The organism is Psychromonas ossibalaenae ATCC BAA-1528, from assembly GCF_000381745.1.
Taxonomy (GTDB): Bacteria; Pseudomonadota; Gammaproteobacteria; order Enterobacterales; family Psychromonadaceae; genus Psychromonas; species Psychromonas ossibalaenae.
The window spans coordinates 17,279-74,949 of sequence record NZ_KB906981.1; the positions used below are offsets into that span (position 1 = coordinate 17,279).

Sequence of the window (57,671 nt, forward strand, 5' to 3'; positions counted from 1 at the left end):
CCTGGCAGAACTTGAGAGCAGTGAGTCAGTTGAGTCTTTATCTGAGCAGCCTGAATTAGAAAGACCGCTGGAAGAAGACATTACAGAACTTGATTTATCTACTTTAGAAGCGATTGAAGCTGAAACAGACGAGCTGAATGACTTAGATACTGATCTTCAGGAGGAGCTGTCTGAGCTTGATTTATCTGCTATAGAAACGATTGAACCTGAAGCTGGTGAGCTGAATGATTTAAATCCGGATCTTCAGGAAGAGTTACCTGAGCTTGATTTATCTACTTTAGAAGCGATTCAAGCTGAAACAGATGAGCGGAATGATTTAGATACTGATCTTCAGGAAGAGCTGTCTGAGCTTGATTTATCTTCTTTAGAAACAATTGAACCAGAAACAGATGAGCTGAATGATTTAAATGCAGGTCTGCAGCAGGAGCTCGGTGAACTTGATTTATCTGTTTTAGAAACGGTTGAACCTGAGTTTGATTTATCGGCTTTAGATACTTTAGAGTCGCTTGATGGAGAATCTTCGTTAGATGAACAGCAGTCTGATGATGAATTAACATTGGACCTTGATGATGAATTTGATCTTTCGGCACTGGATGGATTAGCACAGGAAAGCGGCTTTAAACCAACTCCATTAGCTGAGTTTGAAGCTGAACAGGAAGCGCTAGAGCAGACTGAACATGATATGTTAGCAAAACAATTAAGTGATGTTGCTTTTAAGTCTGATGCGCCGCTGCCGAAAATTGATGCTGAAAGCAGTGACTTTATTGATATTGAGACTTTATTGGAAAACAGCGAAGGTTACAATAAGGATGAACCTTACGCTGAGTTAGATCTAGATCTTGGTTTAGATGAATTCCCAGATGTAGTTAATTCTGGGGAAAGCGTAGATATTGATGATGATGAAAATGGAATAGGAGCTCAGTTAGATCTGGCCCGTGCTTATCTCGAGATAGACGATAAAGAAGGTGCCAAAGAAATTCTTCTGTCAGTACTGGAAGACAGTAACGGTACACAGAGAAAAGAGATAGATAAATTATTAAGTCGATTATAAATATTTTCCAGTTAGACTAACTACTGAATTACATTTGAAATTAAAAAGCCGGCTTTTGCTGGTTTTTTTATAGACAGACATAAGAGAAAAACAATGAGACCGTTAATTTTAGACGTACAGGGGTATCTGCTAGATTCTGAGGAAAAAGAGATGTTAGCTCACCCTCTGGTTGCAGGCATCATTTTATTCACACGCAATTTTGCAGATATTAATCAGTTAAAAGATCTGGTTAAAGAGATTCGCTATTATGCAGGTAATGATATTTTAATAGCCGTAGATCATGAAGGAGGAAGAGTACAGCGTTTCAGAGATGATTTTACCCTATTACCCTCGGCAGGCTCCCTATTAGAATTGAATGATCTTAATACAGCAGAACAGTTAGCTTTCAGTAGTGCCTGGGTAATGGCCGCTGAATTAACTGCATGTGATATAGATTTAAGTTTTGCCCCTGTCCTGGACATTAATGGTATCTCTGATGTGATTCAAAATCGCGCATTTTCCAGCCGGCCTGATCAAGTTATTCAATTATCCCGGGCCTATATAACTGGAATGAAAACTGCCGGTATGTGTTCAACAGGCAAACACTTTCCCGGACACGGTAGTGTTAAAGCAGATTCCCATATTGCATTACCATCAGATAACCGCAGCAAAGCCGAGATATTTAGTAGTGATATATTACCTTTTAGTGAACTGATTACTGAACGTTTATTAGATGCGGTTATGCCGTCACATGTTGTTTATCCGCACTGTGATGCTCAACCTGCAGGATTTTCAAGCTACTGGCTTCAGGATATACTGCGTAAGAAGCTTAATTTTAACGGCGTTATTATCAGCGATGATCTGTCAATGCACGGAGCAAGTTTTGCCGGCAATCATCTAAGCCGTGCCGAAGCTGCGCTTAATGCTGGTTGTGATCTTCTGCTGGCATGCAATGATAGAGATGCTGCAGTTATGCTGCTTGATAATTTAAAAGTACCTGCCGCAGGCGGTAACGAAGTGATCCGTAAGTTACAATATGTTAAAAACCGTATTAAGTTACCGTTGAAAAACAATCCGATCTGGTTAGAAAATCAGCAAAAGCTGCTGCAGTTTGCTGAGCGGATCTAATTAGTCGCCTGCAGCGCTTGCACTATAGATGAAATCCCATAAACTTAACTATATGAAATATCGCTAAATTTACGACTAGAAGAAAAAGGCGGGAACAACAAATGATCATTTATCTGCATGGTTTCGACGCAACAAGCCCAGGTAACCACGAAAAAGTGATGCAATTAAAGTTTATAGATGATGATGTTCGTTTTGTTCATTACAGCACTATTCATCCTAAACTTGATATGAGTCATATATTAAAAGAAGTTCATAAACACATCCAAAGCAGTGAGGACAAAACACCGCTAATATGCGGAGTTGGTCTGGGCGGTTTCTGGAGTGAACGCATCGGTTTCTTATGCGGTATTAAACAGGTCATCTTCAATCCGAACCTGCATCCGGAAGACAATATGGTCGGAAAAATTGAATGGCCGGAAGAGTATTTAGATATTGAGACTAAGTGTGTCAATGATTTTAGAAAGAAAAATACAAGTAAATGCCTGTGTATTCTTTCTACATCTGATGATGTTATTGATTCCGATGAAAGTGATCATGAATTATCTGAATATTATCAAATCGTCTTTGATGACCAGCAGGGTCACAAGTTTCGCGATATCTCACACCACCTGCAGACAATCAAACAGTTTAAATCCGCACAATAATTGATTTTTAACGGCAGCTGAGACTGCCGTTTTACCTCCTTGTAATTAAATAACCTAATATCTACAAATTCATTAACAAAAGTAGTGATAATTCCTTATATTTGTAATAAAGTTACACCGCTGTTTGATCTATGTCAAAATGTAGTTCCATTACACCAGTGCTTCACTTTAATTTAGAGCTTTATTGTAATCGAATTAGTCATACAAATATTGAGGTTTATTATGTGTAAAATTGTCATTGTAGGTGGTGGTGCCGGTGGTCTGGAGCTTGCGACTAAGCTGGGGAACAAATTAGGGCGTTCTAAAAAAGCACACGTAACCTTGGTTGATAAGAATCGAACGCATCTTTGGAAACCGCTGCTGCATGAGGTTGCTGCCGGTTCGATGGACGATGGTATTGATGCATTAAGTTACCGTGCCCATGCTAAAAATCATGGCTTTAACTTTAAACTTGGAGCACTAGCTAATATTGACCGTGACAATAAATTAATACAGCTTGCAGAGCTGGTTGATGAAGACGGGACGCAGATATTGCCGGAGAGCAAGCTTAGCTATGACATTCTAGTCATGGCACTCGGCAGTATCAGTAATGACTTTAATACAAAAGGTGTCCGTGACCACTGTATATTTTTAGACAGTCCGCAGCAGGCCAAAAAATTTCATCACCGTATGTTAAATAAATATCTACAGCTTGGTGTGCAGGAAACCAAGCAGGTTAGTGTTGCTATTGTGGGGGCAGGGGCAACCGGAGTAGAGCTCTCTGCTGAGTTGTTTAATTCACTTAAACAAGTTTCAAGTTATGGTTTTGAACATATCAGCAGTGACGACTTAAAAGTAAGCCTGGTTGAAGCAGGTGAAAAAATATTACCTGCACTGCCGCTGCGCATCTCAAGCTCAGCTCATCAAGAGTTATCAAAGCTGGGGGTTGATGTGCGCACCAGAACAATGGTGACTGAAGCCACTGAGCAGGGGTTACTGACAAAAGACGGTGAATTAATTAAGGCGGATTTAATTGTCTGGGCTGCTGGTATTAAAGCACCTGATTTTATGAAAGATATTGCCGGATTAGAAACAAACCGTTCTAACCAGTTAGTTGTGAAATCAACGCTGCAGACTTCATTAGATGACTGCATTTATGCCATCGGTGACTGTGCCAGCTGCGCATTACCGGAGGGGGGATTTGTGCCGCCCCGTGCTCAGTCAGCACATCAGATGGCATCACTGGTCGGAAAAAATATTATCGCTTCAATAAAGAATAAACCTTTAAGTGATTATAAATATACCGATTACGGTTCATTAGTTTCATTAAGTAACTACAGCACAGTCGGAAGTTTGATGGGTAATTTAATGAAAGGATCAATGATGATAGAAGGGCGTCTAGCACGTATTGTTTATATCTCATTGTACCGCATGCATCAGATTGCACTGCATGGGTATTTCCGTACCGCGTTAATCACTTTAGTAGAACGTATTAACCGTGTTTTACGTCCGCGTTTGAAGCTGCACTAGCCATAGTGCATAAATGACTTGAACTGCAGTGTGCCTTTTCAAGTCATTTATTTTCTATAATCAGTTAAATAGTGCGGACAAAGCAGTCTTTTAAATGTTTGCTTCTACAGCAGTACAGCAGCAGCCAGAGTGCAAAAACTAACTGTATAGATGCCGCCAGTGAATATTGAAAATTGTTCAGCAGCAGGTAATAAAACTGCAAGCCTAAATCGGTTAATATGCTTAATAATAGAAACACATAACCCGTCTGCCATAATTTTGAAATAATTCTGTTTTTATCATGATCTCTGCCCGATAAAATAAACAGGGTCACCGCAACTGCTCCTGAAGCCAGCCCTGAATAAAAATGAATTTTATCAGGGTAGAACATGGCTAACAGTTTTTCACCCTCATTACGCGAAACCACGGAAATAATTAACAATCCCCAGGTTCTTGCCAAAAACAATAAAGCCAGATAAAAAAACGGCGGTGGTTTTAAATTACCTGACTGGGTATAGTGCTGAAGTGGATAAAGTCTGATACTCATTGTTCTACCGTATGTAAAAAGAGGGCCGCAGCCCTCTGATAATTATGTCGAGCATCACATATTACTTGATAATACACATAGGGCAATAAGCATAACGTCCCTGCGGATCATTAAACTTGGTAAATACTGCCGCCTGCGACTGTAAAGAGTCCAAGGTTTCTAAAATAGTCGGGTTAAGCTGTAGACTTTTTCCAAGCTGCTGTACATTGCTGCTGAACATTTCATTAATAAACTGCTGTTTGGCAGACACCGCCGGTGTAATTACTTTTATGTCATACTGCTTCAGATCTGCAAGTACTGCCGCTTCATTTATTGCATCCTGCAGACCGCCTATCTTATCAACAAGTCCTAGATTTTGTGCATCACTGCCTGTCCATACACGTCCCTGGGCAACTTTATTAACTTCAGCGACTGTCATGCCTCGACCTTCACTGACGACGGTTAAAAACTGCTGATAGCCATGCTCAATACCCAGCTGAATAATTTCTCCAAGCTCTGGATTTAATGCCCGGGTGGGATTTAATGTTGATAACTCGGTTGTGCCGACACCGTCATTATAGATACCGAACTTATTAAGCGCTTTATCTGCACTTGCAAACATGCCGAAGATACCAATAGAGCCTGTTAAGGTTGTGGGTGATGCGACAATAGAATCTGCTGCTGATGCGATCCAGTAACCGCCTGAGGCAGTAACACTGCCCATGGATACAACTACTTTTTTATCCGCCTGTTTCAGCGCTAAAACCTGCTGTCGTATTTTTTCAGATGCAAAAGCGCTGCCGCCCGGAGTATCAAGACGAATAACAACCGCTTTAATATTTTTATTTTGCAGTGCGTTATCTAGTAATTTACTGAAGCTGACACCGCCAATAGCCCCTACATCCTGGCTTCCGGCTAAAATTTCGCCGCTTCCATGAATTAAAGCAATCTGATTACTATTGCCTTTAGGAGAATATAATTTGGGAAGTGTAGACTGATAATTTGAGTAATCGACTAAGTTTAATTTATGTCCTGACAGGTCGGCGTTATCCTGAAGTTTACTGATAATTTCATAACGGTTATTAAGATGATCAACTAGACCTGCCTGCTGCGCATAAAGGGCCGCATCACCATCTACTTTTTTAAGTGCCGCCTTCAGCTCTTGTAATGAAGGGGATACAGATTGTACGCTGATTAGACTGCTGTGACTTCTTTGCGTCACTACAGTATCGATATAATCTTTCCACAGTTGATTTAACCAGTGTTTGTTCGCCAGTTTGCTGGCCTTTGACATCTGGTTGTCTGTAAATGGTTCAACAAAAGATTTATAGGTACCAACTTTAAATACATGCGGGGTGATCAGCAGATTGTCTAATGCTTCTTTGAAATATAGGCGGTAGACAGAATAACCCTGGAGCAAAACCATACCTTGCGGATTAAGGTATATTTGATCCGCATAACTGGCTAATAAGTACTGTGCCTGGGAGTAGTTATCAGAAATAGCTGTCACTTTCTTACCGCTTGACTTAAAGTCATTAAGCGCTTTACCGATATCGGTGAGATGATTAATACTGGCACCGCTCAGGCTGTTTAATTCAAGTAAAATATCATTAATTTTCGGATCGTTCTGCGCATGGCGGATAGCCTGAATGACTTCGTCCACCTGATATTCTTTTATCTGCTGCTGTTCACCTGAAAGCATCTGGCTGGATAATTCTGCTGCAAAGTTAACTGGATTTTTCTGTTCGACAATTATACCGTTTAAATTAAGGTGAAGTGTTGAGTTATCTGAAATATGAATGGTCTGATCATCGACATTAAGCGCAACGACAATAATGGCAATAAGTACGATAAAAACGGCATTAATAATAAACAGACGTGTCAGATTAATTAATTTTGCCAGTGATTTTAACCAGGAGAAAAGTAATTTCATTGTGGTTCCTTAAACGGTGAACAAAAAAAAGCACTGATATTTTCATATACAGTGCTTTATAGTTTAGTTTATTAAAGAGGGATTAAAAACTAGACGTATCAACAAATAGACCTACTTTAAGATCTTCTGCGGTATAAATTACTTTACCGTCTACTTCTACAACACCGTCAGCAATACCCATAACCAGTTTACGCATAATTAAACGTTTCATTGTAATACGGTAGGTTACTTTTTTAGACGTTGGTAATACCTGACCGGTAAATTTAACATTACCTACACCTAGTGCGCGTCCTTTACCTGGACCACCGCTCCAGCCAAGGAAGAAGCCGACTAACTGCCACATTGCATCAAGGCCTAAACAGCCCGGCATTACCGGGTCACCCGGGAAATGACATTCGAAGAACCATAATGCTTTATCAATATCTAATTCAGCAACTAGTTCGCCTTTACCGTGCTCACCGCCGTCTTCTGTGATGGTGATGATTCGATCTAACATCAGCATGTTATCAACAGGCAGCTGGCAGTTACCTTCGCCAAATAGTTTACCTTGACCACATAATACTAATTCTTCTTTCGAGTAAGAGTTTTTACCCAACTCTTTTTGGGATACAGTTTTCGTCATAGTCACTTATCTTGTAAATTTGAAACTTGCGAGGTATTTCAGGTAAATAGCCTGAAATGCCGATAATAAATTAAGTGCGCATACTCTATATGACAGGGTACTAACAATCAACTTTATTAAATATTTACCTGAACAAGTGTAACAATTTGTGCAATAAACCCGCTTCGTGCGTGTCGTTTTCTTCTTTATGCAGATCTTCAATACGTTTATTGATGATTTCTATCACTTTATTAAAGGACTGATTCATTGCAAGCGGGAATGCTTCCCGGCAGTGATCAATGCCGTAAATATTTATTTTCTTATTACGTATTAACTCGATAGTGCTTATATCTAAGGTGAGGTTAATCTGATTGGCTTTAGGCATCATAATAGTGACCGGTTCAGTCAATAAACCTAACTCAAATAAACGTGTTACTGACTGAATTTTCTGATTAATACCGCCGATTGCCAGAACATTACCGTGCTGATCTAATGCGCCGGTCACAAACAGGCTCTGCTTAATTGCAGTATGCGAGTAACAGGAAATAACCGCTAACAGAATGGCCAGTGAAGCGCTGTCTCCGTCACTTTCCTGATAAGACTGTTCAAAGACTACATTACAGGATAAAGGGAAATTCGGGATATGAGTGAAAAAATGGTTCAGATAACCCTGTACAATTAACGTGCTCTTGGCATGAATGTTACCAGCAAGTTCCACTTTACGTTCAACGTCAACAACTTCGCCGTCACCAACCATATCACTCGCTGAAACTCTGAATATTTCTCCGAATTCAGTGGGGTAACCCATTAGCTCAACAACAGATAAACCGTTTATCTGGCCTATTTCAAAACCCTGCAGCTGAATTTTCAGCTGCTTTTCGAGTAGAGCTTGGTCGCTGAAGTTTTGTGCCAGAGACTGAGCTTGAACCTGTACATCGAGTACCTGCTGCAGATGTGATGCATTAAGCACGCTCTGCTGCGGATTAAACAGCTGCGCGTAACGTATTACACTTTCAATTATTTCCGGTGAAAAAAGAACTTTCTTCTGATGCTCGCATTTTGCAGCTAGATGATGGAATAACAGCGTCATTGCTTCTGCAGATAACTCAGGTAAGGAGAATTGTTTAATAAGTTTATTACAGTAGCTGCGGAGAAGCTGAATATTGGTATCAGTGGTTTTAACATCACTGGAAAGCTCTGCAAACAGTGAGCCTACTTGACTGTATTCCGGATCAATTTGTGCCAGCTCATCAAGCTGATATCTATTGGCGACTAAAATAATTTTAGTATCAACCTGAGACAACGGCTCCGCCGGGTATTTTCCTTTTAATTTGTCGCCATTTACAGCTGAAGTTGCCGGCAGTTTGCGGCTGATTAAAAAGGCCTTTAACAGAAACCATAAACTCGGCTGTGCAAGCAGCGGGCTTATATGCAGGATCAGGCAGCCGTTATTATATTTATATATTTCACCTTGATGAAAGTCGATAACATGGTTTTCTTTCTCGTTTAAACGGCCGAATAGCGTCTGATGATCGTAGTTTAACAGTGCCTGCTGCGGGTAGTCTAAACCGTTTGATGCGCAGATCACTTCGGTAGCCGCCTGCCAGTAACGGGCATTAAATATCAGCAGCGGCTGAGGAAGCTGAATAAAGTGTTTAACGATTTGTGAAGCCAGCGGGTAAAGTGCTAACCAGTCCAGCTCCTGGTCCGGTTGTGATAACTGGGTAAGAAAATCCGGAGCGCACTGCTCTGCAGAGAGAGGAATAAGCGGTGCGGCAGCTGAGTCGTTAACAGGTAATTTACTGCTGGATACTGATTGATTTATTGACAATGTGGCAACTCTAAGTTGATAAAAATAAGAATGGTTTTTTGATTATAAGTAGGGTGGGTCGATGTTGCAATGGATATGATTAAATACCCACTGCAGATTCAACTATATCTCTATAATTTAAAACTATTATTGCTTTGTTTATCGTATTTCTCCTGACAGTGCAGGCATCGCTGCATTGTCGGATCAGTTTTAAGCCGTTCAATACGGATCTCTTTTTCACAGTCTGAACATAAGCCGTACATGCCCATTTCTATATTATGCAGGGCAGCATCAATGCTCTTCATTTTTTCTATTTTATGAGAGATTGACGGTATATTGATTTTAAGTGCTAATTCAAGCAGTTCATCCGAGGCTAATTTCTGCAGCTGTGCGGCCGCTAGATTATGGCTGGAATGACTGGATCTCATTAATATTTCAGTCATACCCAAGTGCAGTTTATCAAGACTCTCCGACAGCTGCGCTTGAAAACTCTTTAGTTGCGTTTCACTGATATGTTGCATTTTTATCTCGATTTTACAAATTCATATCATGATAGTAGAACGTAAAACTTTTTATCCTTATGATTTAAATCAACTTATCGAAATTGTAACAAATGAATAACAGTTCGTTTGATATGGATCAGATACGGGCTGTAATAATAGGTCGCTATGAGGGCTGGACTATTCACTGCCTGCAGCCATTTGACTTTCTGCAGACAGTTAAAAACTAAAAAGGGCCTACCATTTCTTCTTGTCTTGGAATAATACGTCGAGATCGTCTTTTTTCTCTTTCTCTTTTTCCTGGAGCGCTTTAAGTTCTTTATCACTGGTTTTAACTAAATACGTTTTTATCTCATTTTTGATTGAAGTCAGCTGCGCTTGTTTCTTCTCCAGATAGCTGTCTTTATCGGTTATACTAACTAAAATTTTCAGCAGTTTATTGATCATCTGATTTGCACTGCCGAACTGTTTAGCAAGTTTCGCTTCAAATATTCGTTTAATACCATTTTCCAGATTGATTTTCAGCTGCATGATTTCTAAGCGGTGATCTTCTGCAACAAAAATCTCTGTATTTATTTTCCCTTTAGCATGCTCTGAGCGAAGTACCGCTCGTATTTTTTTGGTTACCTGTAGTAACTGCAGGGCCTCTTTATCATTTTCTGGCGCCCGAAAAATACTCTCATCAGGTGGTGTATAGTTATTCCTCACCTGTTGAATCTGCGCATCAGTATTTTTTAAATGGTCACGAATAGGTACGCTGTTAGGAGAACTCTGAATCATCAGCAGTAATGCATTACGAATACGATGCTGTAGAATTAGTAGAAGTGATTTACTAAAGGGCATGCGTGTGGCATTGAGCAGTAGTTCGTCAACTTCAGTAATAACGGCACGCTGCTTGCTGATGGCAATTCTTTTTTCGGCTTCAATTTTTTGTTTATATTGCTGAATAATATTGTAGCCAATAAGGACAAATAATAATAAACCGACCAAAGCGAATATTAGTGGAAATAACATAAGTTCTCGTAATACTTAGTAATTAAAATTAATGCGGCTGAATAACAGTGCAAATAGAGTCTCTAGTTTGCATTAAGGCAAACGTAAGGTAAATATACTTCCGCTGCTTTCAGTTTTATTTTCAAGTAAAATGTGACCCTGCAGCTGCTTTGTTTTATGTTCCGATGCAATTCTCTTTGCAAATAACAAGCCAAGTCCGCTCCGTCCTTTACCAGCGTTAAATAATGCAGGTCTCTCCTGGTTGATTGCCAGCATATGTTCCGGGTAGCCTTCGCCGTCATCTTCCACCTGGATATTTAGATACTGCTGATCAATAAATGCGTGCAGGCTGACACTTGTGTGTGTGTGCCGCAGTGCGTTTACGAAAATATCGCCAATTAGATAAGTAATTAAATCCTGATCAAAATAAGCGGTCAGCTCCGGATCTACCTGTAAAGTTACGCTCACATCGTGACTGTTCAAATATAGGCGGTTTCTGTCGATCACTTCCTGAAGCATTTCAGCCACTGAATTTTCTTCAATATAGATGGGCAGCTGATTTTGCTCATCCCGGTATAAGGCAAGTAACTGCATTAATGTACCGTTTATTCTGGATGTCTGATAATGCAGATCAGCAAAAGCCTGATGCTGTTTGGCAGTCAAATTATCGGCCAGGTCTAAATTCTCAATTGACTGTAACAGCATAAACAGTGAGTTTTTCATATCGTGGGTACTGGTAGCCAGAATAGTGCTGAAATTGAGCGAATTTTCCTGTTCCATATTAATCTCCGTTTATCTATGCGCTTAATTATGACTAGCTTAAGACTAAGTTGCTGAATGTCTGCCTATTAGTATATAAATATATGCGTTAAATAACTAATAGATAAAGTAGCTCTTTGTATTTATTAGAACTCTGATAGACTAAAATGGAATAATAACCCTTAAAAACAGCATAACTATTGGCCGAATCATGAAATTACAACAATTGCGTTATATCGTCGAAGTGTTAAATCATAATTTAAATGTCTCAGCCACAGCTGAAAATTTATTTACCTCGCAGCCAGGTATCAGCAAGCAAGTTCGTATGTTAGAGGACGAGTTAGGTATTCAGATTTTCGAACGCAGCGGCAAACATTTAACCCAAGTAACGCCTGCCGGCAAAGAGGTCATTCGTTATGCAACACAGGTATTAGGTAAAGTTGAAAGTATCAAAGCGGTTGCCTGTCAGTACACCCAGCCGGATCAGGGGACTTTAAATATCGCCACGACACATACTCAGGCTCGTTATGCGCTGCCCGATGTGATCCAGGGCTTTATTAAACGCTATCCTAAAGTATCGCTGCATATGCATCAGGGAACGCCGACACAGATTAGTGAGTCCGTGGTTAAAGGTAAAACTGACTTTGCAATTGCTACCGAAGCAATGCATCTTTACCAGGATCTCATTATGCTGCCTTGTTATCATTGGAACCGTTCTGTGATTGTGCCTAAAGGACATCCGCTTGGTGATATAGAAAACATCAGCGTTGAAGATATTGCAAAACACCCGATAGTGACGTACGTTTTTGGTTTCACCGGACGTTCCGAATTAGATGATGCCTTTAATGCCGCCGGATATACACCAAACGTAGTTTTTACTGCAACTGATGCTGATGTGATTAAAACCTATGTCCGATTAGGACTAGGTGTTGGTGTTGTGGCCTCGATGGCTGTCGATAAAGATGATGATGATTTCTGTGTGATTGATGCCAGCCATATTTTTAAATCCAGTACCACCAGCATAGGGTTCAGAAAAGGTTCATTTCTGCGCGATTATATGTATGACTTTATGGTCCGCTTTGCACCGCATCTGACCCGGCCTCTGGTTGAAAAAGCAATTCAGCTGAAATACAGCGCAGAAGTCAGCAAGTTATTTGAAGATATTGAATTACCTACACGTTAGCAGTAAGTTTGGTATTTGTTGATTTGATGGTACAAGCACAAGCCGGCCATCAAACCAGCATTGCTACTTATTTAACCTCTCTAAACAGGGTAGTATTTTACTGATTTTATCAAAACACTCCTGATACTCTTCATCAACATTAGAGTCTGCAACTAGGCCTCCTCCTGCCCAGCAGTAGATACTGTTTCGAAAACAGACTAGGGTTCTTATCGCTATACTGCTGTCCATCTGTCCGTTTGCGTTTATATAACCAATACTACCGCAGTACAACTGACGGTGGTTTGGTTCAAGTTCGGCAATAATTTCCATGGCGCGGATTTTTGGCGCGCCGGTAATTGAACCTCCGGGAAAACCTGCTCTGAGTAGATCTTCTGCACTGTGGTTTGTCTGCAGCCTGCCTAATACCGTGCTTACTAAATGATGAACGGCCGGAAAACTTTCAATTTCAAACAGCTTGGGCACCGTGACACTGCCGGGTTGACAGACACGTCCTATATCATTACGAAGCAGATCAACAATCATCAGGTTTTCGGCGCGGTCTTTTGGCGATGCGGCTAATGCCTGAGAACTTTGGTCATCCTGCGTTTTGTCGTCAAAGCGCGGACGTGTGCCTTTAATCGGTTTGCTTTCTACTATATTGTTTTTTAATTTAAAGAAGCGTTCCGGAGACAGGGACAAAATAACTTGCGCAGGTAAACGCAGGAAAGCGGCAAAAGGCGGGCGGTTTTGTTCAAACAAGGCCAGATAAGCCTGATACTCATCACCACTATACGAAGCCTGGAACCGCTGCGCTAAATTTACCTGGTAACAGTCGCCGCTTAGGATGTAATTCTGCACTTTTTCAAACTTGTTTTGATAAGCTGTTTTGTCCATATTAGCAGACCAGTTTGAACTTAACTGAAATGCCGGGTTGGATTTATTTGTTTTACTTAGTTCTATCAGCCAGTTAAAACGTCGTGACCATAAATCTTCAGCTGTTTGAGCTTGACCTTTTATCTTATGGATAACCAGATAAAACTGCTTCTCGTGATTATCATAAACTAAAGCCCAGTCATAAAACCCTACGGCAATCTGCGGTAGTGCAAGCCCCGCAGGTTTATCTGAATTGTCTATTGTTTCAAACTGATAACCTAGTTCATAACTAAAACTGCCTAAAACACCTCCACTGAAGGGCAGTAGATTATGCTCTTCCTGATGAAATAGACTTTTACGCAGAGATTCAATGAGCATCAGTGGATCAGCATCTCGCTGATAAGCGTGCTTTATGCCTCTTATCTCACTATTCCCGTTATTTGTCTGCATTTCTGCAAGCGGCTGAGCACTATAAATTGACCAGCGGCTGTCACAGCTGCCTGTGGCTGCGGATTCTAATAAGATCCCCCAGTCCACAGAGGCAATGTGTTGTTTTATATTTGAAAATTCGTCTGCGGTTAACGAAATTTTTTTAAATAGTATGTTTGTAGTGCAATTAGTCATAATTTTTCGAATTCAGGCAACAGTTTTGTAACAAATAGGTTGGTGGTTGTTATGATGCAGATTAACATTCTATTTAATATATATCAGCAATTTATACCCGTTATCACTAATCTATTCGGAGTTTTATATGACGATTATCAAGCAGCAGGATTTTGTCAACAGTATCGCCGGCGCATTGCAGTTTATCTCTTATTATCACCCTCTTGATTTTATTGAGTCTATGGACAGAGCTTACCAGATTGAGCAGAATCCCGCCGCAAAAGATGCGATTGCACAAATTTTAATTAATTCCCGAATGTCGGCTGAGGGTAAACGTCCTATTTGTCAGGATACGGGTATTGTGACTACTTTTGTAAAAATTGGCATGAATGTTTCCTTCGATACTGATTTAACGATTCAAGAGTTAGTCGATGCCGGTGTGAGAAAAGCGTACACGGATCCGAGTAACCCGCTGCGGGCATCAATTGTGGCCGATCCGGCAGGAACTCGAAAAAATACTCAAGATAATACACCCTCTGTTGTTCACGTAGAGATGGTACGTGGTAATAAAGTTGAGGTGATGGTGGCGGCTAAAGGCGGCGGCTCAGAAAATAAATCCAAAATGGTGATGCTAAATCCATCGGATTCCATAGCCGACTGGGTTGAAAAAACGGTTCCTAGTATGGGGGCCGGCTGGTGTCCACCAGGTATGTTAGGTATAGGAATTGGAGGCACGGTGGAAAAAGCCGCTGTGATGGCTAAAGAGTCCTTAATGGAGCCGGTGGATATTGTTGAACTGCAGCAGAAGGCTGCATTGGACAATAACAGCTTAACGACTGATGAAAAACTTCGTCTGGAAATTATGGAACGGGTTAACAAGTTAGGTATCGGTGCACAGGGCTTAGGCGGCCTTACTACTGTGTTAGACATTAAAATAAAAAGCTGCCCGACTCATGCCGCCTCGAAACCTGTGGTCATGATCCCTAACTGTGCCGCAACAAGACACACTCACTTCACCTTAGACGGGAGCGGTGAAGCTTTACTACAGACACCAAAATTGAGTGACTGGCCGGAGATTACCCGTGAAGCGGGAGAAAATGTACATCGTGTAAACGTTAATGATCTCAGTAAGGCTGATATGTCGGCATGGAAAAGCGGCGATACACTGCTGCTTTCAGGGAAAATTCTAACCGGCCGTGATGCCGCTCATAAACGTATTCAAGAACTTGTTAGTTCAGGGCAGGGGTTACCGGAAGGATTGGACTTTAAAGATAGGTTCATCTATTACGTCGGTCCTGTTGATGCTGTCGGTGATGAGGTTGTAGGTCCTGCAGGTCCGACAACAGCAACACGTATGGATAAATTTACTGACTTTATGCTCGAAGAGATTGGTTTATTAGGCATGATAGGTAAGTCTGAACGCGGCCCGCAAACGGTTGCAGCGATTGCTAAAAACAAATCTGTTTATCTGATGGCTGTCGGTGGGGCCGCCTATCTGGTTGCTAAAGCGATTAAAAAAGCGCGTGTTGTTGCTTTTGCCGATCTGGGAATGGAAGCGGTATACGAGTTTGATGTCGAGGATATGCCGGTTACCGTTGCCGTTGATAGTGCTGGTAATAACGTGCATGATCAAGGACCTGCAGTGTGGAAGGTGAAAATTGCAGAGCTAGATAATAAAATGGCGTAATAAGTGCAATTTTTATTGCTTGAAAAAGTAGTAATGGTATAACACTAAGTCTGAATATACCGTAGACCAGAATTAAGGAATAATTATGTTTGAACAAGTAAGTATGGCACCTGCAGATCCAATTCTTGGACTGACAGACGCTTTTAAAAAAGATCCTCGAGCTGAGAAAATCAACCTCGGTGTCGGTATCTATAAAAATGAAAGTGGTTTAACGCCTATTTTAGCTACGGTTAAAGAAGCAGAAAAGCGTCTGCTTGCTGAAGAAACAACCAAGAGTTATCTAACTATTGAAGGTATTGCAGCTTACGGCGCGGCGGTACAGACACTTCTGTTCGGTAAAGATGCTGAAATTATTACTTCAAACCGTGCACGTACAGCACAGGTACCCGGCGGTACCGGTGCTCTACGTACCGGTGCTGATTTTGCGGTAAAAAAACTAGGCATAAAAAAGATCTGGGTAAGTAATCCCACCTGGGCTAACCATGGTAATGTGTTTAAAACAGCCGGCCTTCAGGTTGCAAGTTATGATTATTATAACGCTGAAACTAAAGATCTGGATTTTGAAGCGATGATCAACTCTCTGCAGAGTGTCGAAGCGGGAGATCTGGTTTTATTCCACGGCTGCTGTCATAACCCTACCGGTATTGACCCGACAATTGAGCAGTGGGAAGAAATTGCCAAACTTATTGCTGAACTTGGTGCGGTACCGTTCTTTGATTTCGCATATCAAGGATTTGCAAAAGGCGTTGAAGAAGATGCACAGGGCCTGCGGATATTTGCAAAGTATAATAAAGAGCTCCTAGTTGCTAACTCATTCTCTAAAAACTTTGGTTTATACAATGAGCGTGTCGGTGGTATTACTTTAGTTGCAGAAGACAGTGACATTGCCGAGTCTGCGTTTAGTCAGATCAAATCAGGCATTCGTTCTAATTATTCAAACCCTCCTGCACACGGTGCTGCGATTGTGACCACTATTCTTAATGATGTAGAGCTGCACACCCAGTGGGTTCAGGAAGTTGCAGATATGCGTGTGCGAATTCAGGAGATGCGCGATCTGTTTGTAGCAACGCTGAAGGAGAAGGGCGTAAGCGGCGATTATAGTTTTATCAGCCGTCAAAATGGTATGTTTTCTTTTTCAGGATTATCTGTTGAACAGGTAAATCGACTAAAAGAAGAGTTTGCTGTATATATTGTTGGTTCAGGACGAATTTCGGTTGCCGGAATGACTAAAGATAATATGCAGCCGTTGTGTGATGCATTAGCAGAAGTCATCTAATAACTTCGTCAGGCGCAAAAAAACAAGGTTGTTGAGGCAGCCTTGTTTTGTATCTGCAGATACTCAAATAACAGACGTTTTGTATAATAATAATGAGTATATTTCTATTAATCTTTATGAAAGAGTTTTATGAGCAGTCGAATTAATCAAAGTTTAGCATTTTTAAATAATCTGAAGAAAATCCCTCTTTCAGCGCAGTCTGTTGACTGTCTTTTCTCTACTGAGTCTTTTAAACCGGAGCTTTTAAAGCAGATAGCCGGTGCTCAAAAACGTATATATCTAACAGCTTTATATCTAGAAGCCGATCAGGCCGGCGAAGAAATTTTAATGGCGTTATATCAGGCGAAACAAAACAACCCTAGTTTAAAAATCGTTGTCTGTATCGATTTTCATCGTGCTCAGCGTGGTTTGATTGGTGATAAAGAATCATCGGGCACCAACGCAAGCTGGTATCAGAAAATAGCTAAAGTCGAAGGCTTAGGCGTTGAAATTGTAGGCATTCCAGTCAAACGCAAAGAATTGTTCGGCGTACAGCACCTTAAGGGTTTTATTTTTGATGACCAGGTTTTATACAGTGGTGCGAGTTTAAATAATATCTATCTGCAGCAGAATGGACGCTACCGTTACGACCGTTACTGGTTGATTAATAACCATGAGCTGGCTGAATCAATGATTCGTTTTCTTCAGGATGAGATACTCAGCAGCGGGGCAACTGCTTCATTAAATGCTGAGTCAATCCCTGCGATGGCGGATTTTAAAAATGCACATAGGAAACTAACTAAAAATCTCAAGCTGGCATCGTTTAAATACTCAGGGCAGTCTTTATCAAACACATTATCAGTTGTTCCATTGTGCGGTTTAGGTGCAAGAAATAACAAACTTAATAATTGTATTCGTAAACTCCTGCAGAGTGTACAAAATGAGATGGTTATTTTTACCCCTTACTTTAATTTACCGGCAGCACTGTCTCGTGATATCAGCTCGTTACTAAAACGAGGGGTTAGTTTAACCATAGTTATCGGCGATAAAACGGCCAATGATTTTTATATCACTGAAGACAAACCGTTTCGTACTATCGGCGGTTTACCTTATCTCTATGAAAGTAATTTAAGACAATTTGCTAAGCAGCATCAAAATGCGCTACTTAAAGGCTCGTTAAATATCCATCTCTGGAAAGACGGAGACAATAGTTTCCACCTTAAAGGTATTTATTCAGATCAGCGTTTTATGCTTTTGACCGGTCACAATCTCAATCCTCGGGCATGGCGTCTGGATGTTGAAAATGCACTGCTTATCGATGACCCGAAACAGGAAATTAAAGTACTTGTCGATAAAGAGCTTCATGAAATTCTCAAGAATACCAGAAAGATCATGTCTCCTGCCGATATTGACGATCTTGAGCAATATCCGGAGCATGTCAGAAAGCTCCTAACCCGTATGCGCAGAATCAAAGCAGACAGAATAGTAAAAGGGATCATTTAATGCTGCTGCTGGCTGGTTATATACTGCTTGGAGCAGCCGCCGGGCTCACTGCCGGTATTTTTGGTTTAGGCGGCGGTATTATTATTGTACCTGCGCTGATATTTACCTTCAGTTACTTAAATTTTCCGCCTGATGTTCTGACCCACCTTGCTGTCGGTACTTCGCTGTCGACTATTTTATTTACCTCATTAAGTGCTATCTATGTGCATCACCAGAGGCTGGCTATCGACTGGCCCCTGGCTGCTAAGTTAAGTGCAGGTATGCTTTTCGGCGGGTTAATCGGGGCCTATTTTGCAGAGTTCATGTCAGGTGCACTATTACAGCGCATTTTTGCATTTTATGCCGTGAGTGTTGCACTGCAGATGTGGTTTTCCTGGTCACCGAAAGGGGTGCTCAAATTACCGCTGCAGTTGGGCTGTGCTGCTTTAGGCACTGTTATCGGTATTATTTCCGGTTTATTTGGTATTGCGGGCGGTTCATTAGTTGTTCCTGTGCTGACCTTATATCGTGTGCAGATCACCCGTGCTATTGCAACCTCTGCAGTGACTGGTTTTCCGATTGCTTTGTCCGGGAGCATAGGTTACCTGTTGATGGGGTTAAACAACCCGGACCTGCCGGAAAATAGTCTCGGATATATCTACTGGCCGGCGACGCTGGGCATTATTATAAGCAGTACCGTTTTTGCTAAATTCGGCGCCAAACTTGCTCACCGCCTGCCGCCTGATAAATTGAAAAAACTGTTTTCGCTTGTACTGCTTGCGGTTGCCGCTAAGTTGTTTTTATAGCGTTGGTCGCTTTGTGAGCACGCCATGTCTGCTTTGCGCTCGCCTTGTTGTTTTATTGAGCACTTGAAGTTTAAACGCTAAATAGATGTTGTATTCTCTCATTTGATACGTATAATTCTTCGCATCAAGTCGCTGCACAGGCGAGTTGATAACAGTGACAATGGTAGGCTTCTTGGTTCCTCGCATTGATAACTTATTAACCTGGTCAGGGCCGGAAGGCAGCAGCCATAGTAGGTGATTCAAGTGCCGAGGGTTTGCTGGGGAGTCTGCCACCCACGCTTCCCATCTGAACTCATTTTTGACTTGCTTAAGGTCTAATATGACGCAATACAATTCTCGTTTTGATACCTCTCTTAAAGTACAACATTTTCTGCCTAAATATTGGGGAACATGGTTTTTACTTGGACTTTTGTTTCTATTTAGCTACTGTCCGATAAAAATTCGTGATCGTTTTGCCGCATTCGTGGCACATAAATTATATAGTGCTAAATTTCTTAATAAACGTAAAAACATTGCATTTGCTAACCTCGCTTTATGTTTTCCTGAATACACACAGGATCAGAAAGAATCTCTAATGCGTGAAAATCTACGCTCAGTAGCGCAGATCGCTCTATCACTGGGTGAAGTTGCTTTTAGAAGCCAGTCATTCCTAGTTAACCGAATCAATATTGTCGGTGAGCAATATATTAAAGAAGCAGAACAGCAGAATAAAGCCATTATCTTCTTAGCGCCGCATTGTTATGGCCTTGATTTTGCGGGGATAGCACTTTCTGCAAGAGGTTACCCTCTATCCAGTATGTTCAATGATTACCGCAACCCGATCTTTGACTGGTTTGTCACCGGTTATCGTACTCGTTTTGCTAAATTTGTCGGAAAGGGTGCTTTATACCACCGTAGCGAAGGTTTAAAGCCCGCTATTAAGAGCTTAAGAGATAAAACTCATTTTTATTATTTACCCGATGAAGATCACGGTAGAGAAAATAGTGTGTTTGCTGATTTTTACGCGGCTAAAAAAGCGACACTGCCGATTATCGGGCGTCTGGCCAAATTAGGCCGTGCGGTGGTGATCCCTGTTTATACTTCCTATAATGTCGAAACATCAAAAGTAGACGTTATTTGTCATGCGCCACTGCCTGACTTTTCTAAATTAGATGAGCTGCAGCAGACAGAGCTGATGAATCGGGCTATTGAGAAGGTGGTGGATGAAAACCGTGCTCAGTATATGTGGACTCTTAAACTGCTGAAAACACGCCCTGAAGAGGGACTGGATATCTATAAGCAATAAATAAGATTAAGGGGGATTTATTAATCCCCCGGTGTTTTCTATTGAGCGTTAATACGCTGTCCTGTTACATCTTTGCTGTCATCACTTAACAGATAAATATAAGTACTCATAATCTCCTCAGGTGTTTTTAATAAACTGCTGTCTTCAGCTGGATAAGCACTCGCGCGCATTGCTGTACGTGTTGCTCCCGGGTTTACCGCATTAAAACGTAATGTGCTGTTTTCATATTCATCGGCAAGTACCTGCATCATACCTTCTGTTGCAAACTTGGAGACGCTGTAAGCTCCCCAGTAAGCTCGACCCGCGTTACCTACTCCAGAGGTAGTAAATATCGTTGAGGAGTTCTGAGCAAGGTTTAAAACCGGGATCAGCGACTTGGTTAATAAGAATTGTGCAGTGACATTGGTGTGCATCACTTCATCCCAGGTATTCTTTTCAATCTGGGTAAAAGGACCTAATACACCCAGCAGGCCGGCATTGTGAACTAACGCATCTAGTTTTCCATATTCACGTTTAATGGTATCGGCTAAATCGATATAGTGCTGCTCAGTGGCACCATTTAGATCCAGGGGTAAGATTGAGGCCTCCTGTTTACCGACAGCTAGAATCTGATCATAAACAGCTTCTAATTTTTTTACTGTTTTACCTAATAATATAACGGACGCACCATATTGCGCACACTGCAGTGCTAATGTTTTACCAATGCCGGCACCGGCACCCGTAATTAAAATCGTTTTACCCGCTAAACAGTCTGGTTGTGCTTGATATTCCATCATATTTTTTCTCATTTTAATAAATAAGCAGGAATATTAACTTTATTTCAACAAAAGTCTCAATCTCTTTTGTACCCAGCTTCGCTTTTTGTCATGATACGTTGAGAAAATACTATAAAGAGGAATAAATTTTGGAATTTTTATTTGAATATGGTCTGTTTTTAGCAAAAGCGGTGACTTTGGTACTAACGGTTATTGCCGTTTTACTCGCGGTTATCGCACTGACCAGCAAGCAGAAAAATAAAAAAGGTGAGTTGGATTTAATTGATTTGTCTGAGCAGTTAAAAGCAACCAAGAAGTCAATTGAAGAGCAGTTATTAACTTCTCATCAGTTAAAAGAGCTTCATAAAAAAGAAAAAAAGCAACAGAAAGAAAAAGATAAAGCAGCTAAAAAAGCAGCTAAGAGCGGCGAGTCTGAAGATGGGTTGCCTCAACTTTACGTTATTGATTTCAAAGGAAGTATTGACGCCAAAGAAGTATCATCTCTACGTGAGGAGATTACTGCAGTTTTAAGTGTTGCCGGTGAAAAAGATGAAGTGTTTGTTCGTCTTGAAAGCGGCGGCGGTATGGTCCATGGTTATGGTTTAGCGTCTTCGCAGCTTCAGCGGATTCGAGATCATAATATTCCCTTAACTGTGTCGGTTGATAAAGTTGCCGCCAGCGGCGGTTATATGATGGCCTGTGTTGCTGATAAAATCATTGCAGCTCCTTTTGCTATTCTTGGATCGATTGGTGTTATTGCGCAGATTCCAAATTTCAACCGCCTGCTTAAAAAGCATGATGTAGAGTTTGAGCAGCTTACTGCCGGTGAATACAAGCGTACTCTCACTATGTTTGGTGAAAATGATGATGCTGGGCGTGAAAAATTTAAACAGGAGCTGCAGGAGACTCATGATCTGTTTAAACAGTTTGTAACGCAGCACCGCAGCCAGATCGATATTGATAAAGTAGCAACCGGCGAACACTGGTACGGGCTGCAGGCCATTGAACGTAAGTTGGTTGATCAGATATTGACCAGTGATGACTACCTAGTGTCAAACCTGGAAGATCGTCATATCATTCAGGTTAAATACACTCAGCGTAAAAAACTGACTGATAAATTAGGTCACGGTGCGTCAATAGCAATGGAAAACAGTCTGTTAAAATTGATGCAGTTTAATGTCAGCCGCTTGTTTAAATAATCGTTTGTTTTTTAAACTACTTAGTAAGCCAACTTAACTTAAGTTGGCTTTTTTCATAGATTAACCTTCATTATTGAAAATAAAAGTTGCTATTCCCTTTGACTTTGGCTTATATAAAAGGAAATTCAGCGGATGAATTACAAATTAGTTTCACCTTCTCAATTATGACTATTTTAGGTACAGAATAATTATGAGCAAATCACTTGTTATTGTGGAATCTCCTGCAAAAGCAAAAACAATCAATAAATATCTAGGCAAAGATTTCATTGTAAAATCTAGTGTCGGCCATATTCGCGACCTTCCTACCAGCGGCAGCGCCAAGAAAACCATTGATGCAAAGCCAAAAAAATCTCTGGCTGGTATGACTCCTGCGAAAAAAGAAAAAGAAAAAGCCAAGCGGACACAAGAAGCGCTGGTTACTCGAATGGGCATAGATCCGAACAATAATTGGAAAGCGCATTACGAAATTCTGCCGGGTAAAGAAAAAGTAGTCAGTGAATTACAAAAACTTGCCAAAGATGCTCCGACTATCTATCTCGCAACCGATTTGGATAGAGAAGGGGAAGCCATTGCCTGGCACCTTCGTGAAATCCTAGGCGGTGATGACAGTAAATATCAGCGCGTTGTATTTAACGAAATTACCGAAAGTGCAATTCAGGAAGCTTTTAAACATCCGACCGAGCTGAATATTGACGGCGTAAATGCACAGCAGACACGTCGTTTTTTAGACCGCGTTGTTGGATTTATGGTTTCTCCTCTGCTTTGGAAAAAAGTAGCGCGAGGATTATCAGCCGGCCGCGTACAGTCTGTTGCGGTACGTCTATTAGTTGAGCGTGAACGTTTAATTAAAGCGTTTAACCCGGAAGAATACTGGGATCTGCACGCAGATGTACAGAGTGCAGATAAAACCGATTTACGCTTAGAAGTATACAAAGAGTCGGGAAAATCATTTAAACCGGTTACCGAAAATCAGACTTTAAATGCTGTTGAGCTTTTAAAGTCTGCGCAGTTTAAACTGCTGTCACGCGAAGATAAACCGACTAAAAGCAAAGCCAGTGCGCCGTTTATTACTTCCACTCTGCAGCAGGCTGCCAGTACACGTTTAGGTTTTGGTGTTAAGAAGACCATGATGCTTGCGCAGCGTCTTTATGAGGCCGGTTATATCACTTATATGCGTACTGACTCTACCAATTTAAGTAAAGAGGCTGTTGCATCTGCTCGTGATTATATTAGTGATGAGTTTGGTAAAAATTATCTGCCTGAAAATCCGGTTGTCTACAGCAGCAAATCTGGTGCACAAGAAGCCCATGAAGCGATACGTCCTTCTGATGTCAATCAGTTAGCTGCACTGTTAGCCGGTGTAGACCGAGATGCACAGCGTTTATATGAATTAATCTGGCGTCAGTTTTTAGCCTGTCAGATGCTGCCGGCATTATATGATGCGTCAACACTGATTGTGGAAGCGGGAGATTATCAGCTTCGTGCTAAAGGCCGTACTATGCGCTTTGCCGGGTGGACAAAAGCGCAGCCGGTTGCAAAAAGCAAAGTTGATGAATTACAGCTTCCGGATCTTGCTATTGGTGAAGTACTGAATCTTATTGAACTGGATCCTAAACAGCATTTTACTAAACCGCCGGCACGATTTACTGAAGCCGCGTTAGTTAAAGAGCTTGAGAAGCAGGGCATCGGCCGTCCTTCTACTTATGCAAGTATTATTTCTACGATTCAGGATCGTGGTTATGTCAAAGTAGATAAACGCCGCTTTTATGCCGTTAAAATGGGGGAGATTGTTAGTGACCGCCTCAGTGAAAACTTTGTAGATCTGATGAGTTATGATTTCACTGCGCAGATGGAACGTAATCTCGATGATATTGCAGAAGGTAAAGTTAACTGGATCAGTGAGTTAGATCGTTTCTATAATGATTTAACCAAATTACTGGATAAAGCTGAACTGCCGGTTGAAGAAGGCGGCATGCGTCTCAACGATCCGGTTGTAATCGATGACGTACGCTGTCCGACATGTGAACGTGCAATGGGTATCCGTACGGCATCAACAGGTGTTTTCCTAGGCTGTTCCGGTTATGCACTGCCGCCGAAAGAGCGCTGTAAAACTACTATCAACCTGGTTGATGGTGAAGAAGTGATCGACATACTCAGCGATGAAGATGCCGAAACGGCCGCTTTAATGGCTAAACAGCGCTGTCCTAAGTGTGATATGGCAATGGACAGCTACCTGATTGATGAAACTAGAAAACTGCATGTTTGTGGTAATAACCCGCTTTGTGACGGCCATATTGTTGAGCAGGGTGAGTTCAAGATCAAAGGTTACGACGGTCCGCTTGTCGAGTGTGATAAATGCGGCAGTGATATGCAGCTGAAAGACGGACGTTTTGGTAAGTACATGGGCTGTACTAACGAGGAGTGTAAAAATACCCGTAAGATCCTGCGTAATGGTGAAGTTGCACCGCCGAAGGAAGATCCGGTACATCTGCAGGAATTAGAGTGTGAGCAGAGTGATGCATATTTCATTTTAAGAGACGGTGCATCGGGTATTTTCCTGGCTGCCAGCACTTTCCCGCGCTCTCGTGAAACACGTGCGCCAAAAGTTGCGGAACTTAACAAGTTTAGAGATCGCATTTCACCTAAGTTTTACTATCTGGCAGACGCACCTCAGCAGGATCCTGAAGGCAACCTGGCAGTGGTACGCTACAGCCGTAAAAATAAAGAACAGTATGTAATGACTGAGATCGATAAAAAAGCGACAGGCTGGACTGCTAAATTTGTTGGTGAAAAATGGGTAGAAGAACAGACCAAGAAAAGAGCGCCTAAGAAAAAAGCGTAACTTTCAGTTTTTAATAAAAGCAGCTTCGGCTGCTTTTTTTTATTCAGTAATATTTAATGCATCCTCTGTTAGCTTGGGTATAAACCATGTGAGCCATGCCTAAAAAAACGCTTCTGCCTTGTTGTTTTTTTGACATCATTCAAAGTTATCCCACCCGTGCTGCTAAATATCTGTCAGATGACCTAGTTTTAAATCAACTAGATGCAACCGAGAGATACGAATGCCATTGTATTCCCTGCTTAGTGAATTAGACCGGAAGGTAATTTTATTTACCTACGAAAAACGTGATGACAGCAAATCACCGATGCCTTTCGGAGTGCTCAATGACGAGTATCGATCTTTTATTATGACCGAAGGTGAATATATTCTCTGGGAATTAGAAAAAAGAAAGTTGACCGTTGCAGAAGTTGTCGCACATTCCTGGTTAGTGACTTCCAAAGATAATATCTCCTTAGTTTTTCAGTTTCAGGAAAACAATCACCTTAAAATCAGCAGCTTGTTTGACGATGAAGATTACGACGGACATTGGCAGCTGGAGCATGGAATTTTAAAAGTTCGTTTTATTTATAAAAACCATGCTTATGATATAAATATTATTGCTAATAATAATCGGTCCATCCATTCCGCCCTGCAGATTATTGATGATGCCAGAGTGGAAATTCTTAAAGTCGTGCCCTTAAGCCATGCAAAATACGGCAAAGCATTAATTGATTAATAACTCGAGCGCGTCGATTTTCGCAAAGTTTTAATTTGATAATCAACGCCTAGATAATTTTCTATACAGGAAGAAAAATTCATGTCCCAGCATATCGGTTTGTTGACCCGTGATACGGTTGCATTGATTTTAGCCGGCGGTAAAGGCAGTCGTTTAAAGCAGTTAACGGAAGAGCGTGCAAAGCCCGGACTGCCGTTCGGCGGCAAATATAAAATTATCGATTTTACCTTATCTAACTGTATGAATTCCGGTATTCGCCGAATTGATGTATTAACTCAGTATAAATCCTCGGAACTACTCGGGCATATTCAGAAAGCCTGGAGCCGCATGCCCTGGGAGCTTGGCGAGTATGTCAATATCGTACCTGCTCAGCAGCAGATTGGTGATTTATGGTACCGAGGTACTGCTGATGCGGTATATCAGAATTTAAAACAGTTACGCCAGCAGCGCTGTCAATATATTCTTATTTTAGGCGGCGATCATATTTATAAAATGGATTACAGCCGTATGCTTCGCCAGCATGCCAAACATAACTCAGACATCTCTATTGCAACCATTCCGGTAGATACAAGCTGTGCCAGCGCATTTGGTGTGCTGAACACAGATGTTGACATGACAATTACTGAATTTCAGGAGAAACCTAAAGTACCTGCTGAACTGCCCGATAAACCAGGTACCTCATTAGTCTCAATGGGGGTGTATATTTTCAAATTTGATATTTTGGAAAAGTTACTGCTTGAAGATGCTTCTACCGAAGGTTCGCAGCATGACTTTGGTTATAATATAATTCCAAAAGCCATTCATGATCATCATGTGACGGCTTATATTTTTGATAATGAAGGCTGCGCAGATGTGCAGGCCTATTGGAAAGATGTCGGGACGATTGATCAGTATTTCCAGGCAAATTTGGATTTAGTGCAGATCAGTCCTGAGCTGAATTTATATGACCGGCATTGGCCGATTTACTCTTTCCAGGAACAGCTGCCCGGTGCAAAATTTATATTTAATGATGATAATTGCCGCGGTCAGGCAATCGATAGTGTTGTCTGTGCAGGCTGTATTATATCGGGCGCAATGATTGTACGTTCTTTACTTTCCTGCGGTGTCACCGTTGAAAAGCATAGTCATCTAGAGCGCTGTGTTATCCTTCCTAATGTAGATATAGGCAAAAACTGTCATCTTAAAAATGTACTTATAGTTGAAGACTGTGTTATCCCAAATGGTTTTACTATTGGTTATGATCTGCAGTTTGATAAAAAACATTTTGAAATTTCTGAACAAGGGGTGGTATTAGTTACACAGGAAATGATAGATAATTGTAAATAAAGTTATTAATTTCTGATTGTTGATTTTTGCATCTTGAAGCAGCCTGGTTATAGATTTGTTTTTCATTTTCAAAAACCTAAATAGATGAGGTATACTACGCGCTTTGTATTTTTAGGATAAATATCAATGCGTATTGCTCTGGGTATTGAATACGATGGTGCCGCTTATTACGGCTGGCAGCGTCAAAAAGAGGTTATTTCGGTACAGGAAGAGCTCGAAAAAGCCCTCTCTATTGTGGCCAATCATCCCGTCACCGTGAATTGTGCCGGCCGAACTGATGCCGGTGTTCACGGTACTGGTCAAGTTGTACATTTCGAAACACAGTCAATCCGTAAAGATGTTGCATGGACATTAGGCGTTAATGCTAATCTGCCTGATGATATTGCCGTGCGTTGGGTTAAACAGGTCGACGAAACATTTCATGCACGTTTTAGTGCTACTGCACGCCGTTACCGTTACATCATTTATAACAGTGAATTTCGACCGGGTATTCTGCGTACCGGTTTAAGTCATTATCACTATGCGCTTGATGCACAGCTGATGCAGCAGGCCGGGCAGTATATTGTTGGTGAGCATGATTTTACCTCGTTCAGGGCGCTGCACTGCCAGGCAAACAGCCCGGTCCGCTGTATTGAGTATCTTAATATCACCCGTAGAAGCGACTTTATAATTATTGATATCAAAGCTAATGCTTTTCTGCATCATATGGTTCGCAACATTGCCGGCAGCTTGATTGAAGTTGGTCGTGGTAACCAGCCGGTAAACTGGTTAGAAACACTGATCACTTACAAAGACCGTGCTAAAGCTGCTGCGACAGCAAAACCCGGTGGTTTATATTTAGTGGAGGTCGATTATCCGCAGGAGTTTGATCTTCCAAGACCGCCATGCGGACCGTTATTTCTGGATATCTAAGCGCGGGATGTCAGATTCAGGCAAGTTTTTTTGAGAGTTATATGCACATAAATAAAGAAAAAAGTTTAAATGAATGGTTAAGTCATATTGAAAAACTTCACCCGAGTGAGATTGAATTAGGGTTAAGACGCATTTCAAAGGTAGCACAAGACCTGAATCTTATTCACTTCGATGCAAAGGTTATTACCGTTGCCGGTACAAACGGCAAAGGCACAACCTGTGCTTTTTTAGAAGAAATACTTATTCAGGCAGGTTATAAAGTTGGAGTATACAGCTCACCACATATCCAGCGTTATACCGAGCGTCTGCGTATTAATCGACAGGAGCAGCCTGAAAAAGATCACTGCCTTGCATTTGAGCAGATTGAAAAAACACGTAAAGAGACTTCACTTAGTTATTTTGAATATGTCACCTTAGGATGTTTGTATCTTTTGCGGCAGGCGCAGTGTGATTTTATTCTGTTAGAAGTTGGTTTAGGCGGCCGCTTAGATGCAACCAATATGGTTGAATCCGATATCAGCGTGATCACCACCATAGGTATTGATCATGTCGACTGGTTAGGTGACGACAGAGAAAAAATAGGTTATGAAAAAGCCGGGGTATTCCGCGCGGGTAAACCGGCCGTCTGCGGCGAATTTGATCCACCGCAGTCATTAAAAGATTATGCGGCAGAGCTGTCGACTAATATCCGTTATGCAGGCAGTGACTTTAGTTTTGAAATGTTTCAAGATCAATGGCTGTGGACAGGCGATAAAAAGATTAGTGGTTTATCTCCGACGCTAATGCCGATGCAGAATGCATCAACAGCATTAGCGGTGATAGAAGCCCTAAACCTGAATGTCGATCCACAGACTATCAAAAATGCGCTGCGTGAGGCAAAACTTGCCGGTCGTCTGCAGAACGTTGATATGTCTTGCGAGGCGGATGTTTATTTAGATGTTGCACATAACCCACAGTCTGCGCAGTATTTAGCAGGCCAGTTGAAACTGCTCAAAGAGCAGAAAGGACCGCAGTGTCGAGTATTTGCCATTGCAGGTATGCTTGAGGATAAAGATATTACCGGTACCTTTGATCAGGTTAATCAGCAGCTGGATCACTGCTGCCTCATTAGTTTGAACTGCTTTAGAGGTGCTGATAATAAGGTACTGCTTAAACATTATCAGGCTAGCTGTAATAAACTCGACAGGGTTAATTGTTTCGAAGATATTGAGTCTGCTTATAAAAGTATCATTAATAACGTAAACTCCTCTGATATAATTATTGTCTTTGGTTCGTTTTATACCGTTTCCGATTTCCTAACTCTCTCACAAGGATGATTCGTGGCTTCTCAGTTTAAAAATCGATTAGTTGGCGTAACAATTTTAGCTACTTTAGTTGTTATCTTTTTACCCACCATTATTGACGGTAAAAAAGCCGTATATCATGATGATTTTGTTTCAACACCGATTCAGCCGGTTGTTAAAGAGCATACCTTTGCTGTTGCTGAGCCTGAGCTGCAAACTGAAGAGCAGGTCGGTCTGCCGGAAACCACCGAGATTGTTGTTGATGATCTTGTGCCGCAGGAAACTGCACCTGCGGTTGAAGAAAATGACAAGTGGGAAATTGAGCAGGTTGAAAAACCAGTTGAAATAAAAACACAAGTGGTTAAAACGCAGAAGCCGGTTAAAGAGATTACTGTTAAGCCCTCTGAGCCTGTTAAAGCTAAGATGCCGAAAAATGCCTGGACTATCCAGCTTGGCGCTTTTCAAAATGCCGCTAATATCAATGCGCTTTTGAAAAAATTAAACAAAGCCGGTTTTCAGGTTCATACTATCCCAACGGACGTTATTGACGGTGTGTTAACACGTGTTTTTGTCGGCCCGGATGTATCTAAAAAGAAACTTGAAAAACAGCTTCCTCGGCTTAAACGCCTCACTAAACTACAGGGCAAACTGGTTGTTTTTGATGCTGTAAACCCATAATTATAGTCTTAACCTGAAGATAGCAAATTGTCTATTTTCAGGTTGTTAAGATATTTTTACAACATCTTTTGTTTATCTCTGTTAGAATGCGCGCGTTTAAAACTATTAGTTATTATTAAGGATAACAATGAATTGGTTTGACTTTACGATCATCGGTATTATTGCATTTTCAGCACTGATTAGTTTAATTCGCGGATTCACCAAAGAAGCCGTTTCCCTCACTACCTGGTTTACCGCCTTTTTTATTGCCAGTAATTTTTATCCCGAAGTAGCAGTTTATCTCACCCAGCTTAATGATGAATTAGTTAGAAATTCAGCAGCCATTGCGATTTTGTTTGTATCTGTTTTATTACTGGGTGCATTAATCAACTATATTATTAACCGCTTAGTTGCCGTAACTGGATTATCTGGTACAGATCGCCTTTTAGGGGTGTTGTTCGGCGCTATTCGTGGGGTATTAGTTGTCAGCGCATTGTTATTTTTTATTGACTCGTTTACCAGCTTTAATGAAGCGCCATGGTGGACTGAATCGACCTTGATTCCGGAATTTGGTATTATTATCGAGTGGTTCTTTAAGCATATTGAAAACTCATCGAGTTTTTTAAATCACTTTTCAAAATAAATTTATTTGTAAAAATTAGTGGAAATTATGAGTTTGTCAGCAGCATCCTGCCGCTCAAACTCCTGTATATAAGCAGTATCAACCGGTCTTGCACAGCTATCTGTCAGATTGAAAAATATATTTAAAATTAATCATTAACTACCTAAAATAAAGGCGTAAATTTATGTGTGGAATCGTGGGCATCGTTGGATCAACCCCTGTTAATCAGAGCATTTATGATGCATTAACAGTCTTACAACATCGTGGACAAGATGCAGCTGGTATTGTCACCATTGCAAATGATAATTTTAAACAGCGCAAAGCGAATGGTCTAGTCAAAGATGTTTTTGCATCTAAGCACATGCAGCGTTTAAAAGGCACTATCGGCATCGGTCATGTGCGTTATCCAACAGCAGGTAGTTCAAGTGCAGCTGAAGCGCAGCCGTTTTATGTAAACTCTCCCTGGGGACTTGCATTAGCACATAACGGCAACCTGACAAATGCTGCCGGTCTTCGCGAATCCTTAATCAAATCCCGCCGTCATATCAATACGACTTCTGATTCGGAAGTATTATTAAATATCTTTGCCGCTGAGCTTGATAAAGTCGAAGGCAAAAAATTAACGCCAGATGATATTTTTAATGCGGTAAGTGACGTTCATAAGCAGGTAAGCGGTGCTTACGGCGTAGTTTCATTAATGATTGACCACGGATTAGTGGCATTTCGTGATCCCGATGGTATTCGTCCTTTAGTATTAGGATCTCGTAAAACAGAAGAGGGTGATACGGAATATATTGTTGCTTCTGAAAGTGTCGGCCTGGACACTATCGGTTTTGAAGTGATGCGCGATGTTGAACCCGGTGAAGCGGTTTATATTACTGAAGATCGTCAGCTGTTTACTAAACAGTGTGCACAAAAAAGCAGCCTGCACCCGTGTATATTTGAATACGTATATTTAGCGCGTCCGGATTCTACATTGAGCGGCATTTCAGTCTATGAAGCACGTTTAGAAATGGGCCGTACTTTAGGCGCTAAAATAAAACGTGAGTGGGCTGATGTTGAAATTGATGCCATTATTCCTATTCCGGAAACCTCCAATGAGATTGCTTTAGTGATGTCAGAAGTTTTAGAGCTGCCTTATCGCCAGGGATTTGTTAAAAACCGCTATATCGGCCGTACCTTTATTATGCCGGGGCAGACCCAGCGCCGTAAGTCAGTACGCCGTAAATTAAATCCCATCACAGCTGAATTTAAAGGTAAAAATGTTCTGCTGGTTGATGATTCAATTGTACGCGGTACCACTTCGGAGCAGATTGTGGAAATGGTACGCGATGCCGGTGCTAAAAAAGTCTACCTAGCTTCTGCCGCACCGCCGGTTTGTCATCCTAACGTTTATGGTATTGATATGCCGACAGCCAGTGAGTTAATCGCTCATGGGCGCAGTGTTGAACAGATCAGTGACAGTATAGGCACCGATGCGTTGATTTATCAGGATCTTGAGGACCTAAAAGCAGCTGTAGGTAAACAAAACCCGGATGTTGACGGTTTTGAATGTTCAGTGTTTGACGGTATTTATGTAACTGGAGATGTAACTCAAGAGTATTTTGATTATTTAGCCAGTCTGCGCAGTGAAGATGCCAAGAAAATTCAAGAGCAGAAAGAAGAGATTGCCAGCCTGGAATTACATAACGAGTCGTAGTTCTTTCCATCTCCCTGCTTAATTAATGCCCGACAGTTACTCACTGCCGGGCATTTTTTTATTAGACATTTTATGTTTATGAATTAACTCAGCTTGGCCTTATATCAAGCATGTTCATGTTTGTGAATTAAACCAAAGTCCGCCAGGATGGCATAGGCGCTTGGGATAATAAACAGTACCAGCAGGGTAGAAGTGAAAATGCCAAACACTATTGATATCACCAGAGGCTGAACCACCTGTGCCTGCAGGCTGGTTTCCAGTAACAGCGGCAGCAGACCGGCGGCAGTTGTTAAGGATGTTAGAAATACCGCTCTGAACCTTTCTCTGCTGGCCAGTACTACCGACTTGTGCACACTGTCTCCTTCGTCAACATGATGACGTATATACTGCACCAGTAATATTGAATCGTTGACAACGATACCAGCTAAAGAGATAAAGCCCATGATAGAAGGCATTGATAAGCTGTGTCCGAGCATGAAGTGTCCCCAGATCACGCCGATTAAAGCAAGCGGAATTGCCAGCATGACCACAAAAGGTTCTAGGTAGCTGCGGAACTGGAAACTAAGGATAGTAAACAGACCAAACAAACCAATCATAAAACCTTTTGACAATGATGAACCGGTTTTAGCCGTTTCTTTGCTGGCTCCTTCAAAGTCGACTCTTAAACTTGGGTATTGTTTTCTAATCTCGGGAATAAATTCATCACGAACTTTCTGCAGAATTTCGCTGCTGTTGGCCTTTTTTTTATTCACCTCTGCCATCACAGTTACAGTTCTTAAACTGTTAACCCGTGAGATACGTACAAATGAGCGCTGGTAATCAAGATCCGCTATGGCATTAAGCGGCAGTTGACTGCCGTCGGGCATAATGATCGGGAAGTTTTCTAAGACGCGCAGGGAGCCTGCCTGCTGCTTATTAAATCTAACCTCTATCTCGATATTTTCAGGGCCAACTTGAATATTATCAGCTGTCTGACCGAAATAGGCAGCACGAAGCTGCAGTGCCACCGTTTTACCGTCCACTCCATAGACTTCTGCACCGGGTTTTAAACTGATGCTTATCTCTTCTTTACCGGGACGCATATCATCTAAAATACCGTGGACGCCGGAAAACTCGGCCAGATAAGCCTGCAGCTGCAGTGATACCTCTTTAAGCTTGTAAAGGTCGTTATGCTGTAGACGGACTTCAATATCTCGTCCTGCAGGCCCCATCACAGGTTGTTTAAACACCACTGAAATAGGTGTCGCCAACTCTCCTGCGGCTAAACGCCAGTCTTCAATAAAGTCATCAATATAAGTATTACGGATCTCGGCCGAGAGCATGTTTACACGTACAGTAGCCAGGTGTGCGCCTTGTTCACCGGCATCACTGTTAAAATTAAACTGTGTTGTAATATCCTGAATAAGCGGGCTGGGTTCATCATTTTTCTGATTATAGGTCTCAGCAACTGTTTTAGCACTCTGTGTTATTTTGTCGACAATCTGCTCAGTTTGACTCAGTGAAGATCCTGGCGGTAAGATAATACGCGCTTCAGCTATATCACCGTCTAATTCCGGAAATGCGACAAATTTCACGGCGCCGCCGACAACCAAAGAGATGGAAATAAGCAGGAATCCTAATACGCTTCCCACCGAGACATAACGCCATTTGACAACAAAGGTAACCGCAGTAACTAGTTTAGTATTTCTAAAATGTTCAAACTTATCTAAAAAGCTGCGCTTCCACTGCCACATCGGTCTTTCTGTTGATTTGTTAGTGAGAGAGTGATTGAGGTGATTCGGCAGAATACAAAAAGCTTCTATCAGGCTGATACTCAATACCAGAATCAATACCATAGGTACTACAGACAATACTGCACCCATCTGTCCGTCTAACCACAGCAGACTGCCGAAAATAAAAATAGTGGTTAAAAAGGAGGAAACAACGCCGGGAGCTACTTTTTTTACGCCTTTACTGACCGCTTCCTGCGGTGAAAAGCCGCGGTCAATGTGCGAGGCAATGGATTCTGCAATTACAATCGCATCGTCCATCATAATACCGATTGCCATCAGTAAACCCACTAGGCTCATTATATTTATTGAAAGCCCCAATATACTCATCAGGAATAAACCGCCCATAAAAGCCACGGGTAAGCCGGCTGAAACCCAGAAAGAATAACGCAGAGAGAAAAACAGCCACATACTGCAGAAAACTAAAATAATACCCTGCCAGCCGTTTTTTATCATCATGGCTAATCTGTCTTTAAGCAGTGATGATAAATCATTAGTTAAAGTTAAAGTCACTCCCTCCGGGGCGCGTAAATTTTCCTGGTCAACAAACTCCTGTACTTTTGCTTTTATACGCAGTGCATCATCAGCTTTATTTTTTTTGATATTTAAAACAGCAGAAGGGTGACCGTCAAAGAGAATTTTCTCTTCATCAACTGAAAATTTATCTGTGATAGTGGCGATATCTGCCAGGCGCACAATGCCGCCGTCTGCATTAGATGAAATAACCGTGGAGCCTAACTCAAACGGGGTTACTTTCTGCTGATCAAAACGTATCAGCAGCGTTTTTTCAAACAGTTCAATATTACCGCTGGGCATTTTAACATTCTGCCTGTTTATCTTATCGGCAATATCATTAACGGTTAAAGACAGACGTCTGACCGCCTCCTGGTTAAGTTCAACACTTAACTGATGATCTGAAAATCCAGAAATGCTCACTAAGCTGACACCGGCATCCACCTTCAGCCTCAACTTAACATCCTCGGCATAGGCTTTTAACTGCGGCCGGGTGGTATCGGCGGAAATTGCAATATCAACAACCGGCTCTGCCCAGTCCAGTTCTTTAACAATCGGTGCTTCAATTTCACTTGGAAAATCATTAATGGCGCCGATTTCTGTCTGCACGTCTACTAAAGAACGTCCAAGATCAACTTTTTCATCCAGTTTGATAATCAGTGTAGCCATACCTTCAACAGCCTGACACTTGGTTTCTTCAATACTGGATAAACCGTCAATGGCATCTTCCATACGCAGACACAGGCTTTCTTCAACTTCAATAGGTGATGCGCCCGGATAAACAACAGATGCAGAGATATACGGCGGTGCAAATTCAGGAAAAGTTTCCCGCTTTATATTACCTAAACTGGACAATCCGAGCACTAGAAAACCGAGCATCAGTAAGTTAGCCAGCGTCGGGTGACGTGTTAAATAATTTATCACTGCAGCTGCTCCTTGATTTCAGATGTTTTAAGGGACATACCGGCAATTGCAGGGATAAGGTCGTTAACCACCAGTTTCTGTCCTTCCTGTATATCACCGCTGATCACTGCTCCCTGCTTAGTACGATAAAGTACTTTTACCGGTTTTATCTGCAGCTTGTTTTCATTGTCCATTAGATAGATGTTATTCTCATGCAGGGCTTTTTCTGGAATCACGAATTGTGCGGCGCTTGCTCCCTTAATGGCGGCTGCTAAAAACATGCCTTTGGTTAACGGCGGTTTCGAGGGAAGGTTGAGTTTCCTGAAGTCCTGTTCAACCTCTAAATACACACCTATAGTAGCCTGATCCGGATTAACTGTTTCTGCAACCCGGGTTACTTTAGCCGGCCATTGATATTCATTAGATGCCATCTGCAGTGAAACACTTGCAGCCAGATGCAGTGTTTCGATTGAAGGTAATGCGCCGTTTTGAGGGAGGTGCTTAATACTGCTCATTAAAATGTTCATATCTGAAAGAGACAGTTCAGCCTTTATCTCAACAGTACCTAACTGATAAGCACTGAGCATCACGGAGCCTAAAGAAACAACCTGATCCTGTTCTATATTTACTTCGGCAATGCGTGCATCATAGGGCAGAATAAGTTTTGTTTTGCTCAGTTTGCGTTGACTGTCCGCCAATTTAGATTGATCGATACGTACCTGGGCAATGGTTACTTTACGATCGTCCGGCAGGAGCTGTAAGGAACTCTGTAGATCCTGTACACGATTCTGCTGTTCTAACAGCACCTGTTTCTGATTTTCGACGCTGGAACTGGAGATAAGTCCTTTCTTTTTCAGCGTAAGTTGTCTTTGATATTCCTGCTTAACTAACTGCAGTTTCTGTTTTTCTAATTTCAGGCTGTCAGTAAAATTTTCCTCCTGCTGATCAATTCGCAGCAGCTGTGCTTCACTGGCATGTAAATTGGATTCAGCCTGGGCTAAATTGAGCTGATATTCGAGCGGATCAATTTCCAGCAGCACTGTGCCTTTGGGAAGCAGGCGGCCTGTTTCTAATAATGGATTACGGTATATCAGTTTGCCGCTGACTTCGGCAATTCCCTGCCAGCTATGCTTAGGCGTTACCCGGCCAAAACCTATGACCTGCGGCGCCGTCTGCTGGGTTTTTAACGTTATTATTTCAACCAGTCTGGCGCGGTCAAAACTGGCCTGCAGCTCAGGACTGGGTTTGAGCTTGACAGCCAGTACCAGCACAATAACTCCGGCAATAAGTCCGAGTAAAAAAAAGCGTTTTTTATTTTCCATGATTATTTTCGTCCTGTGGTTTAAGTAAACCTAAGCTGAGTAATTGGATATTTTGTTCGGCAAGGCGTGCCAGAAATTCATCTGTAAATTTTATGTTATGTATTTTTTTAAAGTTATCCGGCATTAAAAAAGGAAAGACCATTAAGCTGATAAAGCTCATTCGTGCGCAGACAGGATCAATATTGTCCCTCAGCAGACCGGCTTTTTTAAGTTGTTCAAAGAGATCCATTTCCTGCGGACGCATAATGTCCAGCAGCAGCTGCCAGAGATCTTTGTTTTTATCTTCATTAGTATCAACACTGGCGAGCCGGAAAATTAATTTCGGAAAGTCGGGGTTTTCGGCCATCACCTGATAGTAGGTACGCAGTATTTGTGCAGGGCCGTCGGGTAGGCTCTGTGACTGCATCTCCTGCATACGGGCAAAAACCGGTGCAGTGGTTTCACGAACCATAGCTGCAAACAGCTGCATTTTAGAGCCGAAATAATAACGAATCAGAGCGGGGTCAACACCTGCTTTCAACGCTATTTTACGCGTAGAAACCTTGTCATAATCATCTTCGGTAAACAGTGCTCTGGCGGCATTAATCAGTCTGCTCTGCTTTTGTGTATCTTTGGCCGGCCTGCCCGGACCGGTTGATTTTTCTGTCGGCATAATATAATTCTCCACTTGATGAATATATTAGGCGATGACAGCTGGATGTGACAGCATAATAATTCTTCAAAATTCATTATTTGAAGAATTTATTGATTATTGCGGGAGATAACACAAGTTTTAGGGTGATACAAAAAAGCCAACAAGAAGTTGGCTTTTATATTCAGTGAATAATTTCTATGACTTAGAAGTCAGCACTGCCTGGTGCACGAGGGAAGGCAATTACGTCACGGATGTTCTGCACACCGGTTACGTAAGAAACTAAACGCTCAAAACCAAGACCGAAACCGGCATGAGGTACTGTACCGTATTTACGTAAATCACGGTACCAGCTGTAATCTTCTTTATCTAAGCCCATCTCTTCAAGACGCTTATCAAGTGCTTCTAAGTTTTCTTCACGCTGACTACCGCCGATGATTTCGCCGATACCCGGTGCTAATACATCCATAGCAGCAACGGTTTTACCGTCTGCATTTAATTTCATGTAGAACGCTTTAATATCTTTCGGGTAGTTCTGCAGAATAATCGGTGCACCTACATGCTCTTCAGCGAGGTAACGTTCATGCTCAGACTGTAGATCTACGCCCCATTCAACCGGGTATTCAAACTGTTTGTCACAGTTCTGCAGAATTTCAATCGCCTCTGTGTAGTCCATACGTACGAACTCAGAGCTGACCATTTTTTCTAAACGGGTGATAGCTTCTTTATCGACACGCTGTGCAAAGAAAGCCATATCATCAGCACGTTCAGTTAATACTGCGTTAAATACATATTTAAGCATATCTTCTGCAAGCTGTGCCGCATCAGCTAAATCAGCAAATGCAATCTCAGGTTCAACCATCCAGAACTCAGCAAGGTGACGAGTTGTATTTGAGTTTTCAGCACGGAAAGTCGGGCCGAAAGTATAAACATTGCTCAGTGCACAGGCGTATGTTTCAGCGTTTAACTGACCCGATACAGTAAGAAAGGTTTCTTTACCGAAGAAATCTTTCTTGTAGTCAATTGCACCCGCATCAGTGCGCGGCAGATTTTCTAAATCAAGGGTGCTCACCTGGAACATTTCACCGGCACCTTCACAGTCACTGCCGGTAATAATCGGCGTGCTGATCCAGTTAAAGCCTTTTTCATAAAAGAAGTTATGAATGGCATGCGATAAACAGTTACGAACACGCGTAACTGCGCCGAACATGTTGGTGCGCGGACGAAGATGTGCATGTTCACGCATATATTCAATGCTGTGACGTTTTGCAGACATAGGGTAAGTATCAGGATCCTGAACAAAACCGACAACATTTACTGTCTCTGCCTGAATTTCAAAGCTTTGGCCTTTACCCGGGCTTTCTACTAATTCGCCTGTTACTTCAACACTGCAGCCTGCGGTTAAATTTTGAACATCAGAAGCATAATTTTCTAGGTCTGCAGGTACAACGGCCTGAATCGGGTCAAAACAAGAACCGTCATAAATTGCTAAAAATGAGATCCCGGCTTTTGAATCACGACGAGTGCGGATCCAGCCTTGAACCGTTACTTTTGTACCCACTGGGAATTTGCTGTTGAATATTTCAACAATCGCTGTCTTTGACATTAGAATTAGTGCTCCATAATCACAGTTTTCACTGTTTTTTTCTAAAAATATTTAATAGACACACATCTTACCTTGGCTAGGTTGAGATACAAGTCTATGATTTGATAATCATCAAGTTTTTTTCGGGGTAGGTCATGGAACAGCAATACGAGAGAAAACGGTTTCATAATGCGCATGAGTGGCGTCGTTTTTTTATGCTGTGGTTAACGGTTATTTTGTGGGCGGTTTTTTTAGCATATATGATGCTTTTTCATTACCAGCGGGAATTTTTTGAACCTCTGGTTATGTCGCACTTTGGTGTTGAATCTCCTCAGTATTATGAATTTGCGGAGATAAAATTATTTATGTACCTGATCTGGTCCTGCAGCATAGTATCTGTGCTGGCAATCGTTAATACCTGGGATAAGAAACGCCGCGATGGTGATAATACGCCGGATAAGTTTTTAATTGTAATTATGTCGGTCACGGTTATTTTTGCTTTTTATTATGCAAAAACAGATCTTAATTATTTGAACGGGCAACTGTCTATATTAGCTAATCTTTTTGGAGATTGAACTCCAAGCCCAAGTCGCCGGAGTTAGGAAATATAAAGGAGACATAAAGTCTCCTTTTTTCATTCCGGTAAATAAAACTAAGATTAAGACTCGCCGGCTACCGTATATATCGCATCACATAATTTTTTCAACTGCGGCTTCTCTATTACATAAGGAGGCATAATATAAACTAATTTTCCAAAAGGGCGGATCCACACGCCAAGCTCTACAAAACGCTTCTGCACAATTGCCACATCAAGCGGATCGATCATCTCAACAACACCGATTGCTCCCAATACTCGGACATCCTGTACTTGTGTTAATGTCTTACAGGGAGACAAAAAGTCGTTAAGCATCTTTTCAATATTGACAACTTTATCAGACCAGTTGATTGCTAAGAGTTTATCAATGCTGGCACAGGCGACGGCACATGCTAAAGGATTACCCATAAAGGTCGGCCCGTGCATAAATACGCCGGCTTTACCGCGGCTGATAGTTTGAGCAACTTTGTTTGTCGTCAATGTTGCAGCCAGGCTCATATAACCGCCGGTGATTGCTTTACCAACACAGATAATGTCCGGGCTGATGCCTGCATGTTCACAGGCAAACAGTTTACCGGTGCGTCCAAAGCCAGTGGCAATTTCATCGGCAATTAACAGCAGCTCATATTTATCGCAGAGTCTGCGTACGCCTTTAAGATATTCCGGGTGATAAAAATACATGCCTCCAGCGCCTTGTACAATCGGCTCTAAAATAACGGCTGCAATATTATGGTGATTTTGCTCAACAGCGGCGCTGATTTCGTCTAACTCACTTTCACACCAGTCCTGTTCAAAAGAGATAGTCGGCTGCGACACAAACAGCTGTTGAGGCAGGAAGTTATGATACAACTCGTGCATAGATCCTTCCGGATCGGTAACAGACATAGCGCCGAAGGTATCACCATGATATCCGTTACGAATGGTCAGAAACTGACTTTTAGGTTTATCCCGTGAATGCCAGTACTGCAGCGCCATTTTTAATGCAACTTCAACACTGACGCTCCCGGAATCTGCTAAAAACACTTTATCTAAACCTTCGGGGCTTATTTCTACTAATTTCTTAGCTAAATCAACTGCGGGCTGATGAGTCAGACCGCCGAACATAACGTGGGCCATTTTATCCAGCTGATTTTTAGCCGCCTGATTAAGCTCAGGCACGTTATAACCAAATAAACAGGCCCACCAGGAGGACATGCCGTCAATTAACTGCTGATTATTTTCAAGGGTTAACATACATTTATCAGCACTCAGCACGCCGTAACAGGGTAAAGGTGCTGTCATCGAGGTATACGGGTGCCATAGGTGGTTGGTATCAAACTGCAGGTCAATGCTCATAACGGTCACTTTTTAGTCAGATGTAAAGATATAATCGCGAAAAAGTTGACAGTGTAGCTTTGAACCTTAAACTAGCCAAACTATTTTAAGGTGAGTGAGAGCTAATTATGACCAGCAAAACAACAATACGCCAAAACTGGACGGTTTCAGAAGTAGAGGCGATGTTTGCAATGCCGTTTATGGATCTGTTATTTGAAGCACAAACTATACACCGTGCAAATTTTCCAAAAAATGAAGTTCAAGTCAGTACTTTATTATCAATCAAAACAGGGGCCTGCCCGGAAGACTGTAAATACTGCCCGCAAAGTGCACGTTATGATACCGGTCTTGAAAAAGAGCGGCTGATGGAAGTTGATAAAGTTATCAAAGCGGCTAAAGACGCCAAAGCGACCGGCTCAACACGGTTCTGTATGGGGGCTGCATGGAAAAACCCCAAGCAGCGAGATATGCCTTATCTTGTTGATATGATTAAAGAAGTAAAATCTTTAGGTTTAGAGTCTTGTATGACTTTAGGTATGCTCGATGGTAAGCAGGCTGAGCAGCTTTCCGATGCCGGCCTTGATTATTACAATCATAACCTTGATACCTCACCGGAATATTACGATAAAATTATTACCACTCGCAGTTATCAGGATCGTTTAGATACCTTAGAAAATGTACGTAATGCCGGTATGAAAGTATGCAGCGGCGGCATCGTCGGCTTAGGAGAAGAGGGCAAAGACAGATCCGGTTTATTAGTACAGCTAGCTAATATGCCCAGACAGCCTGAAAGTGTGCCGATTAATAAGCTGGTTAAAGTTCAAGGTACGCCGCTTGACAGTGTTGACGATTTAGATGAATTCACCTTTATCAAAACTATCGCGATTGCGCGTATTATGATGCCTGAATCTCATGTTCGTTTATCAGCGGGCCGCGAAGATATGTCTGAGCAGACACAAGCTTTATGTTTTATGGCGGGTGCAAACTCTATTTTCTACGGATGTAAGCTGCTGACTACGGCAAACCCTGATGAAAATTCAGATATGAAACTGTTTAAAAAATTAGGCATTAATAAAGAAGCAGTTAATTTTTCTCCCTTTGAAAAAGAAAGGCCGGTTGATGCCGCCATTGTCCGTCACAGCGAAAAAGATGAACTGTTTTACGATGCAACAAGCACATTGTAATGGCATTTGATTTTATACAAGAGCAGTTAACTGTCCGTTCTCAAGACGGACTTTACCGCAAAAGTACAACCGTAGACGGCCAGCAGGGACGTTACCTTACCGTTGCCGGTAAAACTTACCTTAATTTCTCTAGTAATGATTATTTAGGCCTTGCCTCCGCTCCTGCTTTAATAGAAGCATGGCAGAAGGGCGCCGAATTGTTTGGTGTCGGCAGCGGCGGTTCTTATCTTGTTACTGGGTATAACCAGGCCCATGCAGAGCTTACTGCGCAGTTAAAAGAATGGCTGGGTGTAGAAGCATTGGTTTTGTTCAATTCTGGTTATTCAGCTAATCAGGCGGTTATCAAACTGCTGCTTAATAAACATGATCTGCTTATTCAAGACAAACTTAATCATGCATCATTGATGGAAGCCGGCGCGCTTGCCGAGTGTAAAATGCTGCGCTTCAGACATAACGATACAAGTCATCTTGCTTCTTTATTGAATAAGCATAAAGAGACTGAAGGTAATAAACTGATTATTAGTGAAGGTGTATTCAGTATGGACGGTGACACTGCACCTGTTCAGTCGCTGTATCGACAAGCAAAGGATAATAATGCCTGGTTAATGATTGATGATGCTCATGGTTTAGGCGTGTCTGGCCAAAACGGAATGGGAAGTGTTGTAGAAGCGGGGTTAAAAAATTCTGACCTGCAGATATATATGGCAACCTTCGGTAAAGCACTAGGTGTGGGCGGCGCTTTTGTTGCAGGTTCACAAGATTTAATTGAATATCTAACTAATTTCTCCAAACCTTATATTTATACTACCGGCCTGCCTCCAGCTATGGCTTATACCATTGCTCAGGCAGCAAAAATGGCAGAATCTGAACAATGGCGTCGTGACAAGCTGCATAGCTTAATTAAAACATTCAGGCAGTCGGCCATTGAGAAAGGCATTCAGCTTGGTGAATCAGCTACTGCTATTCAGCCGATTATAACTGGTGACAGCCAGCAGACACTAAATCTTGCGCAGAAACTTAAAACGGCCGGTTTCTGGACAACAGCTATTCGTCCTCCCACTGTACCGGTTAACAGTGCGCGTTTGCGTATCACCTTAACAACTAATCATGAAATAGAAGATGTAACAATGCTGATTGAAGCTATTAGTCGGGTTATTCATGAACAGTAAAATAATAACCAACAAACCCTTGGATATAAACAAGCAGGCCGTCGAAGCATCCTTTTCTAAAGCCGCTGCACATTACGATCAGTTTGCTCAGTTGCAACGAGATATTGGTCAGAAGCTATTAGAGGGCTTGTCAGCAGTTAAACCGACTAATGTTTTAGATCTCGGCTGCGGTACTGGTTACTTTAGTGAAAAGTTAGCTGACTATTATCCGCACAGCGAATTAACTTGTTTTGATCTTTCTAGCGCTATGCTGGATCAGGTTAAAAAGAAACAGCTGGTACAAGTAAGCTGTTTACAGGGAGATATCGATAAGCTGCCTTTCCAGAAAAACTTTTTTGATCTGATTTTCTCTAATCTGGTTGTGCAGTGGAGTGCAGATCTTGGCCGTTGTTTAAAGCAGTTAAAAGAGTCCCTAACCACAGGAGGGCAGTTACATATTACCACGCTGCTTGACGGCTCTCTTAATGAACTTACCCAGGCCTGGCAGAGTGTTGATAGACACCCGCATACCAATTCATTTTTAAGCTTAGCGTTTATCAAAGAGTTAGTAACACCGCTTGGATTTCAATCGTTGAAAATTACCACCGAAACCCGCACTTTAGAGTATAAAAATGTAATCGAAGTAATGCGCGCTTTAAAAGGCATAGGAGCAAACCATGTTCATGGTCATCAAAGGCTAAAATTGCACGGCAGAGAACTGTTGAAACAATTAGAACAGGGTTATTTACCCTTTGTTAATACGCGTGGTTTATTAAATTTAACTTATCAAGTGTGTTACATAGAGGCTGTTAAATAATATGTTTAAAGATAAAACTGTGTTTATTACCGGTACAGATACCGATGTCGGTAAAACTGTCTGTGCCAAAGCGCTGCTTCAGGCCGCCGCAAAGCAGAATTTAAGTACACTGGCCTATAAACCTATTGCGGCAGGCTGTTCAGTTACCGATAAGGGGCTACGCAACGAAGACGCGTTGATTCTACAAAGCAGCAGCACGGTTGCTGTACCCTATCAGGCTGTCAATCCAATCGCCTTCGAAGCGCCTATTGCACCGCATATTGCAGCCGAACTGGAAAATACTCCCATACAGATGGATGTCATTACTCAGGGACTGAAAGTTCTGCAGAATGAAAATGCGGACCTGTTAATTGTCGAAGGGGCCGGCGGCTGGCGCTTACCATTAAATCAGGAGCAGGTGCTGTCGGACTGGGTAAAAGAGCAGAAGCTGCCGGTTATATTAGTCGTTGGTATGAAGCTCGGTTGTCTCAATCATGCACTGTTAACCTATGAAACAATTATCGCTGACGGCTTGAATGTGATCGGCTGGATTGCCAATCAGCTGCAGCTTGACATGCCCTGTTATGGGCATAATTTACATACGCTTACCCTGAAACTAGGTGCGCCGCTCATTGCTGAAATTCCATATCTCAGCAATATTAATAACAGTGATTTAGCACAATATGTGAATTACGATTTCAACTGAATTTAAACTTGGGCGTAAAAATCATTCCCGCCTGTATTTACATAATTCCATATTACAGATATTACCATATACTTAGCAGTGCGAGCTATGCAGCAAACAGGAGTGTTTACTGCATAGCGCTTTACCTCAAGATACAAAGGGATCTAGAGGTAAAGCGGGTATATAAACCGAAAGGACTGCTTATGGTAAATTCATTAAAATTATCCTCACGAAGTAAGTTTATTATCCTGCATACGTTCACCAGTACAGGGGTTATTCTTTTTCTACTGTTTTTTTATTACTCTTTTTCCAGCAGCCTTAAACAAGAAAAATATCTCCAGGCGAAGCACCTTACTGAAGCAGGAATCGGTGTGATTCAGTCTTTTCAGGAGCAGGTTGAACAGGGGGAATTAACCTTAGTGCAGGCGCATATACTTGCTAAAGCAGCTCTAAAGTCAGCGGTATACGGTAAAAATGGTTATTTCTGGATCAGTAATACACAAGGGCGACTGTTAATGCACCCTTATCACATTCAAAAAGTTGGCGATAATATGCTCAACTGGACCGATATAAACGGAAAATTATTTTTCCGCGACTTGATTGGTGAAGCGATGGCTGGCGGTGGATGGGTTTCATACTACTGGCCAAAACCGAATACAGACGCGGAATACCCGAAAATATCTTATGTCGAATACTTTGATGCGTGGGACTGGGTTCTAGGCACCGGCATTTATCTTGATGATATGCAGGAAGAGATCTATTGGGCAATGGTTAAGACCTCGGGTATTGTTATCGGCAGTTTCTTAGTATTTACTATTGTTATCATTTTAATTGTAAATTATTTTGTCCGCGAGCTCGAAGAGTTGGCAATAAAAGACGGCTTGACAAACCTATACACCAAAAGATTTTTAAAAGAAATTCTGCCGTCTATTATCAATAAGAATCAACGTGATCAGGAGTGTTTAATGGCGGCAATTTTTATGGATATTGATCACTTCAAAAAAGTAAACGATAATTTCGGTCATAGCACTGGTGATAAAGTCTTAAGGAAAATTGCACAAGTTATGGAAAGTAATTCTCGCTCTGAAGATTTCTGTATCCGATTCGGCGGTGAAGAATTTCTGATTGTTGGTGTGTTTGCCGATGCACAGACAACCATTGATATTGCAGAAAGGATCCGGACTGATGTTTCACAGCTTCTATTTTCTGCTGAAAAGAAAACATTTCAGGTAACATTAAGTGCCGGAATTGCACTGTATGACAATAAAAGCGAAACCTTTGACGATACTATAAAACGTGCAGATAAAAAATTGTATGAGTCGAAACAGGCCGGGCGCAATCGTGTTTCAATATAATGCGGTTTTATTATCATTAATTGAGCACTAGAGTTGATGATATGACAGGGAATCAAGCGATTAACGTCGTAAATATTCTATCAGCAGGTGTAAATGCAAGTATTTAACATCTTGAATGGTTATTCCCTTGTAGATTGTTGTAACGCAGGGGAGGGGTCGCGTTAGCCCCCATTGGTCAAGGTAACTTTGCTTCTTGAAGTAACATGGGTATACAATATAAAACTTCAGCGCAGATAACTATTTGAAGAAAACATGTATCCGAAATTTATATTATTAATAACCAGCTCCGCATTTATTTATTCTGCACTCACTGCCGTTATCCCAAACTCTCTGGTTTACTATTACACTTTAATTAATACTCTTACCTTCATCTGTTACGCGGCTGATAAATATGCGGCTTGTCATAACCGCTGGCGTATTAAAGAATCAAGACTACATCTATTGTCTCTTCTCGGGGGATGGTTTGGTGCGCTGGTGGCACAGATAATTGTAAATCATAAATTACGCAAAACCTCTTTTCAAACAGTCTACTGGTTAACCGCAGTGCTTCATAATATTGTTCTAGTGTATTTTTTATCTGAACAAGGTAATGAATATATACTGATGCTGTTTAACTACATAGCCGCTCCGTAATAATTACAGAAAAATTTAAAACTCCTGCTGCATTTGCGGTTTGCTTTCCTGACTGATAACTGCCTCTCATTTTTGTAATAAGTACTTAAAACTGTGTATGACTTTTTGAAAATGATGAAAATAGATCCTATCTTCAATTCAATATTTACTTATTGCTGTTGATCCTTCCTGTTTTTATTCTGTTGATTAAGCGTACAGATTCAAGCTCCAGGCAGTTAATAAAAATTTAATTTTAACCCGTGAGGCTGATCTGGCATTTATCGGATTGGTATTACTTAAGACCGGTTTATTTATGCTTAGAATCAGACATTATTTACCTGGAGAAGAGCCTTTTTTAAGAGAGCTCTTTTTTAATAGTGTTAGGAATATTAACTGTCGTGATTATTCTCAAACCCAGATCCAGGCCTGGGCCGCAGAACAATACGATCCGTTAGAATGGCAGGCTCTGATCAAATCCATTAACCCTTTTGTGGTTACACTTAAAGATGAAATTGTAGCTTACGGGAGCTTACAGTCGGACGGCTATATTGATCACTTCTTCTGCCATTATTTACACCAGAAAAACGGGTTTGCTAAAGCGTTAATGCGCCTGTTATTACGAACGGGTAAAGATATCGGCATAAAAAGGTTTTATGCCGATGTCAGTATCACTGCAAAACCATTTTTCGAATACTTCGGCTTTATGGTTGTTAAAGAGCAGCTGGTGGAAAAAAATGGCGTACTTTTGAAAAACTATCTGATGGAAAAAACTTTCGCTTTATAAGTGCCGGTTCCTTAAGTGTTATCTCATATAAACCGTCCCTGTTTATTTGACGCTTATTTATCAGGCACTAAACTTATCCTTGTATCTCTTTATTAAGGATTAATGATGAACAGACTATTGTTAATCATTCTGCTTACTGTTTTACCTTTACATTCATCTGCTTCACAAATTCTGCGTGTCGGTTCCACTTTATGGCCTGGATATGAACCTCTGCATTATGCTAATGAGTTTGGTTTATACCAAAAGAACAGCATCCGCACGATTGATTATCCCTCTGCCAGTGAGGTTTTACGTGCATTCAAAAACCGATCTCTGGAAGCCGCCGCCTTAACGCTTGATGAAGTTGTTTCATTAAGACGTTTGGGTATTAAAATGAAGATTATTCTTGTCTGTGATGTTTCTGATGGTGCTGATGTGATCCTGTCAGGCCCGGAAATTAATTCTGTGAAGCAGTTAAAGGCTAAAAGAGTCGCTGTTGAGCCGACAGCGGCTGGGGCCTATCTTTTAAGTCGTGCCCTGCAGATTCATAATCTAAAATTAAACGAGATCGAACTCGTAAAAATGGATGTCAGTACAGGTGTTGATGCATTTAATAATGACAAAGCCGATGCCTTTGTAACCTATGAACCTATGCGTACAAAATTAATGAATCTAGGCCTGACGGAGTTATTTTCCAGTAAAAATATTCCTAATGAAATAGTTGATGTGCTGGTGGTTCATGAAAGCTTATACCATAACAACAAACAACAGCTGAATGTATTAATCCAGGGCTGGTTTATGGCGATGCAGGTTTTTCACAACAATCCAGCGAAAGCTTATGATTATGTTTCATCACGTATGCAGATTACCCCGGCTCAGGTCAAGGCAAGTTACTTCGGCCTGAAATTAGTAAGCCTTACTGAAAACCATAAATTTCTATCTGGTGATGATGCAGAGCTGTTTACTACCTGGCAAAAATTAATGGAACATATGAAAAGTACGCGGTTAATCAGTGAGTTCATTGCTGCAGACAGCATCATCACAGGTGAATTTCTGCCGGAGAAGTAATGAGAATTTCAATCCGTAACTTGTTTTCTATTATATTATTCGGCTTAGTCTTTGTGATTACGGTTTTCAGTTATATTATCAGCCAGGCGAATGTCACTAATGTAATACGTGAAAACATAAATAATGATTTATTAAACGAACTTAACCTGCTTCAGAGTAACTACGAACGCTACATACTGTATAACCATCCCGTCGGCATCAATCAGTCCGTTGCTGCAAAAGCGGCTGATGTTAATGTGTTAAAGCTGCTGGTTACCAATCCTAGCGGTATTGTACGAGCATCAACAACCCCGCGGGATTTAGAAAAAAACTGGCGGCAGTTAAATTATCAGTTTTCTGAACGTCAGATAACAACAGCGCTGAGCAGTCAGCTTCCCTCAACTCAATTTGATCCTGAGCATCGCTGGATTGACGGAGTTGTACCCGTTTGTCAGACCGCGATAGAACTTGGTCTGCGCGGCACGCAATGCGGTTTTGCAGTTTTACGCCTGGATTATCATTTAAGATTGTCCAGTGCTAATAAGATTTTGATTGAACAGTCTGTCTATCTGTCACTTGGCAGCCTGCTCAGTGCTCTGTTTTTATTACTAATATCACAGCAATTAATCACCAGGCGAGTGCAGACTATTCTGCACACTTTCAAAAATTGGATTTCCGGCGACCGGCAGTCGAGAATAATTATCAAAGGTAACGATGAGCTTTCTGATATTGCCGGCCTGGCAAATAAACTTATTTATAAGTTCGCCCAGGATGAAAATACCCTGCGTAAAAGTACACTTCTTAATGATGCAATTATCAGCGGCACGAAATATGCCATTATTTCAACTTCGCCGCAGGGCATTATTCAGCTTTTTAACAGTAGTGCTGAACAATTATGGGGCTGCTCCGCAGAACTGCTGGTTGATCAGCAGAGTTTTCAAAATCTTTTTGACAAAAAACAGCTTAAAATACGTTCTAAAATACTGGCCGAACAACTGCACCGACCGGTTAAGGCTGATTTTGAACTATTTTCAGCTAAGCTTGATAACTGCTGCCATTATGAAGCGGAGTGGACAATTGAGAATCCGCAGGCAGGGCTGATACCAATACAATTATCTGTCTCACCATTGTTTAATGGGGCAGGTGAAATAGAAGGGTATTTAGCTATTGCTTTTGACGTATCTGAGCAGAAAGAGTCCCGCCGGCAGTTATACCTAGCTGAGAAAGTATTTAATAATACTAGTGAAGCAATAATGGTTACCGATAAAGAGCTAAATATTATAGATGTCAACCAGGCCTATACCGACATAACGGGTTATAGTGCAGAAGATATTAAATCTAAACGGGCAAACTTAAGCAGTTCAGGTCAACATGACGATGAGTTTTTCCGGGATATGTGGGAGCAGATAAAAGTAACTGGTACATGGAGCGGCGAGATCTGGGACAAGCGAAAAAACGGAGAGTTATTAGCAACATGGTTAACGGTTAACCGGGTATTAGACGAAGGCGGCAGTATCGTTAATTATGTCGGCTTATTTAAGGATATCACCAAACAGATAACCGACGCGAAAGAACTGCATCAGCTGGCCTATTATGATCAGTTAACACAATTACCTAATAGAGTGTTGTTCAATGAACGTTTAGGTCGATCCATTCTCGATGCCAAACGAACCAGCTGTAACTGTGCATTATTATTTTTAGACTTAGATCGTTTCAAATATGTTAATGATACCTATGGGCATAAAACAGGCGATCAAGTATTAATTGAAGTTGCCAAACGGCTTAAAAGTGTGGTCCGTTCGTCAGATACCATTGCCCGTCTAGGGGGAGATGAGTTTGTGGTTATTGTTAATGATTTAGAGAAACAGGACGTCCCGCATAAAGTGAATGGTGTTGCCCAGAAAATTTCTGATGCTGTCAGTCGGGTTTACAATTTCGCAAATCTTAAATGTTATATTGATATTAGTATCGGTGTTGCTGTCTACCCTGATGACGGACAGACAGTTTCCTGTTTGAGTAAAAATGCAGATACAGCTATGTATAAAGCTAAAAACAGTGCTGATACCGATGTGGTTTTTTTCACCGACCATATGAATAGTGAAAATGAACGCCGTATGGAACTCGAAGGTGAATTACGCTGTGCATTAGAAAATAACGAATTGTATCTGCATTATCAGCCGCTGGTAAATATAAAAAACAGAGAGCTTATTGGATTCGAGGCGCTGCTTCGCTGGCGTAACCCGCTGCTCGGGGATGTTTCACCATTAGACTTTATTACTATTGCTGAGGATATCGGTTTGATTATACCGATAGGTAACTGGGTGATGGAAAATGCCTGCAGACAGCTTAGGCATTGGTTAGACGTATATCAGATGCCTCTATCAATGTCGATAAATGTCTCTGCAAAACAGATTCGATCGAAAAAATTTTTCAGCGAAGTGAAATCACTAATTGATCGCTATCAACTGCCTCATCGCTTTATAAATCTGGAAATAACTGAAAGTGTATTAATGGAGCAGGATCAGCAGTTAATTGATGAATTAATGCCTTTGTATGAACAGGGTATAAAAATTTCAATTGATGACTTTGGTACAGGTTACTCATGTTTAAGTTATCTTAAAAACATCCCCGTCACCACAGTAAAAATTGACCGCTGCTTCATTGCTAATTCATTGAATGATTCTGTTGATTTAGCGATTGTTAAAGCGATACTATCCATTGCAGACAGTATGTCTTTACAAGTGGTTGCAGAGGGTATTGAGTGTGAAGAACAACATGAGCTTTTACAGGGGCTGCACTGTTTGTTCGGACAAGGATATTTATATGCAAAACCTCTATCGGTGCAACTAGCTGAAGTGTTTATTTCAAAAAATTCACCTATTATTAATCAACCAGCACTTGTCCCCCCTGAGCAGGTCGGTAGTGATAGTAATCAATACAACAAGGAGGAAAAATGGTGACATTCGAAAGTAAGTTGAATCAGGCACACCAGGAATTGATGCAGTCTGGGATTTGGAAAACAAATTACAAACCGGTACCTTTAACTTTAATAAGGCGGCTTGGATTTGAAATAAAACCGCCTCATTATCGGCAATTTTTAGTTAACTTTTTCAGCTATTCTGTAATTTTGAGCTGCCTATGGGGAATAATAATGTGGTTCTTAGTTGGGAGTGAGACTTCTTTAGACCTGTATACTGCTTCTTTGATAATTATTTGTGCGGGGTTGCTATGTGGTTTTACTATGGCGATATATTACAAATTAAGTGCACGATACCACCATTTATCAAACTGGAAGGACTTTAACTAACAGCTTTCCTGGCTGCTGCAGGCTGCTGGCGTTACCAGGGTAACTCCTCGCCGCTGCTGTGCCAGAAACTGCCGGAACTAGTCATATTTAACGATTCGATTAAGGTAAACATGCCTTGGGCCGATTCCTCTGCAGAGATCAGTCCGTTAAATCCAACCATACGGGTTTTAACCCAGCCGGGATGAATGACTGCCGCCGCAATACCTTGTTCTTTTAAATCCACAGCGAGTGATTTTGTAAAAGCATTTAATGCTGCTTTAGAAGCTCTATATCCATAGCGCCCACCTGAATCATTATCAGCTATGGAGCCCATACGGCTGGTGATATTTATGATCTTGCCGCCTTTTGAGAGGCAGGGTAACAGCTTTTCACTGACCATTAACGGTGCATAAGCATTAATTTCCATCTGCCGGCGCAGGCTGTCTATCTCAATTGAACCTAAAACATCATCTTGTAATAACCCGGCGTTATTAATTAATACATCTACTTTAACTTTTTGTAACTGCTGATAGACACGATCCAGATCTGCCTGACAGGTAAAATCAATACCGCAGATAAGGCGGTCTGCTGTTTCTTTTATCTCTTCACTTTCACTACGGCACAGTGCAATAACCTGATAACCGTTTTTCTTGAATAGTGCCGCTAGTGCTAAACCGATACCACGGTTAGCACCGGTGATTAATAATGTTTTTGACATAAATTCCTCGCTAATAAAAACACATAATAGGTATAAGATATAACTTTTTGTTATGCCTTACATAGAATAGCTTCATATATACTACGCTAAAATAAGTACCGGAAATATAGTCATCAGCTTCTAAATTACCCGCCTTGTGCAACAGATATTTTACAGCCGTTTCGCTATACCATTATCAATAATAAACAGGATTTCTCATGAACAAACAGTTTCAATTAATACTTGCAGTCGTGGTTGCAGTTACAACTCTTTTCACAGTCCCTGCATTTGCATCACAGACAGTTAAAGTCGGCATGTCAGGGCGATACTTCCCATTCACCTTTTCACAGCGCGATGTTCTGCAGGGGTTTGAAGTCGATGTCTGGAATGAAATCGCGGAACGGGCAGATTATAAAGTTGAATTTGTAACATCTAGCTTTTCAGGTTTATTCGGCATGCTTGAAGCCGGTCATATTGATACTATCTCCAATCAGGTAACTATTACCCCGGCACGCCTGGAAAAATATGTATTCTCTGTACCTTATGTTGTTGACGGCGCGCAGATCGTGGTTAAAAAAGGCCGTACAGATATACAGTCTGTAGATGATTTAAAAGGCAAAAAAGTAGGTGTTAATCTCGGCAGTAATTTTGAACAGATTCTGCGTGCATTGGATACAGAAAATGAAATTAATATCGTTACTTATGATTCGGGTTTTGAACAGGACGTAGTATTAGGGCGTACCGATGCGTTTGTGATGGATCGTGTATCAACAGGCCAGTTAATTAAGAAATCAGGTCTGCCGCTGCAGCAGGCAGGTGCACCTTTCCAAAAGATTGAAAATGCTATGCCGTTTTTAAATACTGCCCCGCAGACTGCCATCCGCGATAAAGTAAATGAAACGCTTCTGAGTATGCGTAATGACGGTAAATTAGCTGAAATATCTGTTAAATGGTTCAACACTGATATCACTAAATAATACCTTACAAAATTCCAGAGCGAGTCATTTTCAATGCAGATCTCTTTAGATGTTCAATATATTGCAGAGTTACTGCCAATATTATTCAAATACCTGGGTGTAACGATGGAAATGGCCCTCTGGGGCTTTTTCTTCGCATTAATTCTTGCCGTAGTTTTAGCTGTAGTAAAGGTATTCAAAGTACCCTTAGTACATCATGCTGCAAGTTTATTTATTTCGTTTTTCCGGGGCACACCGCTCCTGGTACAGCTGTTTTTATTATATTACGGCTTACCGCATTACATTCCTGCATTAGCCGGGATGGATGCCTTTACTGCTGCCGTTATTGGCTTATCACTGCATTTTGCCGCTTATATGGCAGAAAGTATTCGTGCCGCTATTCTAGGCATAGATAAAAGCCAGATGGAGGCTTGTTTAAGTATCGGCATGACCAGACTGCAGGCAATGTATCGTATCATACTGCCGCAGGCATCCCGCGTTGCAACTCCTTCTCTGATGAATTACTTTATCGATATGATTAAAAGTACTTCTTTAGCTTTTACATTAGGGGTGGCTGAAATTATGGCTAAAGCGCAGATGGAAGCGGCTTCCAGCTTCAAGTTTTTCGAGAGCTTTCTAGCTGTTGCGCTTATTTACTGGGCTGTTGTTGTATTCTTTACCCGCATCCAGCATATTATTGAAACCCGTCTTAATAAGGCTTATTAATGATTACAGTACAAAACCTGAGTAAAAACTTCGCTCAGAATCAGGTATTAAAAGATATCAGTTTTGAAGTGGAGGTTGGTCAGATAGTGGTTATTATCGGTCCGTCTGGTACTGGTAAGTCTACTTTATTACGTTGCTTAAATTATCTGGAATCACCTACATCCGGCTCCATTGAGATAGGCACCGCTAAAGTTGATGCCGGGACAGCAACCAATAAGCAGATCAGCAGTCTGCGTAAGCAAAGTAGTTTTGTATTTCAAAATTATTCATTATTTGCTAATAAAAATGCGCTTCAGAATGTGGCAGAAAGCCTGATTACGGTATGGAAAGAACCGAAAAACAGCGCTCTGGCTCATGCTCAGACTATTCTGAAGCAGGTTGGTCTGGCCGACAAAGCTGACCAGTATCCGTCTCAGCTGTCCGGCGGTCAGCAGCAGCGTGTCGGCATTGCTCGTGCAATGGCATCAAAAGGTGAGGTAATTTTGTTTGATGAGCCGACATCTGCACTGGATCCTGAATGGGTTGAAGAGGTATTAGTGGTGATGAAAGAACTTGCCCGTCAGAAACAGACTATGATTGTAGTCACCCATGAAATGCAGTTTGCAAAAGAGGCTGCTGATAAGGTTATCTTTATGGAAGGTGGTCATATAGTTGAGATGGGGACACCAAAGCAGATATTTGATAACCCTCAGCATCATCGCACAAAAGCGTTTGTGGCACGTGCAGCTAAAAATGCAGTTACATCATTTGATTCAAGTATGCTGTAGAACTATTTTATTCGTCTCAGATGCATACTCTACGAATATTGCTCATGCAGTATTACGATATGCGTATAAAAAAAGGCTTTTTAACAATGTTAAAAGGCCTTTTCAGCAAAAACAATTATTAATCGTTACGGCTTGTAACTTCTAATAAGTGATAGCCGAACTGTGTTTTAACTGGACCCTGAACAATACCAACGGGTGCACTAAAAACAACTTTATCAAATTCAGGAACCATCATACCAGGTCCGAACTCTCCTAGATCGCCGCCGCTTTCACGTGAAGGGCAGCTGGAGTTTTTGCCTGCAACTGCAGAGAAATCAGCACCAGCTTCAATTTCTTTCTTAAGTTCAAGACAAAGTTCTTCTGATTTTACTAAAATATGACGGGCACTTGCTAAAGCCATTTTATTTTCCTTTAATTTGTGTTTAATAGGTCACGATAAATTAATTTCAATAATGAATCAATCCGTAAATGAACTGTAATATAATTTATTTTCATATATTACTTGAAATATTATCCAAAGGCCATATTATGTCTATTAACAATCTATTTACTTTGAGGTAACAATGAAACGCATCGCGCTATTTTTAATCACCAACTTAGCTGTCATTTTAGTACTAGGGATTGTACTGAATCTTGTTTTTGCTTTTACTGGCGTAGACTCGCGCAGTACAGGCGGTTTATTAATTTTAGCGGTAGTATTCGGTTTCGGCGGTTCATTTATCTCGCTGGCAATGTCTAAATGGATTGCCAAACGCAGTACAGGTGCTGTTGTTATTGAACAGCCAAGTAGTGAAACAGAGCACTGGCTGGTTAATACTGTTAAGGCTCAAGCGGCTAAAGCAGGTATTGAATGCCCGGAAGTCGCAATTTATGATGCACCGGATATGAACGCATTTGCTACCGGCATGAATAAAAACAAAGCACTGGTTGCAGTGAGCAGCGGACTGCTGCACAGCATGACCCGCGATGAAGCTGAGGCTGTTTTAGCCCATGAAGTGAGTCATGTTGCCAGCGGTGATATGGTGACTCTGGCGTTGATTCAAGGTGTAGTTAATACCTTTGTTATCTTTATTGCCCGTGTACTGGGCGGTATTATCGACAGTGCAATGAGCAGTAACGATGAAGAAGAGTCATCAGGTCATGGTTTCTCTTACTTTATTATTGTTTTTATTCTGGAAATGATCTTCGGTGTGCTGGCAAGTACCATTGTGATGTACTACTCACGTCAGCGAGAGTTTGGTGCAGATTCAGGTGCAGCTAAATTAGTCGGTAAAGAGAAAATGATTGCCGCACTGCAGCGTTTGCAAAAGGGTGCAGAGCCAAATTTAGAAGGCAGCATGATGGCGTTTGGTATTTCAGGTAAACGAAGCGGTGGATTATTTATGTCTCATCCGCCAATCGAAAAACGTATCGAAGCGCTACAAGCTATCAGTTAGTTTTATACCCGTTATCATTCAAGATGCAAAAATCAGCAAGTCGTAAGGTGAGCAGATTCTAGGCGTGAAGGTGAAGATCTAACGGGTTAAATCGAGATTTAACAACGAATTGTTAAATGCTTGCATTTAATCAATGTCGATAGAGGAATCACGAAGTGAATCGCTCGAAAGACAACGAAGATGTTTGCCTCACGGCTTGTCCCATTGGTCGCTAGCTCGAAAACCAATACTGCGTTGCAACATTCGATAAGCACTAACCATTTAAGGATTAAAGTCTTTATTTTAATCCTACCGACAGAGGATTAACGAAGTTAATCGCTCGAAAGGTCATCATGTCGCGCCTTGTCTTGGTGTCCGAGCTAACGACTGATAAATGCATTTTGATTGGTAACGGGTATATTTAACTCGCAAAATCATTAAAAAACAGTTATTTTCCCGAAAATAGCTGTTTTTTTATCAAAAACTTTCTGTCATGATCCTAAACTCTATGTTTATGAAATCAATTATTGATTTTTATTCTCTATTTGGATCTTCTATGAAACTGCTTGTCTCCTTGGCTAAACGTTCAGTTTGTCTTGTTTTATTAACCTCATTTTTATTCAGTTGTCAGCCCTATAAGCAGCCTTTAACTGTTGCCGCCGCTCCCTGGCCGAATTATGAATTCCTGTTTTTAGCAAAGCAGCTGAATTATCTCAATCCTGAGCATTTTTCCTTATTTGAATTACCGTCTTCAACCAGCGTGACTCAAGCATTTCAGACCGGTAAACTTGATGTGGCTTTTTTATCACTTGATGAAGTCTTAACGCTGGTTGCACTGGGTATTGACCTTAAAATAATCTCTGTCATTGATCAGTCCGTCGGAGCTGATTCATTATTAGCTAAACCAGAAATTAAAAAACTTAGCGACTTAAAATGGCGTTCCATTGGATATGAAAATAAGGCCGCCGGTGCATTATTATTAGATGAAATGATGTCACTTTCTGGACTGAATAATCAAACAATTCAA

General features: G+C 41.4%; 51 protein-coding genes and 1 other RNA gene (1 of these 52 cut by a window edge). 36 read left to right on the top strand and 16 right to left on the bottom strand.

Going from position 1 to position 57,671, the window contains the following annotated elements:
• The 4 genes from G327_RS27045 to G327_RS0109175 form a co-directional block, all read left to right on the top strand.
• On the top strand, positions 1–1,051 hold a 1,051-nt coding region (locus G327_RS27045), incomplete at its 5' end, for a FimV/HubP family polar landmark protein (RefSeq protein WP_019614469.1).
• Between the two features lie 93 nt (positions 1,052–1,144).
• Entirely contained in the window at positions 1,145–2,158 is a 1,014-nt protein-coding gene (gene nagZ / locus G327_RS0109165) for a beta-N-acetylhexosaminidase (RefSeq protein ID WP_019614470.1), read from the top strand.
• Positions 2,159–2,259: 101 nt separating this feature from the next.
• The gene (ycfP, locus tag G327_RS0109170) at positions 2,260–2,802 is read left to right on the top strand and encodes an alpha/beta hydrolase YcfP (RefSeq protein ID WP_019614471.1); all 543 of its coding nucleotides are present in this window, start codon (positions 2,260–2,262) and stop codon (positions 2,800–2,802) included.
• A gap of 222 nt (positions 2,803–3,024) precedes the next feature.
• Positions 3,025–4,311, top strand: coding sequence for an NAD(P)/FAD-dependent oxidoreductase (locus tag G327_RS0109175; protein ID WP_019614472.1), 1,287 nt, complete (start codon positions 3,025–3,027; stop codon positions 4,309–4,311).
• A 64-nt stretch (positions 4,312–4,375) separates the two neighbouring features.
• Here G327_RS0109175 and G327_RS0109180 read toward each other — a convergent pair whose 3' ends face one another.
• The 7 genes from G327_RS0109180 to G327_RS0109210 all read right to left on the bottom strand — a co-directional run bounded on the left by G327_RS0109180 (position 4,376) and on the right by G327_RS0109210 (position 11,433).
• Complete coding sequence (locus G327_RS0109180) at positions 4,376–4,837, bottom strand: DUF2919 domain-containing protein (RefSeq protein WP_019614473.1); 462 nt, start codon at positions 4,835–4,837, stop codon at positions 4,376–4,378.
• 61 nt (positions 4,838–4,898) lie between these two features.
• The gene (sppA, locus tag G327_RS0109185) at positions 4,899–6,749 is read right to left on the bottom strand and encodes a signal peptide peptidase SppA (protein ID WP_019614474.1); all 1,851 of its coding nucleotides are present in this window, start codon (positions 6,747–6,749) and stop codon (positions 4,899–4,901) included.
• An 82-nt stretch (positions 6,750–6,831) separates the two neighbouring features.
• A complete protein-coding gene (gene fabA / locus G327_RS0109190) occupies positions 6,832–7,371 on the bottom strand; it encodes a bifunctional 3-hydroxydecanoyl-ACP dehydratase/trans-2-decenoyl-ACP isomerase (protein WP_019614475.1) in 540 nt (179 codons plus the stop codon).
• A gap of 124 nt (positions 7,372–7,495) precedes the next feature.
• On the bottom strand, positions 7,496–9,181 hold the full coding sequence (locus G327_RS0109195; protein WP_019614476.1) for an AAA family ATPase: 1,686 nt from the start codon (positions 9,179–9,181) through the stop codon (positions 7,496–7,498).
• A gap of 110 nt (positions 9,182–9,291) precedes the next feature.
• Complete coding sequence (locus tag G327_RS0109200) at positions 9,292–9,681, bottom strand: TraR/DksA family transcriptional regulator (RefSeq protein WP_019614477.1); 390 nt, start codon at positions 9,679–9,681, stop codon at positions 9,292–9,294.
• A gap of 216 nt (positions 9,682–9,897) precedes the next feature.
• Positions 9,898–10,674, bottom strand: coding sequence for a hypothetical protein (locus G327_RS0109205; protein ID WP_019614478.1), 777 nt, complete (start codon positions 10,672–10,674; stop codon positions 9,898–9,900).
• Positions 10,675–10,746: 72 nt separating this feature from the next.
• A complete protein-coding gene (locus G327_RS0109210; RefSeq protein WP_019614479.1) occupies positions 10,747–11,433 on the bottom strand; it encodes a sensor histidine kinase in 687 nt (228 codons plus the stop codon).
• 190 nt (positions 11,434–11,623) lie between these two features.
• Between G327_RS0109210 and cysB the strand changes: the two genes are divergently transcribed.
• Positions 11,624–12,595: an HTH-type transcriptional regulator CysB gene (cysB, locus tag G327_RS0109215; RefSeq protein ID WP_019614480.1), complete on the top strand. Its 972-nt coding sequence runs from the start codon at positions 11,624–11,626 to the stop codon at positions 12,593–12,595.
• Between the two features lie 63 nt (positions 12,596–12,658).
• On the opposite strand, the gene pabB is transcribed toward cysB, so the two are convergent.
• Positions 12,659–14,071, bottom strand: a complete 1,413-nt coding sequence (gene pabB, locus G327_RS0109220; RefSeq protein WP_026339279.1) for an aminodeoxychorismate synthase component I — start codon at positions 14,069–14,071, stop codon at positions 12,659–12,661.
• Positions 14,072–14,198: 127 nt separating this feature from the next.
• Here pabB and G327_RS0109225 point away from each other — a divergent pair, with 127 nt between their 5' ends.
• From G327_RS0109225 to G327_RS0109250, 6 genes are all read left to right on the top strand, one after another.
• Positions 14,199–15,737, top strand: coding sequence for a fumarate hydratase (locus G327_RS0109225; RefSeq protein ID WP_019614482.1), 1,539 nt, complete (start codon positions 14,199–14,201; stop codon positions 15,735–15,737).
• Positions 15,738–15,822: 85 nt separating this feature from the next.
• Positions 15,823–17,013 (top strand): amino acid aminotransferase, encoded by a 1,191-nt coding sequence (locus G327_RS0109230; protein ID WP_019614483.1) that lies wholly within the window; start codon positions 15,823–15,825, stop codon positions 17,011–17,013.
• 129 nt (positions 17,014–17,142) lie between these two features.
• Positions 17,143–18,495 (top strand): CDP-diacylglycerol--serine O-phosphatidyltransferase, encoded by a 1,353-nt coding sequence (pssA, locus tag G327_RS0109235; protein WP_019614484.1) that lies wholly within the window; start codon positions 17,143–17,145, stop codon positions 18,493–18,495.
• Positions 18,495–19,280: a sulfite exporter TauE/SafE family protein gene (locus G327_RS0109240; RefSeq protein ID WP_019614485.1), complete on the top strand. Its 786-nt coding sequence runs from the start codon at positions 18,495–18,497 to the stop codon at positions 19,278–19,280. The genes pssA and G327_RS0109240 overlap by 1 nt, the downstream gene beginning before the upstream one ends.
• Positions 19,281–19,449: 169 nt before the next feature.
• Positions 19,450–19,547, top strand: an RNA gene (ffs, locus tag G327_RS26475) — signal recognition particle sRNA small type.
• Positions 19,548–19,599: 52 nt separating this feature from the next.
• The gene (locus G327_RS0109250; protein ID WP_019614487.1) at positions 19,600–20,565 is read left to right on the top strand and encodes an LpxL/LpxP family acyltransferase; all 966 of its coding nucleotides are present in this window, start codon (positions 19,600–19,602) and stop codon (positions 20,563–20,565) included.
• A gap of 38 nt (positions 20,566–20,603) precedes the next feature.
• On the opposite strand, the gene G327_RS0109255 is transcribed toward G327_RS0109250, so the two are convergent.
• Positions 20,604–21,341, bottom strand: a complete 738-nt coding sequence (locus tag G327_RS0109255; RefSeq protein ID WP_019614488.1) for a YciK family oxidoreductase — start codon at positions 21,339–21,341, stop codon at positions 20,604–20,606.
• Positions 21,342–21,469: 128 nt separating this feature from the next.
• Between G327_RS0109255 and sohB the strand changes: the two genes are divergently transcribed.
• From sohB to purF, 9 genes are all read left to right on the top strand, one after another.
• Positions 21,470–22,519, top strand: a complete 1,050-nt coding sequence (gene sohB / locus G327_RS0109260; protein WP_019614489.1) for a protease SohB — start codon at positions 21,470–21,472, stop codon at positions 22,517–22,519.
• 190 nt (positions 22,520–22,709) lie between these two features.
• Positions 22,710–25,361: a type I DNA topoisomerase gene (topA, locus tag G327_RS0109265; RefSeq protein ID WP_019614490.1), complete on the top strand. Its 2,652-nt coding sequence runs from the start codon at positions 22,710–22,712 to the stop codon at positions 25,359–25,361.
• Positions 25,362–25,581: 220 nt separating this feature from the next.
• The gene (locus G327_RS0109270) at positions 25,582–26,076 is read left to right on the top strand and encodes a hypothetical protein (RefSeq protein ID WP_019614491.1); all 495 of its coding nucleotides are present in this window, start codon (positions 25,582–25,584) and stop codon (positions 26,074–26,076) included.
• An 81-nt stretch (positions 26,077–26,157) separates the two neighbouring features.
• Positions 26,158–27,402 (top strand): glucose-1-phosphate adenylyltransferase, encoded by a 1,245-nt coding sequence (gene glgC, locus G327_RS0109275; RefSeq protein ID WP_019614492.1) that lies wholly within the window; start codon positions 26,158–26,160, stop codon positions 27,400–27,402.
• 126 nt (positions 27,403–27,528) lie between these two features.
• Positions 27,529–28,314, top strand: a complete 786-nt coding sequence (truA, locus tag G327_RS0109280; RefSeq protein ID WP_019614493.1) for a tRNA pseudouridine(38-40) synthase TruA — start codon at positions 27,529–27,531, stop codon at positions 28,312–28,314.
• Between the two features lie 41 nt (positions 28,315–28,355).
• The gene (gene folC / locus G327_RS0109285; RefSeq protein ID WP_026339281.1) at positions 28,356–29,630 is read left to right on the top strand and encodes a bifunctional tetrahydrofolate synthase/dihydrofolate synthase; all 1,275 of its coding nucleotides are present in this window, start codon (positions 28,356–28,358) and stop codon (positions 29,628–29,630) included.
• 3 nt (positions 29,631–29,633) lie between these two features.
• The gene (locus tag G327_RS0109290; RefSeq protein ID WP_019614495.1) at positions 29,634–30,275 is read left to right on the top strand and encodes an SPOR domain-containing protein; all 642 of its coding nucleotides are present in this window, start codon (positions 29,634–29,636) and stop codon (positions 30,273–30,275) included.
• Positions 30,276–30,402: 127 nt separating this feature from the next.
• Positions 30,403–30,897: a CvpA family protein gene (locus tag G327_RS0109295; protein ID WP_019614496.1), complete on the top strand. Its 495-nt coding sequence runs from the start codon at positions 30,403–30,405 to the stop codon at positions 30,895–30,897.
• Positions 30,898–31,060: 163 nt separating this feature from the next.
• The gene (gene purF, locus G327_RS0109300; RefSeq protein ID WP_019614497.1) at positions 31,061–32,575 is read left to right on the top strand and encodes an amidophosphoribosyltransferase; all 1,515 of its coding nucleotides are present in this window, start codon (positions 31,061–31,063) and stop codon (positions 32,573–32,575) included.
• Positions 32,576–32,679: 104 nt separating this feature from the next.
• On the opposite strand, the gene G327_RS0109305 is transcribed toward purF, so the two are convergent.
• The 4 genes from G327_RS0109305 to asnS all read right to left on the bottom strand — a co-directional run bounded on the left by G327_RS0109305 (position 32,680) and on the right by asnS (position 39,319).
• Positions 32,680–35,781 (bottom strand): efflux RND transporter permease subunit, encoded by a 3,102-nt coding sequence (locus tag G327_RS0109305; protein WP_019614498.1) that lies wholly within the window; start codon positions 35,779–35,781, stop codon positions 32,680–32,682.
• Positions 35,778–37,082, bottom strand: a complete 1,305-nt coding sequence (locus G327_RS0109310; protein WP_019614499.1) for an efflux RND transporter periplasmic adaptor subunit — start codon at positions 37,080–37,082, stop codon at positions 35,778–35,780. Before G327_RS0109310 ends, G327_RS0109305 begins: the two co-directional genes overlap by 4 nt.
• Positions 37,072–37,734 carry a TetR/AcrR family transcriptional regulator gene (locus G327_RS0109315; protein WP_019614500.1) on the bottom strand — a complete coding sequence of 221 codons (663 nt, stop codon included), beginning with the start codon at positions 37,732–37,734 and terminating at the stop codon, positions 37,072–37,074. Before G327_RS0109315 ends, G327_RS0109310 begins: the two co-directional genes overlap by 11 nt.
• Before the next feature lie 184 nt (positions 37,735–37,918).
• Entirely contained in the window at positions 37,919–39,319 is a 1,401-nt protein-coding gene (gene asnS, locus G327_RS0109320) for an asparagine--tRNA ligase (protein ID WP_019614501.1), read from the bottom strand.
• A 134-nt stretch (positions 39,320–39,453) separates the two neighbouring features.
• Here asnS and G327_RS0109325 point away from each other — a divergent pair, with 134 nt between their 5' ends.
• A complete protein-coding gene (locus G327_RS0109325; protein WP_019614502.1) occupies positions 39,454–39,873 on the top strand; it encodes a hypothetical protein in 420 nt (139 codons plus the stop codon).
• An 83-nt stretch (positions 39,874–39,956) separates the two neighbouring features.
• On the opposite strand, the gene bioA is transcribed toward G327_RS0109325, so the two are convergent.
• Entirely contained in the window at positions 39,957–41,228 is a 1,272-nt protein-coding gene (gene bioA, locus G327_RS0109330) for an adenosylmethionine--8-amino-7-oxononanoate transaminase (protein WP_019614503.1), read from the bottom strand.
• A gap of 107 nt (positions 41,229–41,335) precedes the next feature.
• Here bioA and bioB point away from each other — a divergent pair, with 107 nt between their 5' ends.
• The 10 genes from bioB to G327_RS27650 all read left to right on the top strand — a co-directional run bounded on the left by bioB (position 41,336) and on the right by G327_RS27650 (position 52,104).
• Positions 41,336–42,391, top strand: coding sequence for a biotin synthase BioB (gene bioB / locus G327_RS0109335; RefSeq protein WP_019614504.1), 1,056 nt, complete (start codon positions 41,336–41,338; stop codon positions 42,389–42,391).
• Positions 42,391–43,560 carry an 8-amino-7-oxononanoate synthase gene (gene bioF / locus G327_RS0109340; RefSeq protein ID WP_019614505.1) on the top strand — a complete coding sequence of 390 codons (1,170 nt, stop codon included), beginning with the start codon at positions 42,391–42,393 and terminating at the stop codon, positions 43,558–43,560. The genes bioB and bioF overlap by 1 nt, the downstream gene beginning before the upstream one ends.
• Positions 43,550–44,356 (top strand): malonyl-ACP O-methyltransferase BioC, encoded by an 807-nt coding sequence (gene bioC / locus G327_RS0109345; protein ID WP_019614506.1) that lies wholly within the window; start codon positions 43,550–43,552, stop codon positions 44,354–44,356. The genes bioF and bioC overlap by 11 nt, the downstream gene beginning before the upstream one ends.
• Before the next feature lies 1 nt (position 44,357).
• Entirely contained in the window at positions 44,358–45,041 is a 684-nt protein-coding gene (gene bioD, locus G327_RS0109350) for a dethiobiotin synthase (RefSeq protein ID WP_019614507.1), read from the top strand.
• 182 nt (positions 45,042–45,223) lie between these two features.
• Positions 45,224–46,375, top strand: a complete 1,152-nt coding sequence (locus tag G327_RS0109355) for a diguanylate cyclase (RefSeq protein ID WP_019614508.1) — start codon at positions 45,224–45,226, stop codon at positions 46,373–46,375.
• A 252-nt stretch (positions 46,376–46,627) separates the two neighbouring features.
• Positions 46,628–47,008, top strand: a complete 381-nt coding sequence (locus G327_RS24335) for a DUF1294 domain-containing protein (protein ID WP_019614509.1) — start codon at positions 46,628–46,630, stop codon at positions 47,006–47,008.
• A gap of 292 nt (positions 47,009–47,300) precedes the next feature.
• Positions 47,301–47,771 (top strand): GNAT family N-acetyltransferase, encoded by a 471-nt coding sequence (locus G327_RS0109365; RefSeq protein ID WP_051090304.1) that lies wholly within the window; start codon positions 47,301–47,303, stop codon positions 47,769–47,771.
• A gap of 105 nt (positions 47,772–47,876) precedes the next feature.
• The gene (locus G327_RS0109370) at positions 47,877–48,818 is read left to right on the top strand and encodes an ABC transporter substrate-binding protein (RefSeq protein ID WP_019614511.1); all 942 of its coding nucleotides are present in this window, start codon (positions 47,877–47,879) and stop codon (positions 48,816–48,818) included.
• Positions 48,818–51,757, top strand: a complete 2,940-nt coding sequence (locus G327_RS26005; protein WP_019614512.1) for a sensor domain-containing protein — start codon at positions 48,818–48,820, stop codon at positions 51,755–51,757. The genes G327_RS0109370 and G327_RS26005 overlap by 1 nt, the downstream gene beginning before the upstream one ends.
• Positions 51,751–52,104: a DUF6404 family protein gene (locus G327_RS27650; protein ID WP_019614513.1), complete on the top strand. Its 354-nt coding sequence runs from the start codon at positions 51,751–51,753 to the stop codon at positions 52,102–52,104. Before G327_RS26005 ends, G327_RS27650 begins: the two co-directional genes overlap by 7 nt.
• Positions 52,105–52,135: 31 nt before the next feature.
• Here G327_RS27650 and G327_RS0109385 read toward each other — a convergent pair whose 3' ends face one another.
• Positions 52,136–52,801, bottom strand: coding sequence for an SDR family oxidoreductase (locus G327_RS0109385; protein ID WP_019614514.1), 666 nt, complete (start codon positions 52,799–52,801; stop codon positions 52,136–52,138).
• A 197-nt stretch (positions 52,802–52,998) separates the two neighbouring features.
• Between G327_RS0109385 and G327_RS0109390 the strand changes: the two genes are divergently transcribed.
• The 3 genes from G327_RS0109390 to G327_RS0109400 are packed head-to-tail and all read left to right on the top strand — an operon-like array spanning position 52,999 to position 55,229.
• Positions 52,999–53,757 (top strand): amino acid ABC transporter substrate-binding protein, encoded by a 759-nt coding sequence (locus G327_RS0109390; protein WP_019614515.1) that lies wholly within the window; start codon positions 52,999–53,001, stop codon positions 53,755–53,757.
• Between the two features lie 33 nt (positions 53,758–53,790).
• Positions 53,791–54,462 (top strand): amino acid ABC transporter permease, encoded by a 672-nt coding sequence (locus G327_RS0109395; protein ID WP_019614516.1) that lies wholly within the window; start codon positions 53,791–53,793, stop codon positions 54,460–54,462.
• Entirely contained in the window at positions 54,462–55,229 is a 768-nt protein-coding gene (locus G327_RS0109400) for an amino acid ABC transporter ATP-binding protein (RefSeq protein WP_019614517.1), read from the top strand. The genes G327_RS0109395 and G327_RS0109400 overlap by 1 nt, the downstream gene beginning before the upstream one ends.
• Positions 55,230–55,347: 118 nt before the next feature.
• Here G327_RS0109400 and G327_RS0109405 read toward each other — a convergent pair whose 3' ends face one another.
• Entirely contained in the window at positions 55,348–55,629 is a 282-nt protein-coding gene (locus tag G327_RS0109405) for a peptidylprolyl isomerase (protein WP_019614518.1), read from the bottom strand.
• Between the two features lie 163 nt (positions 55,630–55,792).
• Between G327_RS0109405 and htpX the strand changes: the two genes are divergently transcribed.
• On the top strand, positions 55,793–56,665 hold the full coding sequence (gene htpX, locus G327_RS0109410; RefSeq protein ID WP_019614519.1) for a protease HtpX: 873 nt from the start codon (positions 55,793–55,795) through the stop codon (positions 56,663–56,665).
• 535 nt (positions 56,666–57,200) lie between these two features.
• Positions 57,201–57,671 carry the 5' end (the start) of an ABC transporter substrate-binding protein gene (locus G327_RS0109415; RefSeq protein WP_019614520.1) on the top strand. The gene runs 507 nt beyond the window's last position, so 471 of the gene's 978 nt are visible here — the first part of the coding sequence; it begins with the start codon at positions 57,201–57,203; its stop codon lies off the right edge, out of view.

What these genes read in the sequence shown, in the direction of transcription:
- ycfP (WP_019614471.1), top strand. Translation starts at nt 2,260, where the DNA reads ATGATCATTTATCTGCATGGTTTCGACGCAACAAGCCCAGGTAACCAC.
- topA (WP_019614490.1), top strand. Translation starts at nt 22,710, where the DNA reads ATGAGCAAATCACTTGTTATTGTGGAATCTCCTGCAAAAGCAAAAACA.
- G327_RS0109395 (WP_019614516.1), top strand. Translation starts at nt 53,791, where the DNA reads ATGCAGATCTCTTTAGATGTTCAATATATTGCAGAGTTACTGCCAATA.
- asnS (WP_019614501.1), bottom strand. Translation starts at nt 39,319, where the DNA reads ATGTCAAAGACAGCGATTGTTGAAATATTCAACAGCAAATTCCCAGTG.
- sppA (WP_019614474.1), bottom strand. Translation starts at nt 6,749, where the DNA reads ATGAAATTACTTTTCTCCTGGTTAAAATCACTGGCAAAATTAATTAAT.
- bioB (WP_019614504.1), top strand. Translation starts at nt 41,336, where the DNA reads ATGACCAGCAAAACAACAATACGCCAAAACTGGACGGTTTCAGAAGTA.
- G327_RS0109270 (WP_019614491.1), top strand. Translation starts at nt 25,582, where the DNA reads ATGCCATTGTATTCCCTGCTTAGTGAATTAGACCGGAAGGTAATTTTA.
- pssA (WP_019614484.1), top strand. Translation starts at nt 17,143, where the DNA reads ATGAGCAGTCGAATTAATCAAAGTTTAGCATTTTTAAATAATCTGAAG.
- G327_RS0109355 (WP_019614508.1), top strand. Translation starts at nt 45,224, where the DNA reads ATGGTAAATTCATTAAAATTATCCTCACGAAGTAAGTTTATTATCCTG.
- G327_RS27650 (WP_019614513.1), top strand. Translation starts at nt 51,751, where the DNA reads ATGGTGACATTCGAAAGTAAGTTGAATCAGGCACACCAGGAATTGATG.
- pabB (WP_026339279.1), bottom strand. Translation starts at nt 14,071, where the DNA reads ATGACTAATTGCACTACAAACATACTATTTAAAAAAATTTCGTTAACC.
- G327_RS0109225 (WP_019614482.1), top strand. Translation starts at nt 14,199, where the DNA reads ATGACGATTATCAAGCAGCAGGATTTTGTCAACAGTATCGCCGGCGCA.
- bioA (WP_019614503.1), bottom strand. Translation starts at nt 41,228, where the DNA reads ATGAGCATTGACCTGCAGTTTGATACCAACCACCTATGGCACCCGTAT.
- bioD (WP_019614507.1), top strand. Translation starts at nt 44,358, where the DNA reads ATGTTTAAAGATAAAACTGTGTTTATTACCGGTACAGATACCGATGTC.
- glgC (WP_019614492.1), top strand. Translation starts at nt 26,158, where the DNA reads ATGTCCCAGCATATCGGTTTGTTGACCCGTGATACGGTTGCATTGATT.
- G327_RS0109370 (WP_019614511.1), top strand. Translation starts at nt 47,877, where the DNA reads ATGAACAGACTATTGTTAATCATTCTGCTTACTGTTTTACCTTTACAT.
- G327_RS0109365 (WP_051090304.1), top strand. Translation starts at nt 47,301, where the DNA reads ATGCTTAGAATCAGACATTATTTACCTGGAGAAGAGCCTTTTTTAAGA.
- G327_RS0109385 (WP_019614514.1), bottom strand. Translation starts at nt 52,801, where the DNA reads ATGTCAAAAACATTATTAATCACCGGTGCTAACCGTGGTATCGGTTTA.
- cysB (WP_019614480.1), top strand. Translation starts at nt 11,624, where the DNA reads ATGAAATTACAACAATTGCGTTATATCGTCGAAGTGTTAAATCATAAT.
- G327_RS26005 (WP_019614512.1), top strand. Translation starts at nt 48,818, where the DNA reads ATGAGAATTTCAATCCGTAACTTGTTTTCTATTATATTATTCGGCTTA.
- folC (WP_026339281.1), top strand. Translation starts at nt 28,356, where the DNA reads ATGCACATAAATAAAGAAAAAAGTTTAAATGAATGGTTAAGTCATATT.
- truA (WP_019614493.1), top strand. Translation starts at nt 27,529, where the DNA reads ATGCGTATTGCTCTGGGTATTGAATACGATGGTGCCGCTTATTACGGC.
- G327_RS0109175 (WP_019614472.1), top strand. Translation starts at nt 3,025, where the DNA reads ATGTGTAAAATTGTCATTGTAGGTGGTGGTGCCGGTGGTCTGGAGCTT.
- nagZ (WP_019614470.1), top strand. Translation starts at nt 1,145, where the DNA reads ATGAGACCGTTAATTTTAGACGTACAGGGGTATCTGCTAGATTCTGAG.
- G327_RS0109390 (WP_019614515.1), top strand. Translation starts at nt 52,999, where the DNA reads ATGAACAAACAGTTTCAATTAATACTTGCAGTCGTGGTTGCAGTTACA.
- fabA (WP_019614475.1), bottom strand. Translation starts at nt 7,371, where the DNA reads ATGACGAAAACTGTATCCCAAAAAGAGTTGGGTAAAAACTCTTACTCG.
- G327_RS0109180 (WP_019614473.1), bottom strand. Translation starts at nt 4,837, where the DNA reads ATGAGTATCAGACTTTATCCACTTCAGCACTATACCCAGTCAGGTAAT.
- bioC (WP_019614506.1), top strand. Translation starts at nt 43,550, where the DNA reads ATGAACAGTAAAATAATAACCAACAAACCCTTGGATATAAACAAGCAG.
- bioF (WP_019614505.1), top strand. Translation starts at nt 42,391, where the DNA reads ATGGCATTTGATTTTATACAAGAGCAGTTAACTGTCCGTTCTCAAGAC.
- G327_RS0109230 (WP_019614483.1), top strand. Translation starts at nt 15,823, where the DNA reads ATGTTTGAACAAGTAAGTATGGCACCTGCAGATCCAATTCTTGGACTG.
- G327_RS0109200 (WP_019614477.1), bottom strand. Translation starts at nt 9,681, where the DNA reads ATGCAACATATCAGTGAAACGCAACTAAAGAGTTTTCAAGCGCAGCTG.
- htpX (WP_019614519.1), top strand. Translation starts at nt 55,793, where the DNA reads ATGAAACGCATCGCGCTATTTTTAATCACCAACTTAGCTGTCATTTTA.
- G327_RS0109325 (WP_019614502.1), top strand. Translation starts at nt 39,454, where the DNA reads ATGGAACAGCAATACGAGAGAAAACGGTTTCATAATGCGCATGAGTGG.
- G327_RS24335 (WP_019614509.1), top strand. Translation starts at nt 46,628, where the DNA reads ATGTATCCGAAATTTATATTATTAATAACCAGCTCCGCATTTATTTAT.
- G327_RS0109405 (WP_019614518.1), bottom strand. Translation starts at nt 55,629, where the DNA reads ATGGCTTTAGCAAGTGCCCGTCATATTTTAGTAAAATCAGAAGAACTT.
- G327_RS0109250 (WP_019614487.1), top strand. Translation starts at nt 19,600, where the DNA reads ATGACGCAATACAATTCTCGTTTTGATACCTCTCTTAAAGTACAACAT.
- purF (WP_019614497.1), top strand. Translation starts at nt 31,061, where the DNA reads ATGTGTGGAATCGTGGGCATCGTTGGATCAACCCCTGTTAATCAGAGC.
- G327_RS0109400 (WP_019614517.1), top strand. Translation starts at nt 54,462, where the DNA reads ATGATTACAGTACAAAACCTGAGTAAAAACTTCGCTCAGAATCAGGTA.
- G327_RS0109295 (WP_019614496.1), top strand. Translation starts at nt 30,403, where the DNA reads ATGAATTGGTTTGACTTTACGATCATCGGTATTATTGCATTTTCAGCA.
- G327_RS0109205 (WP_019614478.1), bottom strand. Translation starts at nt 10,674, where the DNA reads ATGTTATTTCCACTAATATTCGCTTTGGTCGGTTTATTATTATTTGTC.
- G327_RS0109310 (WP_019614499.1), bottom strand. Translation starts at nt 37,082, where the DNA reads ATGGAAAATAAAAAACGCTTTTTTTTACTCGGACTTATTGCCGGAGTT.
- G327_RS0109210 (WP_019614479.1), bottom strand. Translation starts at nt 11,433, where the DNA reads ATGGAACAGGAAAATTCGCTCAATTTCAGCACTATTCTGGCTACCAGT.
- G327_RS0109255 (WP_019614488.1), bottom strand. Translation starts at nt 21,341, where the DNA reads ATGATGGAATATCAAGCACAACCAGACTGTTTAGCGGGTAAAACGATT.
- G327_RS0109240 (WP_019614485.1), top strand. Translation starts at nt 18,495, where the DNA reads ATGCTGCTGCTGGCTGGTTATATACTGCTTGGAGCAGCCGCCGGGCTC.
- G327_RS0109315 (WP_019614500.1), bottom strand. Translation starts at nt 37,734, where the DNA reads ATGCCGACAGAAAAATCAACCGGTCCGGGCAGGCCGGCCAAAGATACA.